The sequence below is a fragment of the Bradyrhizobium sp. AUGA SZCCT0105 genome, from assembly GCF_018129565.1.
Taxonomy (GTDB): domain Bacteria; phylum Pseudomonadota; class Alphaproteobacteria; order Rhizobiales; family Xanthobacteraceae; genus Bradyrhizobium.
On record NZ_JAFCMK010000010.1, the window covers coordinates 1 to 55,132 of the forward strand.

General features: G+C 64.9%; 55 protein-coding genes, 1 tRNA gene and 1 pseudogene. 32 read left to right on the plus strand and 25 right to left on the minus strand.

Annotation, left to right across the window (positions count from 1 at the left end; translation table 11 throughout):
- The first annotated feature begins 478 nt into the window (after nucleotides 1-478).
- On the plus strand, nucleotides 479-994 hold the full coding sequence (locus tag JQ573_RS33500; RefSeq protein ID WP_092121208.1) for a L,D-transpeptidase: 516 nt from the start codon (nucleotides 479-481) through the stop codon (nucleotides 992-994).
- Nucleotides 995-1,085: 91 nt separating this feature from the next.
- On the opposite strand, the gene JQ573_RS33505 is transcribed toward JQ573_RS33500, so the two are convergent.
- Nucleotides 1,086-1,694 carry a thermonuclease family protein gene (locus JQ573_RS33505; protein WP_212312876.1) on the minus strand — a complete coding sequence of 203 codons (609 nt, stop codon included), beginning with the start codon at nucleotides 1,692-1,694 and terminating at the stop codon, nucleotides 1,086-1,088.
- 51 nt (nucleotides 1,695-1,745) lie between these two features.
- Nucleotides 1,746-1,973 carry a DUF1674 domain-containing protein gene (locus tag JQ573_RS33510; RefSeq protein WP_212312874.1) on the minus strand — a complete coding sequence of 76 codons (228 nt, stop codon included), beginning with the start codon at nucleotides 1,971-1,973 and terminating at the stop codon, nucleotides 1,746-1,748.
- 187 nt (nucleotides 1,974-2,160) lie between these two features.
- On the opposite strand from JQ573_RS33510, the gene JQ573_RS33515 reads away from it, so the two are divergent.
- The 3 genes from JQ573_RS33515 to purH all read left to right on the plus strand — a co-directional run bounded on the left by JQ573_RS33515 (nucleotide 2,161) and on the right by purH (nucleotide 7,236).
- On the plus strand, nucleotides 2,161-3,507 hold the full coding sequence (locus JQ573_RS33515) for an RsmB/NOP family class I SAM-dependent RNA methyltransferase (RefSeq protein ID WP_212312872.1): 1,347 nt from the start codon (nucleotides 2,161-2,163) through the stop codon (nucleotides 3,505-3,507).
- A gap of 137 nt (nucleotides 3,508-3,644) precedes the next feature.
- Nucleotides 3,645-5,396, plus strand: a complete 1,752-nt coding sequence (locus tag JQ573_RS33520) for a heparinase II/III family protein (protein WP_212312870.1) — start codon at nucleotides 3,645-3,647, stop codon at nucleotides 5,394-5,396.
- A gap of 247 nt (nucleotides 5,397-5,643) precedes the next feature.
- Nucleotides 5,644-7,236, plus strand: a complete 1,593-nt coding sequence (purH, locus tag JQ573_RS33525) for a bifunctional phosphoribosylaminoimidazolecarboxamide formyltransferase/IMP cyclohydrolase (protein ID WP_212312868.1) — start codon at nucleotides 5,644-5,646, stop codon at nucleotides 7,234-7,236.
- Between the two features lie 276 nt (nucleotides 7,237-7,512).
- Here purH and JQ573_RS33530 read toward each other — a convergent pair whose 3' ends face one another.
- Nucleotides 7,513-8,892: an MFS transporter gene (locus JQ573_RS33530; protein ID WP_212312866.1), complete on the minus strand. Its 1,380-nt coding sequence runs from the start codon at nucleotides 8,890-8,892 to the stop codon at nucleotides 7,513-7,515.
- Nucleotides 8,893-9,017: 125 nt separating this feature from the next.
- Here JQ573_RS33530 and ggt point away from each other — a divergent pair, with 125 nt between their 5' ends.
- From ggt to JQ573_RS33545, 3 genes are all read left to right on the plus strand, one after another.
- A complete protein-coding gene (gene ggt / locus JQ573_RS33535) occupies nucleotides 9,018-10,763 on the plus strand; it encodes a gamma-glutamyltransferase (RefSeq protein WP_212312864.1) in 1,746 nt (581 codons plus the stop codon).
- 217 nt (nucleotides 10,764-10,980) lie between these two features.
- The gene (locus JQ573_RS33540) at nucleotides 10,981-12,279 is read left to right on the plus strand and encodes an MFS transporter (protein WP_212312862.1); all 1,299 of its coding nucleotides are present in this window, start codon (nucleotides 10,981-10,983) and stop codon (nucleotides 12,277-12,279) included.
- Nucleotides 12,280-12,463: 184 nt separating this feature from the next.
- On the plus strand, nucleotides 12,464-13,360 hold the full coding sequence (locus tag JQ573_RS33545) for an NAD(P)-dependent oxidoreductase (RefSeq protein WP_212312860.1): 897 nt from the start codon (nucleotides 12,464-12,466) through the stop codon (nucleotides 13,358-13,360).
- Nucleotide 13,361: 1 nt separating this feature from the next.
- Here JQ573_RS33545 and JQ573_RS33550 read toward each other — a convergent pair whose 3' ends face one another.
- Nucleotides 13,362-13,697: a GIY-YIG nuclease family protein gene (locus JQ573_RS33550; protein WP_212312858.1), complete on the minus strand. Its 336-nt coding sequence runs from the start codon at nucleotides 13,695-13,697 to the stop codon at nucleotides 13,362-13,364.
- A gap of 105 nt (nucleotides 13,698-13,802) precedes the next feature.
- Between JQ573_RS33550 and JQ573_RS33555 the strand changes: the two genes are divergently transcribed.
- Nucleotides 13,803-14,228: a DUF1330 domain-containing protein gene (locus JQ573_RS33555; RefSeq protein WP_249132622.1), complete on the plus strand. Its 426-nt coding sequence runs from the start codon at nucleotides 13,803-13,805 to the stop codon at nucleotides 14,226-14,228.
- Between the two features lie 8 nt (nucleotides 14,229-14,236).
- Here JQ573_RS33555 and JQ573_RS33560 read toward each other — a convergent pair whose 3' ends face one another.
- Entirely contained in the window at nucleotides 14,237-14,902 is a 666-nt protein-coding gene (locus JQ573_RS33560) for a glutathione S-transferase family protein (RefSeq protein ID WP_212312854.1), read from the minus strand.
- Between the two features lie 131 nt (nucleotides 14,903-15,033).
- Here JQ573_RS33560 and JQ573_RS33565 point away from each other — a divergent pair, with 131 nt between their 5' ends.
- The 4 genes from JQ573_RS33565 (at nucleotide 15,034) to panE (ending at nucleotide 18,849) form a co-directional block, all read left to right on the plus strand.
- The gene (locus JQ573_RS33565) at nucleotides 15,034-15,621 is read left to right on the plus strand and encodes a DUF2239 family protein (protein WP_212312852.1); all 588 of its coding nucleotides are present in this window, start codon (nucleotides 15,034-15,036) and stop codon (nucleotides 15,619-15,621) included.
- A 107-nt stretch (nucleotides 15,622-15,728) separates the two neighbouring features.
- Nucleotides 15,729-17,084, plus strand: coding sequence for an MATE family efflux transporter (locus JQ573_RS33570; RefSeq protein ID WP_212312850.1), 1,356 nt, complete (start codon nucleotides 15,729-15,731; stop codon nucleotides 17,082-17,084).
- A 121-nt stretch (nucleotides 17,085-17,205) separates the two neighbouring features.
- Entirely contained in the window at nucleotides 17,206-17,811 is a 606-nt protein-coding gene (locus JQ573_RS33575) for a 2-hydroxychromene-2-carboxylate isomerase (protein WP_212312848.1), read from the plus strand.
- Between the two features lie 117 nt (nucleotides 17,812-17,928).
- Entirely contained in the window at nucleotides 17,929-18,849 is a 921-nt protein-coding gene (gene panE / locus JQ573_RS33580; RefSeq protein WP_212312846.1) for a 2-dehydropantoate 2-reductase, read from the plus strand.
- Between the two features lie 237 nt (nucleotides 18,850-19,086).
- Here panE and JQ573_RS33585 read toward each other — a convergent pair whose 3' ends face one another.
- From JQ573_RS33585 to JQ573_RS33605, 5 genes and pseudogenes are all read right to left on the minus strand, one after another.
- Nucleotides 19,087-19,665 carry a cytochrome c gene (locus JQ573_RS33585; protein ID WP_212312843.1) on the minus strand — a complete coding sequence of 193 codons (579 nt, stop codon included), beginning with the start codon at nucleotides 19,663-19,665 and terminating at the stop codon, nucleotides 19,087-19,089.
- A gap of 186 nt (nucleotides 19,666-19,851) precedes the next feature.
- Entirely contained in the window at nucleotides 19,852-21,129 is a 1,278-nt protein-coding gene (locus JQ573_RS33590; RefSeq protein ID WP_212312841.1) for a sorbosone dehydrogenase family protein, read from the minus strand.
- Nucleotides 21,130-21,397: 268 nt separating this feature from the next.
- Nucleotides 21,398-21,778, minus strand: a pseudogene (locus JQ573_RS33595) (DUF2865 domain-containing protein); the annotation flags it as partial.
- A gap of 121 nt (nucleotides 21,779-21,899) precedes the next feature.
- Nucleotides 21,900-21,974, minus strand: a tRNA-Gly gene (locus tag JQ573_RS33600).
- Between the two features lie 160 nt (nucleotides 21,975-22,134).
- Nucleotides 22,135-22,590 carry an SRPBCC family protein gene (locus JQ573_RS33605; RefSeq protein WP_212312839.1) on the minus strand — a complete coding sequence of 152 codons (456 nt, stop codon included), beginning with the start codon at nucleotides 22,588-22,590 and terminating at the stop codon, nucleotides 22,135-22,137.
- A 239-nt stretch (nucleotides 22,591-22,829) separates the two neighbouring features.
- Here JQ573_RS33605 and trxA point away from each other — a divergent pair, with 239 nt between their 5' ends.
- Nucleotides 22,830-23,750: a thioredoxin gene (gene trxA / locus JQ573_RS33610; protein WP_171947937.1), complete on the plus strand. Its 921-nt coding sequence runs from the start codon at nucleotides 22,830-22,832 to the stop codon at nucleotides 23,748-23,750.
- A gap of 30 nt (nucleotides 23,751-23,780) precedes the next feature.
- Nucleotides 23,781-24,455: an LON peptidase substrate-binding domain-containing protein gene (locus JQ573_RS33615; RefSeq protein ID WP_212312837.1), complete on the plus strand. Its 675-nt coding sequence runs from the start codon at nucleotides 23,781-23,783 to the stop codon at nucleotides 24,453-24,455.
- Nucleotides 24,456-24,461: 6 nt separating this feature from the next.
- Here the strand turns inward: JQ573_RS33615 and JQ573_RS33620 are convergent, their stop codons facing one another.
- The 8 genes from JQ573_RS33620 to JQ573_RS33655 form a co-directional block, all read right to left on the minus strand.
- Complete coding sequence (locus tag JQ573_RS33620) at nucleotides 24,462-24,881, minus strand: hypothetical protein (protein ID WP_212312835.1); 420 nt, start codon at nucleotides 24,879-24,881, stop codon at nucleotides 24,462-24,464.
- On the minus strand, nucleotides 24,871-25,782 hold the full coding sequence (locus JQ573_RS33625) for an FAD:protein FMN transferase (protein WP_212312833.1): 912 nt from the start codon (nucleotides 25,780-25,782) through the stop codon (nucleotides 24,871-24,873). Before JQ573_RS33625 ends, JQ573_RS33620 begins: the two co-directional genes overlap by 11 nt.
- The gene (locus JQ573_RS33630; RefSeq protein ID WP_212312831.1) at nucleotides 25,763-26,233 is read right to left on the minus strand and encodes an FMN-binding protein; all 471 of its coding nucleotides are present in this window, start codon (nucleotides 26,231-26,233) and stop codon (nucleotides 25,763-25,765) included. The genes JQ573_RS33625 and JQ573_RS33630 overlap by 20 nt, the downstream gene beginning before the upstream one ends.
- Before the next feature lie 68 nt (nucleotides 26,234-26,301).
- Nucleotides 26,302-27,924: a hypothetical protein gene (locus tag JQ573_RS33635; RefSeq protein ID WP_249132623.1), complete on the minus strand. Its 1,623-nt coding sequence runs from the start codon at nucleotides 27,922-27,924 to the stop codon at nucleotides 26,302-26,304.
- Between the two features lie 241 nt (nucleotides 27,925-28,165).
- Complete coding sequence (locus JQ573_RS33640) at nucleotides 28,166-28,723, minus strand: cytochrome b/b6 domain-containing protein (protein WP_212312829.1); 558 nt, start codon at nucleotides 28,721-28,723, stop codon at nucleotides 28,166-28,168.
- A 10-nt stretch (nucleotides 28,724-28,733) separates the two neighbouring features.
- A complete protein-coding gene (locus JQ573_RS33645) occupies nucleotides 28,734-29,012 on the minus strand; it encodes a PepSY domain-containing protein (RefSeq protein ID WP_409334683.1) in 279 nt (92 codons plus the stop codon).
- Between the two features lie 240 nt (nucleotides 29,013-29,252).
- Nucleotides 29,253-31,787, minus strand: a complete 2,535-nt coding sequence (locus JQ573_RS33650) for an EAL domain-containing protein (protein WP_249132624.1) — start codon at nucleotides 31,785-31,787, stop codon at nucleotides 29,253-29,255.
- Nucleotides 31,788-32,083: 296 nt separating this feature from the next.
- Nucleotides 32,084-32,434 carry a hypothetical protein gene (locus JQ573_RS33655; protein WP_092126409.1) on the minus strand — a complete coding sequence of 117 codons (351 nt, stop codon included), beginning with the start codon at nucleotides 32,432-32,434 and terminating at the stop codon, nucleotides 32,084-32,086.
- A gap of 92 nt (nucleotides 32,435-32,526) precedes the next feature.
- Between JQ573_RS33655 and JQ573_RS33660 the strand changes: the two genes are divergently transcribed.
- The 3 genes from JQ573_RS33660 to JQ573_RS33670 all read left to right on the plus strand — a co-directional run bounded on the left by JQ573_RS33660 (nucleotide 32,527) and on the right by JQ573_RS33670 (nucleotide 34,281).
- Nucleotides 32,527-33,063, plus strand: a complete 537-nt coding sequence (locus JQ573_RS33660) for a TetR/AcrR family transcriptional regulator (protein ID WP_212312825.1) — start codon at nucleotides 32,527-32,529, stop codon at nucleotides 33,061-33,063.
- A 106-nt stretch (nucleotides 33,064-33,169) separates the two neighbouring features.
- On the plus strand, nucleotides 33,170-33,367 hold the full coding sequence (locus tag JQ573_RS33665; protein WP_029080935.1) for a Trm112 family protein: 198 nt from the start codon (nucleotides 33,170-33,172) through the stop codon (nucleotides 33,365-33,367).
- Entirely contained in the window at nucleotides 33,367-34,281 is a 915-nt protein-coding gene (locus tag JQ573_RS33670; RefSeq protein WP_212312823.1) for an alpha/beta hydrolase, read from the plus strand. The genes JQ573_RS33665 and JQ573_RS33670 overlap by 1 nt, the downstream gene beginning before the upstream one ends.
- A 117-nt stretch (nucleotides 34,282-34,398) precedes the next feature.
- On the opposite strand, the gene JQ573_RS33675 is transcribed toward JQ573_RS33670, so the two are convergent.
- Entirely contained in the window at nucleotides 34,399-35,619 is a 1,221-nt protein-coding gene (locus JQ573_RS33675; RefSeq protein ID WP_212312815.1) for a ubiquinone biosynthesis hydroxylase, read from the minus strand.
- A 268-nt stretch (nucleotides 35,620-35,887) separates the two neighbouring features.
- Between JQ573_RS33675 and tesB the strand changes: the two genes are divergently transcribed.
- Nucleotides 35,888-36,751 (plus strand): acyl-CoA thioesterase II, encoded by an 864-nt coding sequence (tesB, locus tag JQ573_RS33680; RefSeq protein ID WP_212312813.1) that lies wholly within the window; start codon nucleotides 35,888-35,890, stop codon nucleotides 36,749-36,751.
- Between the two features lie 5 nt (nucleotides 36,752-36,756).
- On the opposite strand, the gene JQ573_RS33685 is transcribed toward tesB, so the two are convergent.
- The gene (locus JQ573_RS33685) at nucleotides 36,757-37,647 is read right to left on the minus strand and encodes a DUF4339 domain-containing protein (RefSeq protein WP_212312811.1); all 891 of its coding nucleotides are present in this window, start codon (nucleotides 37,645-37,647) and stop codon (nucleotides 36,757-36,759) included.
- 305 nt (nucleotides 37,648-37,952) lie between these two features.
- Here JQ573_RS33685 and JQ573_RS33690 point away from each other — a divergent pair, with 305 nt between their 5' ends.
- The 8 genes from JQ573_RS33690 (at nucleotide 37,953) to JQ573_RS33725 (ending at nucleotide 43,906) form a co-directional block, all read left to right on the plus strand.
- The gene (locus tag JQ573_RS33690; protein WP_092121117.1) at nucleotides 37,953-38,291 is read left to right on the plus strand and encodes a P-II family nitrogen regulator; all 339 of its coding nucleotides are present in this window, start codon (nucleotides 37,953-37,955) and stop codon (nucleotides 38,289-38,291) included.
- Nucleotides 38,292-38,370: 79 nt separating this feature from the next.
- Nucleotides 38,371-39,687 (plus strand): ammonium transporter, encoded by a 1,317-nt coding sequence (locus tag JQ573_RS33695; RefSeq protein WP_212312809.1) that lies wholly within the window; start codon nucleotides 38,371-38,373, stop codon nucleotides 39,685-39,687.
- A 149-nt stretch (nucleotides 39,688-39,836) separates the two neighbouring features.
- A complete protein-coding gene (locus tag JQ573_RS33700; RefSeq protein ID WP_212312807.1) occupies nucleotides 39,837-40,151 on the plus strand; it encodes a helix-turn-helix transcriptional regulator in 315 nt (104 codons plus the stop codon).
- Entirely contained in the window at nucleotides 40,148-40,501 is a 354-nt protein-coding gene (locus tag JQ573_RS33705; RefSeq protein WP_212312805.1) for an SRPBCC domain-containing protein, read from the plus strand. Before JQ573_RS33700 ends, JQ573_RS33705 begins: the two co-directional genes overlap by 4 nt.
- A gap of 56 nt (nucleotides 40,502-40,557) precedes the next feature.
- The gene (locus JQ573_RS33710; protein ID WP_092121107.1) at nucleotides 40,558-41,160 is read left to right on the plus strand and encodes an ATP-dependent Clp protease proteolytic subunit; all 603 of its coding nucleotides are present in this window, start codon (nucleotides 40,558-40,560) and stop codon (nucleotides 41,158-41,160) included.
- A gap of 316 nt (nucleotides 41,161-41,476) precedes the next feature.
- Nucleotides 41,477-41,815, plus strand: coding sequence for a P-II family nitrogen regulator (locus JQ573_RS33715; RefSeq protein ID WP_044539269.1), 339 nt, complete (start codon nucleotides 41,477-41,479; stop codon nucleotides 41,813-41,815).
- Nucleotides 41,816-41,854: 39 nt separating this feature from the next.
- On the plus strand, nucleotides 41,855-43,303 hold the full coding sequence (locus tag JQ573_RS33720) for an ammonium transporter (RefSeq protein WP_176534502.1): 1,449 nt from the start codon (nucleotides 41,855-41,857) through the stop codon (nucleotides 43,301-43,303).
- 198 nt (nucleotides 43,304-43,501) lie between these two features.
- Nucleotides 43,502-43,906 (plus strand): GFA family protein, encoded by a 405-nt coding sequence (locus JQ573_RS33725; RefSeq protein WP_207834147.1) that lies wholly within the window; start codon nucleotides 43,502-43,504, stop codon nucleotides 43,904-43,906.
- 109 nt (nucleotides 43,907-44,015) lie between these two features.
- Here JQ573_RS33725 and JQ573_RS33730 read toward each other — a convergent pair whose 3' ends face one another.
- Together JQ573_RS33730 and JQ573_RS33735 are read right to left on the minus strand one after the other, a co-directional pair.
- Entirely contained in the window at nucleotides 44,016-44,789 is a 774-nt protein-coding gene (locus JQ573_RS33730; protein WP_212312803.1) for a GGDEF domain-containing protein, read from the minus strand.
- Nucleotides 44,790-44,922: 133 nt separating this feature from the next.
- Nucleotides 44,923-45,396 carry an NUDIX domain-containing protein gene (locus JQ573_RS33735; RefSeq protein WP_212312801.1) on the minus strand — a complete coding sequence of 158 codons (474 nt, stop codon included), beginning with the start codon at nucleotides 45,394-45,396 and terminating at the stop codon, nucleotides 44,923-44,925.
- Between the two features lie 192 nt (nucleotides 45,397-45,588).
- On the opposite strand from JQ573_RS33735, the gene JQ573_RS33740 reads away from it, so the two are divergent.
- From JQ573_RS33740 to JQ573_RS33755, 4 genes are all read left to right on the plus strand, one after another.
- A complete protein-coding gene (locus JQ573_RS33740) occupies nucleotides 45,589-46,815 on the plus strand; it encodes an aminotransferase class I/II-fold pyridoxal phosphate-dependent enzyme (protein ID WP_212312799.1) in 1,227 nt (408 codons plus the stop codon).
- Nucleotides 46,816-46,831: 16 nt separating this feature from the next.
- Nucleotides 46,832-49,312: a DNA translocase FtsK gene (locus tag JQ573_RS33745; RefSeq protein ID WP_212312797.1), complete on the plus strand. Its 2,481-nt coding sequence runs from the start codon at nucleotides 46,832-46,834 to the stop codon at nucleotides 49,310-49,312.
- A gap of 100 nt (nucleotides 49,313-49,412) precedes the next feature.
- On the plus strand, nucleotides 49,413-50,237 hold the full coding sequence (locus JQ573_RS33750; protein ID WP_212312795.1) for an outer membrane lipoprotein carrier protein LolA: 825 nt from the start codon (nucleotides 49,413-49,415) through the stop codon (nucleotides 50,235-50,237).
- Between the two features lie 156 nt (nucleotides 50,238-50,393).
- Complete coding sequence (locus JQ573_RS33755) at nucleotides 50,394-51,209, plus strand: exodeoxyribonuclease III (protein WP_212312793.1); 816 nt, start codon at nucleotides 50,394-50,396, stop codon at nucleotides 51,207-51,209.
- A gap of 143 nt (nucleotides 51,210-51,352) precedes the next feature.
- On the opposite strand, the gene JQ573_RS33760 is transcribed toward JQ573_RS33755, so the two are convergent.
- Complete coding sequence (locus JQ573_RS33760) at nucleotides 51,353-51,793, minus strand: Crp/Fnr family transcriptional regulator (RefSeq protein ID WP_212312791.1); 441 nt, start codon at nucleotides 51,791-51,793, stop codon at nucleotides 51,353-51,355.
- 57 nt (nucleotides 51,794-51,850) lie between these two features.
- A complete protein-coding gene (locus tag JQ573_RS33765; protein WP_016841446.1) occupies nucleotides 51,851-52,537 on the minus strand; it encodes a response regulator transcription factor in 687 nt (228 codons plus the stop codon).
- Nucleotides 52,538-52,779: 242 nt separating this feature from the next.
- Between JQ573_RS33765 and JQ573_RS33770 the strand changes: the two genes are divergently transcribed.
- Nucleotides 52,780-53,319, plus strand: a complete 540-nt coding sequence (locus tag JQ573_RS33770) for a L,D-transpeptidase (RefSeq protein WP_212312789.1) — start codon at nucleotides 52,780-52,782, stop codon at nucleotides 53,317-53,319.
- 102 nt (nucleotides 53,320-53,421) lie between these two features.
- A complete protein-coding gene (locus JQ573_RS33775; protein WP_212312787.1) occupies nucleotides 53,422-54,207 on the plus strand; it encodes a 2-keto-4-pentenoate hydratase in 786 nt (261 codons plus the stop codon).
- 144 nt (nucleotides 54,208-54,351) lie between these two features.
- Here JQ573_RS33775 and JQ573_RS33780 read toward each other — a convergent pair whose 3' ends face one another.
- A complete protein-coding gene (locus tag JQ573_RS33780; protein WP_212312785.1) occupies nucleotides 54,352-55,056 on the minus strand; it encodes a YggS family pyridoxal phosphate-dependent enzyme in 705 nt (234 codons plus the stop codon).
- Between the last annotated feature and the right edge of the window lie 76 nt (nucleotides 55,057-55,132).

Sequence of the window (55,132 nt, forward strand, 5' to 3'; positions counted from 1 at the left end):
CGAGCCTCGGCGACACCTCGACCTTGGCCGATCCGGCCGTCGTCGACGACCTCGTGCAGAACCGGCAGAACAAGAAGTAATCCGGCAACGGCAATATCGGGACATTGAAGAAGGGCCGCGCGCGATCTCCGCCGCGGCCCTTCGCTTTCTCGTCACGCGACCCGGCATCCATCCCGCATCACGGGCGGGACAGGCTTCGCTCAAAAAACGCTCGGTGCGGCCATTTCACGGGATTGTCAGAGGCGCGGCGCGATTGCGGCGCGTTTGTGGCCAAGTGTTGTTTTCAGGTCATTTACTTTAATCCGAACTTTTCCTTTTCTGCCGGCCATCAGGACGTGTCTCGCGGCCGGTGTGAAACCACCCGGTTAAGACACGCGGTTAATATTGCGTGCGCGAGACCGGCGGGCCCGGTTTTTTCAGGGCTCTGCACCTTCGTTTTTGGCTCCCTCGCGGGAGCTGTTGGGAAGTGGAGAGGTTGATGTCGATGAAGTTTGCGGTGGCGCTGGCTGCCACCCTTGGTGCTGTTGTTGTGATGTCGCAGACGGCCGAAGCGCGGCCGGAAATGGTCGGAATACACGCCGACAATTATGAGCCGGGCACCATCGTGGTGAAGACCAACGAACGGCGGCTCTACCTCATTCTCGATTCCGGCCACGCGATGCGTTACCCGGTCGGCGTCGGCAAGTCCGGCAAGCAGTGGGCCGGCACCACCCGGATCGACGGCAAGTATCGCAACCCGGCCTGGTCGCCACCCGCCGAGGTCAAGCGCGACAAGCCGAGCATCCCGAACGTGATCGCCGGCGGTTCGCCGGCGAATCCGATGGGCGTCGCCGCGATGACGCTGGCCGGCGGCGAATACGCGATCCACGGCACCAACGTGCCCGGCTCGGTCGGCGGCTTCGTCTCCTACGGCTGCATCCGCATGCTGAACACCGACATCACCGATCTTTACTCGCGCGTCGAGATCGGCACGACGGTCGTCGTCACCCGCTGATCGCGCAGGGCGCTTCGTCGAAAGAAAAGCCGCGCAAATGCGCGGCTTTTTATTTGGCCGTTCAGCATGGCCGCGGCCGCGACGCTGTTACTCAGCGCGCAAAATTTCCGCACCAGCCGAAGCGATGGCCACCATTGTAGGCGCGCGCATGGCCGGCCGCGAGCAGCGCCGCCGAGACGTTGTCGGTCTTCCTGGTCGCGACATCGGCGACGACGCGGCCCTGATATTTGTCGGGACCGATATTGTAGATCGCGACATCGCCCTGGCCGAGCAGATCGCGCAGCGCCACCGTGGCTGCCTGCGCCATCTGCAGTTCGCGCGCGCAGGATGCCTTCAGCTCCGGCGCGTCGATGCCGCGCAGCCGCACCCGCGTATACAGATCGGGCCCCGGCGCGAGATGCACCCTTGCCTCGAACGTGTCACCATCGATCGTCCTGATCACGTCGACAGCATGGCGCGCGTCAGGCGCGCCGCCGCGCTGCCAGATCATTTCGGCATCGCGCGACCGGCTCAACGACCAGTGCGATGGCGAGGGCACCCATTCAGGCACCCATCGGCGGATCGGCAACATGCTGCCGACGGCGATGCCGAGAACGAACACCCACGGCAGCGCCGCCGAGACGCGGCGGCCCCAGGGCGAGCGGCGAAAGGGCGGACGTCCCGTCCCACGATAAGGATTTATTCTCTCGTATGGGGACATATTCCCAGACTGGCCCGAGTCGAACGGTCAGGCAAGACACTCCAAAACCTCTCAGAAGTCCGAGGCGATGCCCTTGGTCTCCCAATCGCCATAGCGCGTTGGTTCCGGCCCCTTCGGGCCCTGGAATTCCTTCGGCCGCGCGGCCGCATCCTTCGCGGCGGCCTCCTCGGCAGCCTTGCGCCGCGCCGCGGCCTCGGCGAGCGCGCGCTGCGCCGCCGGCGTCAGCGGCTTGCGCGGCGCGGGTTCCGGCGGAGACGGCGATGGCGATTTCTCAGACATGACGGGCCTTTTTGACAAAACTTTCTGCCTGCGAATTTCGTATCTTGGTGTTGGCTCCGTGACGGCATCACGATCAAGAAATCCCGCAAGATGATTCTTACATTTGGCATATTCGCATGCCAGAGGTGTTTTCGAGTTGATGGCATGAGCCGAACGTAACTCAGCACCTTCGAGATATCTCCGCTCCATGCCTCCTTCAAGATTTGCAGTCCCTGCCGAAGTCCCCGGTCTCGCGGCGCGCCGTATCGCGGCCGACATCCTCGATGGCGTGCTGCACAAGCACCGCACGCTCGACGATCAGCTCGACGGCGCCGGCGCGCATCCCGGCCTGAAATCGCTGGCCGATCGCGACCGCGCGCTGATGCGCCGGCTGGTGTCGACCATCCTGCGCAAGCTCGGCACACTCGGCCATTTGCTGTCGCGGCTGCTCGACCGCGGCGTTCCGACCGATGCACCGCGCGCGCAGAGCGCGCTCCTGATCGGCGCCGCGCAGATCCTCTGGATGGACGTGCCTGACCATGCCGCGGTCGATCTGTCGGTGCGGCTGGTGCAGTCCGACCGGCGCGCGGCGAAATATGCCGGGCTCGTCAACGCCGTGCTGCGCCGCTGCGCGCGCGAGGGCCAGGGCCTGATCGACGAGATCAGCCCGCAGACGCTGGATCTGCCGCAATGGATGCTGGCGCGCTGGAATGCGCATTACGGTGAAGCCACCGCGCGCGACATGGCGCTGGCGCTCGGCCACGAACCGTCGCTCGATCTCACGGTGAAGTCGGACGCGCCGCAATGGGCGAGCCGCCTGCATGGCGAGATCCTGCCGACGGGAACCGTGCGCACGCTGCTGCAGGGTTCCGTCACGATGCTGCCGGGCTTTGCCGAAGGCCAATGGTGGGTGCAGGACGCTGCCGCAGCACTTCCGGTGCGCCTGTTCGGCGACATCAAGGACAAGCGGATCGCGGACCTCTGCGCGGCGCCGGGCGGCAAGACCGCCCAGCTCGCGTTGGCCGGCGCACAGGTCACCGCGGTCGACCGCTCGCCGGCGCGGGTCGCGCGGCTGCGCGACAACCTCACGCGGCTGGAGTTGCAGGCAGAGACTGTCGTCGCCGACGCGGCCGAATGGCCGGCGGAGGCCGCGAGCTTCGACGGTATCCTGGTCGATGCACCCTGCACCTCGACGGGAACCATCCGCCGCCATCCCGACGTCGCCTGGCTGCGGCAGGAGAGCGACATCGCCGCACTGACGGCGCTGCAGAAGCGGCTGCTGCATAAGGCCGCCAATCTGCTGAAGCCCGGGGGCACCCTGGTCTACTGCACGTGCTCGCTGGAGCCGGAGGAAGGCGAGCACGCGATTGCGGCGCTGCTGGCGAGCGAATCAGGCCTGCGCCGAGCGCCGGTCGAGACAAGCGAAGTCGCCGGCCTCGACGACATCATCACCGCAGACGGCGATTTGCGCACCCTGCCCAGCCATTTGCCCAACGCCGACCCGCGGTTGGGCGGGCTGGACGGCTTTTACGCCGCCCGGCTGGTCAAATCCTGATTTTAAACTTCAGTCCTCTAAGCTCGAAGTGATTCGCGCGGTATCAAGAGGGTGTCTTGGATATCAAGAGGGTGTCTTGGCCGCGTTTCCGGATTAAATAAGGATTCGTTGAAAATTCCCTCCCCGCAAGGTTAGGCGTGTCGGTCGCTCAAAGCAGACGCATCTCGACGCTGATTGCTGGCCGGTTTGCCCGCAGCATGCTCGCACGCGCCAGCGGGAGCACGGTGGCGCTGTCGCGGCTCTGGCCCGGCCGCACCGACCGGCTGATCATCGCCCCGCATGACCTCCGGACCGCCGACGCCACCCGCGCGGCCGAGATCTATGCCGGGCGATTCGTTTTCGCCGGCAAGATCGTGACCTGCCACGGCCGCTCGATCTTCGATCTCGAACCGCCGTCGGAAGATTGGGAAGCCGCCCTGCTCGGCTTCGGCTGGCTACGCCACCTGCGCGCCGCCGACACCGCGCTGACCCGCGCCAATGCCCGCTCGCTGGTCGACGACTGGATCTCCAACCAGGCGCGCAAGCGGCCGCTGGAGCGGCGCGCAGATGTGCGTGCACGGCGGGTGATCTCGCTGTTGTCGCAGGCGCCATTGGTGCTCGGCGACACCGACGGAAAATTCTACCGCAAATATCTGCGCGGGCTGGCGCGCGAGATCCGCTATCTGCGCCACGCCACGCTCGACAATGACGGCGTGCCGCGCCTGCAGGTGTTGATCGCGCTGTGCTATGCCTCGCTCTGCCTCGCCAACCAGGCGCGCAACATCAAATCCGCGACGCGCAGGCTGTCGGACGAATTGCAGCGCCAGATCCTGCCTGATGGCGGCCATATCTCGCGCAATCCCGGCGCGCTGGTCGAGCTGCTCAGCGATCTGCTGCCGCTGCGCCAGACCTTCGCTGCACGCAATATCGCGCCGCCCCCGGCGCTGCTCAACGCGATCGACCGCATGATGCCGATGCTGCGCTTCTTCCGGCACGGCGACGGCAGCTTCGCGCTGTTCAACGGCATGAGCACTGCGCCCTCCGACCTCGTCGCGACGCTGCTCGCCTATGACGACACTCGCGGCGTGCCGATGTCGAGCATGCCGCATAGCGGCTTCCAGCGCCTCGATGCCGGCAACACCACCTTGATCATCGATACCGGTCCGCCGCCGCCGGCCAGCGTCAGCCAGGATGCGCATGCCGGCTGCCTGTCGTTCGAGCTGTCCTCCGGGGTGAGCCGTATCGTGGTCAATTGCGGCATGCCGAACACCGGGCGCGACAATTGGCGGCCGTTCGCGCGTTCCACCGCGGCGCATTCGACGCTGACCTATCGCGACACCTCGTCGTGCCAGTTCGTCGAGCTGTCGGCGATGAAGCGGCTGTTGCGCGGCGCGCCGGTTACCAGCGGGCCCAGCAACGTCGAGAGCTACCGCGAAGCCATCCCCGACGGCGACGTGCTGACCGCCTCGCATGACGGCTATCTCTCGCGCTTCGGCGTGATCCACCGCCGCGTGCTGATGATTGCCCAGGACGGCACCCGGATGGAGGGCGAGGACTCGCTGTCGCCGGCACCCGGCGGGCGCATCAAGGGCAGCGAGGCCGATTTCGCGCTGCGCTTCCATCTGCACCCGTCGGTGAAGGCGAGCCGGCTGTCGGACGCCCGCGGCGTGATGCTGGTGCTGCCCAATCGCGACGTCTGGACCTTCGAGGCGATGGACGACAAGGTCGACCTCGAGGACAGCGTGTTCCTGGCCGGCAATGACGGTCCGCGCCGCACCTCCCAGATCGTGATCCGGCAGGACGCAAGGCAGGCCGCCACCATCCGCTGGAGCTTCGTGCGCTCCTCGACCTCAGTCACCGCCACCAACGCCCGCCGCAACGCCCGCCGCGAGCCGGAACTGCCGCTGTAGGGCAATCTCCGCTATTTGAACCGTCATCCTGAGGAGCCGCGAAGCGGCGTCTCGAAGGATGCACGGCCCCGCCGGTGGCCGTCGACCCTTCGAGACGCGCTACGCGCTCCTCAGAGTGACGGGTAGGCAGGGCCGGGCGATTTCGGCCCAGTCATTCGCAATTTCCCGGGATATCGACCTTCCGCACTGGTTTCATAGCGCACAAAACCATGCTACCCGGCTGCCTTAACAGCCAGGGATTTCCTAGATGACCGAACAGCTTCGCCGCGTGACCCGCGCTCTGTTGTCCGTTTCCGACAAGACCGGACTGATCGATTTCGCCAAGGCGCTTTCCGACCATGGCGTCGAGCTGGTGTCGACCGGCGGCACCGCCAAGGCGATCGCGGCGGCCGGGCTGAAGGTCAAGGACGTCTCCGAGCTCACCGGTTTCCCTGAAATGATGGACGGCCGGGTCAAGACGCTGCATCCGAAGGTGCATGGCGGCCTGCTCGCGATCCGCGACAACAAGGAACATGCCGCGGCGATGGCCTCGCACGGCATCGCGCCGATCGACCTCCTGGTGGTTAATCTCTATCCGTTCGAAGCCACCGTCGACAAAGGCGCCGGCTTCGAGGAGTGCATCGAGAATATCGACATCGGCGGCCCCGCGATGATCCGCGCCGCGGCGAAAAACCATGACGACGTCGCTGTCGTGGTCGAGGCGCAGGATTATCAGGCTGTGCTGGACGAGCTCGCCACGCACAAGGGCGCGACTTCGCTCGGCCTGCGCCGCCGGCTCGCCGCCAAGGCCTATGCACGCACCGCGGCCTATGACGCCGCGATCTCGAACTGGTTTGCCGTGCAGCTCGACACCAAGGCGCCGGACTTCCGCGCCTTCGGCGGCAGACTGATCCAGTCGCTGCGCTATGGCGAGAACCCGCACCAGACCGCGGCGTTCTACGCCACGCCGGAGAAGCGGCCGGGCGTTGCGACCGCACGCCAGCTGCAGGGCAAGGAACTGTCCTACAACAACATCAACGACACCGATGCGGCCTATGAATGCGTCGGCGAGTTCGATCCGCAGCGCACCGCGGCCTGCGTGATCGTCAAGCACGCCAACCCCTGCGGCGTCGCCGAGGGTCCGGATCTCGCCACCGCTTACGCCCGCGCGCTCGCCTGCGACTCCACCTCGGCCTATGGCGGCATCATCGCGGTCAACCGCACGCTCGATGCAGATGCCGCGCGCGCCATCATCGGCATCTTCACCGAGGTGATCATCGCACCCGACGCGACCGAGGAGGCGATCTCGATCATCGCCGGCCGGCGCAATCTGCGCCTGCTGCTCGCGGGCGGCCTGCCGAACGCGCGCGCAGTCGGCCTCACCGCCAAGACCGTCGCCGGCGGCCTGCTGGTGCAGAGCCGCGACAACGCGGTCGTCGAGGACATGAATCTGAAGGTCGCGACCAAGCGCGCGCCGACCGACGCCGAGCTGCGCGATCTCAAATTCGCGTTCCGCGTCGCCAAGCACGTCAAGTCGAACACCATCATCTACGCCAAGGATCTCGCCACCGTCGGCATCGGCGCCGGCCAGATGAGCCGGGTCGATTCCGCGCGCATCGCCGCGCGCAAGGCGCTGGATGCGGCGGCCGAGCTGAAGCTCGCCGAGCCCCTGACCAAGGGTTCGGTGGTCGCCTCCGACGCGTTCTTTCCGTTCGCCGACGGCATGCTCGCCTGCATCGAGGCCGGCGCGACCGCGGTGATCCAGCCGGGCGGCTCGATGCGCGACGACGAGGTGATCAAGGCCGCCGACGAGCACGGCATCGCCATGGTGTTCACCGGCGTGCGGCATTTTAGGCATTGACTGCGACCGTAGCCCGGATGGAGCGACGCGAAATCCGGGACGGTTTCTCCGCGGACCAAAGACCCCGGATTACGCTTCGCTCCATCCGGGCTACGGGGCTGTCGTCCCTGCGAAAGCAGGGACCCATAACCACAGGCGTCAGTTGTCGGAAAAAGCTCGGGCTCCAGTGCCGCGCAACACGAGCTGCGGTGGTTATGCGTCCCGGCTCGCGCGGAGCCTGTCATCTGGCGGCGCTTAGCGCGGACCCGTTGGCTTGGCCGGGACGACGGCGGTGGTTTACTCGCGCACCTTCGCCAGCAGCACCAGCCCCACCACGAAGAACCCCACCAGCACCGCCATGCCGTATTTCTGGCTCGCGGTCGCGGCCGTGATCGCGCCGATCAGCAGCGGGCCGATGAACGACGTCACCTTGCCCGTGAGCGCGAACAAGCCAAAATACTGCGCGATGCGATCCTTCGGCGCGAGGCGGATCAAAAGCGAGCGCGAGGCTGCCTGCAGCGGCGCGCCGGTGGCGCCGATCAGGCAGCCCAGCACGATATAGGCGCACTCGGCGGCGCCCGCGAACAACGGACCGCCAGGCACCGGCGGCGCGACCGGAATGAACAGGATGGAATCCTTGTTCACGGTGAGGATCACGACGATCGCAAACAACAGGATCACGAGGCTGCCGGTGATCACGCGCTTCGGCCCGAACGCATCGTCGAGCTTGCCGCCGAGCCAGCCGCCGAACGTCCCGGCCACCGCCAAAATGATTCCGAAGGTGCCGATCCGGATCGTGTCCCAGCCGAACGTGCCGGCGGCATAGATGCCGCCGAACGCGAACAGCGACACCAGCCCGTCGGTGTAGATCATGTTCGCCAGCAGAAACCACGCCAGCGATTTCTGCTTCGGCAGGCTGGCCAATGATCCCCTGAGCTCGCGCAGGCCCTCGCCGAGCGCCTGGCGCATCGGACGCTTCGCCGGATAGTCCGGCGTGAACAGGAACATCGGCGTCACGAAGATGATGAACCACAGCCCGGTCAGCGGCCCGGTGATGCGGTCGCCTTCATGCATGACGGGATCGAGGCCGAACAGCGGCGTGAAGCCGAACAGCGTGCGGCCGGTCTCGGCATCGGCGGCGAGAAAGCCGAGCACCAGCACAAGGCTGAGGATGCCGCCGACATAGCCGGTGGCCCAGCCGGTGCCGGAGAGCCGCCCGATCCGGTCCGGAGGCACCAAGGTCGGCATCATCGCATTGTTGAACACGGTCGCGAACTCGACGCCGACGCTGGCGATCGCATACGCCAGCAGCAGTGCCGGGATGATGTCGGGATTGCCGGGCTTGCCGATCCACATCGCGCTCGAGCCGATCACCAGCAGCGCGCCGAAAACAGCAATCCACGGCTTGCGCCGGCCGCTGGCATCGGCGATCGCACCCAGCACCGGCGACAGCAGCGCGATCGCAAGTCCTGCAGCTGCGGTGGCAAAGCCCCAAAGCGCCTGCCCGCTTGCGGCATCGGGCGCGACGAAGCTCGCGAAATAGGGCGCGAACACGAAGGTCGTGATCAGTGTGAAATAGGGCTGCGCGGCCCAGTCGAAGAAGATCCAGCTGACGACGGCTGCGCGGCCAGGATAGGCCTTGGTGTAGGCCTGCGCATGTTCAGCGCCCGTCTGCATTGTTGCCGTCATCGCGAAAGATATTCCCCAACTCGAACCACAGGCAGGCTTTTGCCGCTTCAATCCGTTCCCATATAGCATGGGCCGGTTTGCTGATACGGCGATGAACAGGGCAGGACATTTCGATGGCGCTGACAGCAACGATGTCGCGACGGCTGTTTACCGCTCTCCTGGCGATCGGCATCGCGACACCCGCCCTCGGCCAGGTGCAGCGGCGCGCTTACGAGCCCTCAGCCACCAATACGATTCAAAGCATTCGCGCCGAAAACGGCATGGTGGTGGCGCAGGAGAAGCTGGCCGCGCGGGTCGGCACCGACATCCTCCAGCAAGGCGGCAACGCCGTCGACGCCGCGGTCGCCACCGGCTTTGCGATGGCGGTGACCTATCCGCGCGCCGGCAATATCGGCGGCGGCGGGTTCATGGTCATCCATCTCGCCGGCCGCAACGAAGATGTCGCAATCGATTATCGCGAAACCGCGCCGCAGGCCGCGACGCGCGACATGTTCCTGAATGCCGACGGCAAGCCGGACCCGGACAAGTCGCGCAACTCCGCGCTCGCGATCGGCGTGCCCGGCACGGTCGCGGGCCTCGCGCTGGCGCTGGAGAAATACGGCTCCGGCAAGTTCACGCTGGCGCAAATCATCAAGCCCGCGATCGATCTCGCCAGCGACGGCTTCATCGTCACCGACGATACGTCGGACACGCTGTCGGACATGTACCGCCGCATGTCGCGCTGGCCGAACTCGGCCAAGACGTTCTCGCATGCCGACGGCACGCCGCTGCATGAGGGCGACCGCCTGATCCAGGGCGATCTCGCTGGCGTATTGACGGCGATCGCCGAGCAGGGACCGCGCGGCTTCTACGAAGGTGCGGTCGCCGAGAAGCTTGTCAGCGGGATCAAGAATGCCGGCGGCATCTTCACGCTCGAGGATCTGAAAGCCTACCAGCCGGTGATCCGTACCCCGATCCACGGCACCTATCGCGGCTACGACATCGTCTCGATGCCGCAGCCTTCCTCCGGCGGTGTCGTGCTGCTGGAGATCCTCAACATCCTCGAGGGCTTTCCGATGTCGGATATGAAGCAGGGCTCGGCCGCCTCGCTGCATGTCATGATCGAGGCGATGAAGCGGGCCTATGCCGATCGCGCCCGCTATCTCGGCGACCCTGCCTTCGTCGACGCGCCGACGCAGCTGCTGATCGACAAGGATTATGCCGCCAGGCAGCGTACCACCATCGACCTCGCGCGCGCTACGCCCTGGACCGACGCGCGCAGGGCCAAGCAGCCGCATGAGGGCGACAACACCACGCATTATTCGGTCGTCGACGCCAACGGCAACGCCGTCAGCAACACCTACACACTGAACTTCCCCTACGGCGTCGGCCTGGTCGCCGACGGCACCGGCGTGCTGCTCAACAACGAGCTCGACGATTTCACCGCGGCGCCTGGTGCCTCCAATGCGTTCGGCCTGGTCGGCTTCGAGGCCAATCTGCCCGGACCCGGCAAGCGCCCGCTGTCGTCGATGGCGCCGACCATCGTGCTCAAGGACGGCAAGCCCGTGCTGGTGACGGGATCGCCGGGCGGCAGCCGCATCATCTCCGCGGTGACGCAGATCATCGTCAACGTCATCGATTACAAGATGGACATCGCGGCTGCGGTCGCCGCGCCCCGCATGCATCATCAATGGCTGCCCGACGAGGTCCGGATCGAGCGCGGCTTTCCCGACGAGGTGCTCGCCGAGTTGCGCGCCAAGGGGCACAAACCGGTCGAGCCGCTCGGCTACTCCTCCGCGAACTCGATCGTCGTCACGACCAGCGGTCTGCTCGGCGCACCCGATCCACGCACGCGCGGCTCGGAGGCCGCGGGATACTAGAGCTTGATCCGGACCGGTACGGCCGCGGCCGCGCAAAGTGCGAAGCGGTTTTCCCGCGACAAACGCGAAGCGTTTACGCCGAGATCATGCTCAAACTAAAGACCTAGAGGGCAAACGCGGCTTTGCCCGACCTGCAACATCGCGATAGATTGGCGGTCCGCGCAACTCCGGCCGCGGATCGCAAACAGCCGGAGAATGATTTCTCCGGGGAACGCGCATGAGCACGGCCGAATCCAAATCAATCGAAGTCGCAGAGATCGAGGACACCAGTCTCCTCGCCTTCTATCGCGACATGAACCTGCCGGAGCGGCGCACGTTCTGGGCCTGCGCCTCGGGCTGGACGCTCGACGGCATGGACTTCATGATCTATCCGCTGGTGATCGGCACCATCATCACGCTGTGGAAGGTCGATGCCGGCACCGCCGGGCTGGCCGGCACCGTGACGCTGCTGGCCTCCGCCGTCGGCGGCTGGCTCGGCGGCTATCTGTCCGACCGTATCGGGCGGGTCAAGACGCTGCAGCTCACCATCATCTGGTTCTCGTTCTTCTCGCTGGTCTGCGCCGTGGTGCAGAATTTCGACCAGCTCCTGATCGCCCGCGCGCTGCTCGGCTTGGGCTTTGGCGGTGAATGGGCGGCCGGCGCGGTGCTGATCGGCGAAGCGATCCGGCCGCAATATCGCGGACGCGCGGTCGGCTCGGTGCAGTCGGGCTGGGCGATCGGCTGGGGCCTTGCGGTGCTCGCGCAGGCGATCCTGTTCTCGATCCTGCCGCCCGAGAACGCCTGGCGCTGGATGTTCGTGATCGGCGCGCTGCCCGCGCTGCTGGTGTTCTATCTGCGCCGCTATGTCACCGAGCCGGAGATCTCCGCCGCGACGATGGCGCAGCAGCAGGCATCCGGCAGCGGGCCCGCCGCATTGTGGGAGATTTTCCAGGGACCGATCCTGAAGACCACGCTGCTGGCCTCGCTGGTCGGCACCGGCATGCAGGGCGGCTATTACGCCATCACCTTCTGGGTGCCGCGCTTTCTTACCACCGAGCGCAAGCTCTCGGTGGTCGGCTCGACCGGCTATCTCGCGACGCTGATCATCGGCTCCTTCATCGGCTATCTGGTCGGCGCCTGGCTTGCCGACCGGATCGGCCGGCGCAATCTGTTCCTGATCTTCTCGCTCGGCGCCATCGCGATCGTGCTGCTCTATACCCAATTGCCGCTCTCCAACGAGGTGCTGTGGGTGCTGGGCTTCCCGCTCGGCTTCTTTGCCTCAGGCTATTTCTCTGGCATGGGCGCATTCCTGACCGAGCTCTATCCGACCCGGCTGCGCGGCTCCGGACAGGGCTTCTGCTACAATTTCGGCCGCGGCGTCGGCGCCTTGTTTCCGTTCCTGGTCGGCGCGCTCTCGACCACGACGACGCTCGCCAACGCGATCGCGATCTTCGCGGTGGCGGCCTATGCCGTGTTCTTCATCGCCGCCTACGCGCTGCCGGAAACGCGCGGGCGCGTGCTGCATGCGGGCGGGTAGCGCCGTAACAGGTGCGCGATGGCCGCGCCGCTTGCTCCGTCGTTCCCTCCCCCTTTCGGGGGAGGGCTAGGGAGAGGGGTGGCCGCGAAGACGGTGCTTGTGGCTTACCCTCTCCCCAACCCTCCCCCGCAAGGGGGGAGGGAGCCCTAATAGTGTGCGTCCCTAACTAAGGAGGAGCCAACAGATGACATCGCTCAAAGGCAAGACGCTGTTCATCTCGGGTGCGAGCCGCGGCATCGGGCTTGCGATTGCGCTGCGCGCCGCGCGTGACGGCGCCAACGTCGCGATCGCGGCGAAGACCGCCGAGCCGCATCCAAAGCTGAAGGGCACGATCTACACCGCCGCCGACGAGGTCCGCGCCGCCGGCGGCAAGGCGCTGCCGGTGCTCTGCGACATCAGGGACGAGGCGCAGGTGATGGCAGCGATCGAGCAGACCGTCGCCGAATTCGGCGGCATCGACGTCTGCGTCAACAATGCCAGCGCCATCAGCCTGACCCCCTCGCAGGCGACCGACATGAAGCGGTACGATCTCATGATGGGGATCAACACCCGCGGCACCTTCATGGTGTCGAAATACTGCATTCCGCATCTGAAGAAGGCGGAGAACCCGCACATCCTGATGCTGTCGCCACCGCTCGACATGAAGACAAAATGGTTCGAGCACTCGACCGCCTATACGATGGCGAAGTTCGGCATGAGCATGTGCGTGCTCGGGCTGGCCGGCGAGCAAAAAGCCGCCGGCATTGCCGTCAACGCATTGTGGCCGCGCACCACGATCGCAACCGCCGCGGTCGGCAATCTGCTCGGCGGCGACGCCATGATGCGCGCCAGCCGCACGCCCGAGATCATGGGCGATGCGGCCTACGCGATCGTCACGCGGCCATCGCGCGAGTTCACCGGCAATTTCTGCATCGACGACAAGGTGCTCTATGCCAACGGCGTGCGTGACTTCGAGCGCTATCGCGTCGATCCCTCGGTGCCGTTGATGTCGGATTTCTTTGTGCCCGACGACGATGTGCCGCCGCCCGGCGTCACCGTGCAGCCGTTGCCGTCGGCGGGCGGCGCGCAGACGGCGCGCTAAGCTAGACGGCGGACGCGCTGAGCTGCGCGCGCCAGTGCTGCACGCGCTCCTTGAGCAGCGTATCGCGGACATAGGCAAGCTCCTCATCCTCGATACGCTGCAGCGTTTCGAGCGAGAGATTGTCGGCGCCATGCGCCGACCAGGCGCACTGCAGCTCGGCATTGCGATGGCTGCCCATCTGCAGCGTAAACCAGATGCGGTTCTGGATTTTCTCCAGATCGAGCGCCTGCCCGACCCAGACCTCCCCGGTCGCGCGGCAGCGGATCGCGAACACGCCGGCGACAGCAGCGCGCTTCTTGTAGTCGGCAATGGCCAACTTGCGGTCTTCGGTCTTCATGGCGGCTCCTGTCGTATCGGCACGCTATTTATATCCGGGTATTATTGACAAAGTAATTACACCCGGATAAAACATCGCCATCGAAAGCGAATGGGACGAGCTGACATGGACACCACCTGCCATCTGGAGCCGACGTGGAACGCCGGGCGCGAGTTCGCCCAGCGCGCGATCACCGGCGAGCTGGTGATGCTCAACCTGCTGCGCTTCCGCGACATCGCCGACTATTCGCAAAGCCCGGAGCTCGCCCCGCCCCAGCCAATTACGGGTGCGGCGGCCTACGACCGCTACGTCGCTCACACGCTTCCGCATCTGCGGAAGAGCGGCGGCGACATCCTGTTCATGGGTGAAGGCGGCTCGTTCCTGATCGGTCCCGAGGGCGAGCGCTGGGATCGCGCGATGCTGATCCGGCAGAAGAGCCGTGGCGCGTTCCTCGCCTTCGCGGTGGCGGAGGCCTACCTCGCCGGCATCGGCCACCGCACCGCGGCGCTGGCCGATTCGCGGCTGCTGCCGCTGGTCGGGCTGCCGCGATGAGCGATCAGTTAGCGGCCAACCTCGTACGGCCCGCCCTTCTCCAAGGCCCGCGCATAGGCCGGGCGCGCGTGGATGCGCTCGAGGAAGGCAACACATTTCGGGTGGCCATCCGCGAGCCCGCCGCGCGCGGCGGCAGCCTCCAGCGGAAAGCTCATCTGGATGTCGGCGCCGGAGAATTCGTTGCCGGCGAACCACTCGCTCTTGCCGAGCTCGCCTTCCCAATAGGCCATGTGCTGCTTGAGCTGCGGATTGACCAGCGTGGACAGCGCCTGGTTCGAGACCTTGCGCACCAGCGGCCGCAGCAGCGCCGGCGCGCGCTTCGGCATCAGCGTGAACAGCAGCTTCAACAGCAGCGGCGTCATCGCCGAGCCTTCGGCATAGTGCAGCCAATAGGTGTAGCGCAGCCGCTCCGGCGTATCGGCTTGCGGGATCAGGCGGCCATTGCCGTAAATCGCGATGATGTATTCGAGGATCGCGCCGGATTCCGCGATCGTGTTGCCGTTGTCGGTGACAACAGGCGACTTGCCGAGCGGATGGATCGCGCGCAGCTCCTTCGGCGCCCGCATGTCGGGCTGCCGCTGGTAGCGCACGATCTCGTAGGGCACGCCCAATTCCTCGAGCAGCCACAGCACGCGCTGCGAGCGGGAATTGTTGAGATGATGAACCGTCAGCATGGGCGTCCTCTGAAATATCGGCGCAATCGGGCGGCGTTTGGTGCCGGCCGGGAACAGGAAAGTCGAGATCCACGCGCCGTGCTTGCTGGAAATGACCCGGGCAATACGTCGCGCAATCGGAGAGGTCTACCATGAATCCTGCCTATGTCGCCTTCGAAGGCGAGCATCGCATCGGGGCCGGGGACCTCAAGGAGGTTGCACGCGCCGCCAAGCAGCTGCTCGACCGGCGCAAGGATGCCGCGATCCTGGTGTTCAACGGCCGCACCTCGGCGCTGGTCGATATCGATTTCCGTGGCTCGGTCGAAGACGTGCTGGCGCGGCTGCCGAAGCTCGCGCCTCCGCTCGACGAAGAGCCGGCAACGCCGGCCGGGCCGCGCGGTCCGGGACGGCCGAAGCTTGGCGTCGTCGCGCGCGAGATCACGCTGTTGCCGCGCCATTGGGACTGGCTCGCGCAGCAGAAGGGCGGCGCATCGGTTGTGATCCGCAAATTGATCGACGAGGCACGGCGCGCGAGCGGCGACAAGGACCGCACGCGCATCGCCCAGGATGCCGCCTACCGCTTCATGACAACGATGGCCGGCAACCGGCCAAACTACGAGGATGCGATCCGCGCGCTGTTCGCGCACGACCGGCGGCGCTTTGCGACGCTGATCGCGGACTGGCCCGCCGATATCCGCGATCACACGATCGGGCTCGCCTATAGCGATCAAGCGGACTGAGACGCTTTCGCGCGAAATAGGTGGCGGCGGCGGGCGGGTGGTTCAGCGTTCAGAGCAGAACCGAAGACCCGCCCCGCCGCCGTCCTGACGGTCTCGATTTTTGGAAGTTGAACGTGTCCAAGCCTCCCTCCTTACGCAAAGCCTTCCTGTCGTTCTTGGCGCCGATGCTGCTGAGCAATGTGCTGCAGTCGCTGTTCGGCACCATCAACGGCATCTATCTCGGCCAGATGATCGGCGTCGACGCGCTCGCCGCTGCGTCGGTGTTCTTTCCGGTGATGTTCTTCTTCATCTCCTTCGTGATCGGCCTGAGCGCCGGCGCCTCGGTCATGATCGGCCAGGCCTGGGGCGCCGGCGAGCCGGATCGCGTCAAGGCGGTCGCCGGCACGACCATGACCGTGACGCTGCTGCTGGCGCTTGCGATCGCGATATCAGGCGGCCTGTTCGCCCGCCCGCTGTTGATCGCGCTCGCCACGCCACCAGACGTCCTCGACGCCGCGGTGTCCTATGCGCGGATCATGATGATCACGATGCCCGTGACCTTCGCATTCCTGCTGCTCGCGGCGATGATGCGCGGCGTCGGCGACACCGTGACGCCGCTGGTGGCGCTGACGGTCTCGACCGTCGTCGGCCTTGTGGTGACGCCCGCATTGATCCGCGGCTGGCTCGGCCTGCCGATGCTGGGCGTCGCCAGTGCTGCCGTTGCTTCCGCGATCTCGGGCGTCGTCACGCTGCTGTGGCTGCATATCCACATGCTGCGGCACAAGCATCCGCTCGCCTTCGATGCCGCGTTCCTGCGCGCGATGCGGCCGAACGGCGCCCTGCTGCGCATCGTGCTGCGGCTCGGCATTCCGACCGCCATCGGCATGGTGGTGGTCTCGCTCGCCGAGCTGGTGCTGCTCGGCCTCGTCAACGGCTTCGGCTCGGACGCCACCGCCGCCTATGGCGCGGTCAACCAGGTGATCGGCTATGTGCAGTTTCCGGCGATCTCGATCGCAATATCCGTGTCGATCTTCGGCGCGCAGGCGATCGGCCGCGGCGACTCGCGCCAGGTCGGCGCCATCGTCCGCACCGGGGTCGAGATGAATCTGGCGCTGACCGGCGGACTTGTCGTGCTCGGCTATCTCTTTGCGCGGCCGCTGATGGGCTTCTTCATCGTCGATGGCGCGGTGCTCGCGCTCGCCGAGCAGCTTCTCTACATCGTGCTGTGGAGCATGGTGCTGTTCGGCATGGCGACGGTGTTCTCGGGAGCGATGCGTGCCGGCGGCACGGTGTGGATGCCGCTGTTCATCTCGATCCTGGCCATGGCGCTGGTCGAGGTGCCGGTCGCGATCCTGCTCAGCCGCGCCATCGGCATCAGCGGCATCTGGATCGCCTATCCCGCCACCTTCGCAACCATGTTCGTGCTGCAGATGGCCTATTACGCTCTGGTATGGCGCAAGCAGACCATCAAGCGGCTGATTTGACATCGCGCGCCGCGGCTCACATGATGAGTATCATATTCTCCTGATGGCGCCTGCGGCAGCAGGTCCATGCTAGAGAAAAGCCAAACAAGCCCAAACCAGACAGGCCGAGGGAGAATCCGCCGTGAGCCAGAATCCGCAATTCCTGTTCGATTTCGGCAGCCCCAATGCCTTCCTCAGCCACGAGGCGATCCCGGCGATCGAGCAGCGCACCGGCGTCAAGTTCGAATACGTCCCGATCCTGCTCGGCGGCATCTTCAAGGCCACCAACAACAAGTCGCCGGCCGAGACGCTGGCGGGCGTCAAGAACAAGCCCGAGTTCATGAAGATCGAGACCGAGCGCTTCCTCAAGCGCTTCAAGGTCAATCCCTACACCTGGAACCCGTTCTTCCCGGTCAATACGCTGAACCTGATGCGCGCGGCGGTCGCCGCCCAGCTCGAGGGCGTGTTCGAGACATACATCGAGGCGGCTTTCCACCACATGTGGGTCGAGCCGAAGAAGATGGACGATCCGGAAGTCGCCGGCAAAGCCATCGCCGCCTCCGGCCTCGACGCCGCCAAACTGTTTGCCCGCGCGCAAGACGCCGACGTGAAGGCCAGGCTGATCGCGAACACCCAGGCCGCCGTGGAGCGCGGCGCGTTCGGCTCGCCGACCTTCTTCGTCGGCGACGAGATCTTCTTCGGCAAGGAGCAGCTGCGCGAAGTCGAGGAACTGGTGTCGGGAAAGTGAGATGAGCGAATGGCCAATAGCGGGTAGCGAATAGTCGACCAGAATCCCTATCTATTCGCCATTCCCGATTCGCTCTTCGCTCGCTTCCCGGGCAACAACAAAGAAGGACAAATTCCCATGCGCGTTCTCGTGGTCGGCGCCGGTGCGATCGGCGGATATTTCGGCGGCCGGATGCTTCAGGCCGGCCGCGACGTTACTTTTCTCGTCCGGCCCCGCCGCGCCTCCGAGCTCGCCTCCGCCGGGCTCGTGATCAAGAGCCCGAACGGCGACGTCACGCTGAACAACCCGCCGACCGTGCAGGCCGACAAACTCTCGGACAAATTCGACGTCGTGCTGTTGAGCTGCAAGGCGTTCGATCTCGAGGACGCGATCAAGTCCTTTGCGCCTGCGGTCGGCGACAAGACCGCGATCATCCCGCTGCTCAACGGCATGCTGCATCTCGATGCGCTCGACAAGAAGTTCGGCGCCCAGCACGTTCTCGGCGGCCTCTGCGCGATCGCGGCAACGCTGAACGAGAAGCGCGAGGTGGTGCAGCTGCAGCCGATGCAGTCGCTCGGCTTCGGCGAACGCGCCGGCGGCCTGTCGGACCGGGTGCGCGCGATCGCCGAGACCTTCTCCGCGATCAACGGTGCGGCTGCCAGCGACCACGTGATGCAGGACATGTGGGAGAAGTGGGTGTTCCTGGCATCGCTCGCCGCTTCCACCAGCCTGATGCGGACCTCGGTCGGCAACATCCTGGCAGCGCCCGGCGGCCAGGATTTCCTGCTCGGCATCCTCGACGAATGCAGCGCGATTGCCGCCGATGCCGGCCACGCACCGGGCGGTCCGTTCTTCCAGCGCACCCGCGGGCTCCTGACCACCGAAGGCTCGCCGATGACCGCATCGATGTTCCGCGACATCAAGGCGGGGCTGCCGGTCGAGGCCGACCACGTGATCGGCGACCTGATCGTGCGCGCCGATGCCGCCAAGATCCCGGTGCCGAAGCTGCGCACGGCCTACACCCATCTCAAGGCGTATGAAAAGCAGCGGGTTGGTTAAACCTGTAGCCCGGATGCAGCGGAGCGAAATCCGAGACTCTCGCGTGATGGTTCGAGCGGCCCCGGATTGCGCTTCGCTGCATCCGGGCTATGCACTATCTCCGTCGTCCCTGCGAAAGCAGGGACCCATACGCCGCGGCTTCTCGATTTGAGGCGGTCAGGGTTGATATCTCTTCTACACAATTGAAGCCGGTGGTTATGGGTCCCTGCTTTCGCAGGGACGACACCGTTGTTGCGGCTACAGATGCGCCAGATAGTGCGCGAGCGCGGTGATCTCTTCGTCGCTCAAGGGATAGGCTACGTCGGCCATCGCCGCCTGCGCCCCGCCGGAGCGTACCCCGGACTTGTAGTCGTGCAGCGCCTTGACGAGGTATTCCTCGCGCTGGCCGGCGATGCGGGCCACCGCCTTGGTGCCGACATATGTATCGGTATGGCATGAGGCGCAGCGGCGGCCAGCCGCGGCCTGCTTGCCCTTCTCGGACAATTCCGGATTGTCGTCCTTGCCGCCCTTGAACGGCGTCAGCGAGGCGAAATAGGCGCCGAGATTGCGGATGTCGTCATTGGTGAGCTGCTCGACGATCGGCTGCATCTGCTCGTTCTTGCGCGCACCGGCACGGAAGAACACCAGCTGCCATTGAATGAACTGGTCGAGCTGGCCGGCCAGCGAGGGAATGTTCTCGGTCTGCGAGATGCCGTTGTCGCCATGACAACCGGCGCAGATTTCGGCCTTCGCCTTGCCGGCGGCAACGTCGGCTGCGTGGGCCGACGACGCCAGCAGCAGGGCCGCTGACAGAATTCCAAACGACGCATGACGCATTGTCAGTTTCTCCGGCTGTCATTGCCGGGCTCGACCCGGCAATCCATCGCGCTTGCTGAAGGGTTTTTGCTGGGATGGGTGCCCGGATCAAGTCCGGGCATGACGAGTCTGTTCCGCAGCTTGGCACCAAGCGAACGGGGCTGCGGCCGCCTCATCGGCCACCGCAGCCCCGCATGGGTTCAACCGTTACTTCTTGCTGTAGCTGATGCGATAGATCGCACCGGCCCAGTCGTCGGCGACGAGGATGGAGCCATCCTTGTCGAGCAGGATGTCGGCGGGACGGCCGAGATAGCCCTGGTCACCCTGGATCCAGCCGTCGGCGAAGATCTCCTGCTTGGCGTTCTTGCCATCGGGGCTCGCGGTGATCTTCACGATGCGGCCGCCCTGGTACTTGTGCCGGTTCCAGGAGCCGTGCTCGGCAATCAGGATGCTGTTCTTGTACTCGGCCGGGAATTGGCTGCCGGTATAGAACTTCATACCGAGCGGAGCGACGTGGGCGCCGAGATTGTACACCGGCGGGGTGAACTCCGAGCACTTGTGACCCATCGCGAACTTGGTGTCCGGCAAATTGCCCTGGTGGCAATACGGATAGCCGAAGTGCTCGCCGATCTTCGAGATCATGTTGAGCTTGTCGCTCGGCAGATCGTCGCTGATCCAGTCGCGGGCGTTTTCGGTGAACCAGTACTTGCCGGTGCGCGGGTCGACGTCGCCGCCGACCGAGTTGCGCACGCCGAGCGCCCAGACCTCCGCGTTGCCGGTCTTGGGATCGACGCGGCGGATCTGCGACACCGAGGTCGGCGGGATGCCGATGTTGAAGGGAGGTCCGAACGGAATGTAGAACCAGCCATCCTTGTCGACGGCGATGTATTTCCAGCCATGCGCCGCATACGACGGCATGTCGTCATACACCACCTTGCCGCTGCCGAGATTGTCGAGATTGGCTTCGGCATTGTCGTACTTGATCAGCTTGTCGACCGCGATGACATAGAGCGCGCCGTCGCGGAACGTGAGGCCGGTCGGCATGTTGAGGCCCTTCAGGATGGTCTTGACCTCTTTCTTGCCGTTGTTGTCCTTGATCGCATAGACGTTGCCGAGGCCGAACGAGCCGACGAACAGCGTGCCCTTGTCGCCCCAGGCCATCTGCCGCGCCGCGAGCACGTTCGAGGCATAGACCTCGATCTTGAAGCCCGGCGGCAGCTTGATCTTCTTCATCATCGCGGCGAGTTCGGCGTCGGATGCGCCGGTCGGCGGACCGGACGGCGGGGCAAGGCCCTTCTGCGCTTCGGTCTCGTCGCCGAGGAACCAGTCATCCGGCGGATGGGTCCAGAATTCCTTGGTGCCGGATTCGTACTTCTTCAGCGCCCGGTTCTTGTCGGTTTGTTGCTGCGCATTGGCGAAGGTTGTCCCCGCCAGCAGCGCAATCGCCGCGAACGCAAGTATGGATCGATTGAAAGCCGATTTCATCGCGTCACTCCCCTACGCAAGCCGTTGCAGCTTGCCTGTTATTGATTTTGAACGCCCTGAGAGATGATGGTGGCGGTCTGTGAGGTAGGTCAGACGGCAAAATGGTAGCACATCCATCGACGCTGAAAAGCGCATGCTCGGGTGTGCGCTGCGTCAAAACAAGTTGAGACGAAATTTGAGACGAAATTTTCCTGCGCTGACTGCCTGATAACAAGGCATTCTGCACCGCAGCGTGATATTCGAACGAAGCTAACGCTCGCGATCGCGTCTATCGCGACGAGAGGCGCGAAAGGCCGAGCGCCTGCGCCTTGGCTTTCGACAGCGGCCTGAACAACACGCTGCGTTTCTGCCCGCCGAAGATCGCCGCGATCCTGAAGCCGTCATGGCGATGATGTCGCCGGTCCCGAAGCGTCATGTCGTCCTCGATCGCAATCGGCGACAGTCCGGTGGACGCGCGGGTGCTGCACGCGCAGTGCGGCACGATCTCGCGCTGGAATCGGAATGCATCTGCGAGCGCCTTGTAGCTCTCGCCCGCTTCGGTTGTGGCGCTGTCGATGTCCGAGCCGGAATACAGCTTCACCGCGGCGGCGGGACAGACCGCCTCGCAGGTCCTGACATCCGCCGCCGCACTCGCGCGCGGCAGCGGGAAGAAGCGGCCATCGCGGGCCGCGGCATCTTGACCGCGAAATCACGGCACTGCCCAAAAGCAAAAAAGCCCGCACCAACGGGCGGGCCTTCATCAGACTGTCAGCTCGGTCAGCGAGATATTTTGGAGCGGGCGAAGGGGCTCGAACCCTCGACCCCGACCTTGGCAAGGTCGTGCTCTACCACTGAGCTACACCCGCATCCGAAATGGCGGCGATCGCTCGCCGGCAACGGCAGACCTATGCCAAATGCTGTCTGTGAATGCAACACAAGAGCGCGGTCCGAACCTCACGAAATCGCACGGTTTCCTTAAAAATTGACCCCGAATCGGCCGAAACCGGTCATCGCGACGATTTCTTTTTATGTTTTGGCCGGAACCAGCCTCAGGGCCATCTCATCCCGGAGCGATTCGAGCCAGGTCTCGAACCAGCCGGTCAGCGTCTGCGCCAGTTCGACGCGGCGGTCCGCGTCGCAATCGAACACCGCCCACCATTCGATAAAGGCCCGGTCGCCGTCGACCACCGGGGTCACCCGCAGGGTCGCGCTGAAATCCGTCATCGGCAGGGTCGGCGGACCGGCAAATTCGTAGGTCTGGAAGCGCTCGACGTCGGACTGTGCGAGCAGCCGCTGCCGGATCCGCCGCTCCCGGTACAGGACGTTGCGCACGGCGCCGACGGTGTCGCCGGACTTGCCGTCCTCGATCTCGCTGGTGCCCGCGCCGTGGACCCAGACCGGGTAATTGTTGAAATCGCGGATGATTTTCCAGACCTCGCCGGCCGGCTGCTCGAACACGGTGCTGTAATAGGCCTTTGCCATGGGCGATCCCCTGTTGCCATGAAGGAGCGCCATCGTCAGCCGTTCCGGACCTCAAACCCACCCGATCTCCGATGGAACAGGCCGGGCGGCGAGCGATTGAATTTTGCCGGCCGACCGCCATCTACGGAGCATGTTCCGGGATCATGCTCTAGGCTGACAGAACGGCTGAACACGCCGTCCGGAGCGTGCTAGAACGCCCCCGTATTTTTCCGACCTCAGAAGACCAAGGCGAGGACAACGTGACGATAATGGAGCAGGGCGGCCCCACGCCCGAGGCAGCGCCCGATCTGATCAAGGAGACGACGACCCAGACCTTCGTCAAGGACGTCATCGAGGAATCGCGCCGCCAGCCGGTCATGATCGACTTCTGGGCGCCGTGGTGCGGTCCGTGCCGCCAGCTCACCCCGATGCTGGAAAAGGCGGTTCGCAACGCCAAGGGCCGGGTCAAGCTGGTCAAGATGAACATCGACGAGCATCCGCAGATTCCCGGCCAGATGGGCATCCAGTCGATCCCGGCCGTGATCGCCTTCGTCAACGGCCAGCCCGCCGATGGCTTCATGGGCGCGGTGCCGGAGAGCCAGATCAACGCCTTCATCGAGAAGATCACCAAGGGCGTGCCCGCCGCCGGCGAGCCCAATCTTGCGGAGATCCTGGCCGAGGCCGACGCCGTGCTGGCCGAGGGCGATGTCGAGGGTGCGGCGCAGATCTATGCCGAGGTACTGGCGCACGACGCCACCAACATCGCGGCGCTGGCCGGCCTCGCCAAGTGCTACGTGACGTCGGGTGCGGTCGAGCAGGCCAAGCAGACGCTTGCGATGGTGCCGGAATCCAAGCGCAATGATGCCGCGGTGAAGGCGGTGCAGGCGGCGATCGATCTTGCCGAACAGGCGCAGTCGGTTGGCCCGATCGCCGAGCTGGAACAGAAAGTCGCCGCAAACCCGCTCGATCATCAGGCCCGCTTCGATCTCGCGACCGCGCTCAATGCCATGAACAAGCGCACGGAAGCGACCGAGCAGCTGCTCGCCATCGTCAAGCGTGACCGCAAATGGAACGACGACGGCGCGCGCAAGCAGCTGGTGCAGTTCTTCGAGGCGTGGGGCGGCACCGATGAGGCAACCGTCGAGGGGCGCAGGCGGTTGTCGACGATTCTGTTCTCGTAACGCACGCCCGTCACAGCACCGGGACCGCAGATGCCGATCAATGCCGAATATCGCGGGCCCGGCGAGCTCCCCGAGGTGATCCCGGTGTTCCCGCTGCCTGGCGCGCTGCTGCTGCCGCGCGGCCAGATGCCGCTCAACATCTTCGAGCCGCGTTATCTCGCGATGATCGATGACGCGCTGCGCGACGGGCACCGCCTGATCGGCATGATCCAGCCCGACGTGGCGCATTCGCAGAACGAGGCGAGGCCGGCGCTGTTCCGCATCGGCTGCGTCGGCCGCATCACCCAGCTCGCTGAATCCGGCGACGGCCGCTACATCCTCGAACTGACCGGCGTCGCGCGCTTCAAGGTGGTCGAGGAGTTGACCGTGCAGACGCCGTACCGGCAGTGCAAGGTCGATTTCTTCTCCTTCACCGGCGACTTCACCGCGCGCAAGGGCGAGGACGCGGTCGACCGCAAGGCGCTGCTCGAGGTGCTCGCCGATTTCCTGGAAGCCAACAATCTGAAGGTCGACTGGGAGGGCATCGAATCCGCGCCGAACGAGGCGCTGGTCAATGCGCTGGCGATGATGTCGCCCTATGGTCCGGCCGAGAAGCAGGCGATGCTCGAGGCGCCCGACCTGAAGACCCGCGCCGAGATCCTGATCGCGGTTACCGAAATGGACCTCGCCAAGAAACGCACCTCGGGCGACCCGCCGGTGCAATAAGGCGCTTCACCGCAGCCCTCGTCGGCCCAGCCAGATGTGAAGCGGAAACATCAGGGAGAGGGCAAATCCCGCTGTGAGGTGGATCCAACTCATCCAGGGCCGCACCTCCTCGGACCCAAGATAGTAGAGTCCGAATGCGGTCACGATCAGGACCGCATTGAACGCCGCCATGATCGATCCCGAAATGCGATTCTTCCGGCTCCGCCACGCGCGCAGCAGATGCACGGGGATGAGGGCGCCCAGCGTCAACAGCGCCAGCATGGCGACGCCGCCATGAACCATCAATAAGTTGGCCGCGGCCTGCTGCCATATCTCGTCGCCGGCAACGTTCTTTTGCCAATCCGCCACCAGCCAGCCGGCGCCGGTCAGCAACAGCGCGCCGAACGTCGCGTACATCGAATAGCGAAATGAACGTTTAAGCCGCAAGATGCACCGCCTGAGGCCAGTCGGAAGTGATCTGAACGTCGCCGTCGGTCGAGATCAGCAAGGCACTTGCCCTGTAATGCTCAAGCAGGTCGCCGGCATCGGTCCCCGAGATCATGACAGCCTTCGTCAGCGCATCGGCGATCATGCATGAGGGCGCGCAGACCGTGGCGCCGATAGCGACGTTTGTCGGATTGCCCGTGGCGGGATCGATGATTGCGGAAGTGCCCGGAGGCGCTCCGTCGACCAAATCAACCCGGAGCGCGGTCGATGCCAGCGCCTGATCCGTCAGCTCGATACGAGCGAGCAAGCGGAGCGGGTCGCGGGGGTCGCGCAGATGGATCGTGTGCTGTCCCTGTCCGAACACCCGAAGATCGCCGCCGGCATTCACCACCCCGCCCGGAATATCGAAGCTGCGCAACACCTCGACTGCGCGGTCGACGGCAAAGCCCTTGGCGATCCCTCCGAGATCGATCGCGATGCCCGGCGATCGAAGGCGCACTGCTTGTTTGGGCAGCAGCTCGATCGCATTGTCGAGGCTCTGTTCCGGCCCGATGATGCGATCGCCGCCCGATCCGGGCAGCAGGCCCATGGCTTGCAACACCGGCGCAACGGTGACATCGAAGGCACCCTTGGAGCGGCGATGCATCTGGAGCGCCGCCTCCAGGACCTCGAACGTCCAGGCATGAACGCGCGTCGGCCGGACGCCGGCCTCCCGGTTGACGCGGCTGACGTCGCTGTCGTGTTCGTGAAAGCTCATCAGCCGATGAACCCGCGCGACGGCATCGAATGCGGCGTCAATGGCGGCATCCGTTTCGGGTCCGGCGGCAGCCGCGACCTCGATCTCGACGAAGGTGCCGAGCAGCGGCCGGGCGCGGCGAATACTATCGGAGGCGATTGGCATAGGCGGCCAAAATCCTCTTCACGCCCTCCGTGACATGCGTCGACGACAGCGTCGCGCCGGAGATATTCCGGATGTCGCCGTTGATCTTCAACGCGCTGCCGCCGGTCTTACCGACGAATTGCGCCAGCCAGCTCGGACTCCGGATCTCGCCGCCATAGGACTCCCGATATTGCAGGATCTCGACCTTATGCACTGCGCCGCCCGGCGTCAGCGCCACTGCATAGTCGATAAACAGGTGCTTGCCGATCACCCGGTCGAAGACGAAGAAGCCCGCGACCTTGCCTCCGGCTTCGGCCTTCCAGACCCGGCCTGCCTGGACTTCGGTGAAATTCGTCGCCGACGGAAACGCCTGCTTCTGCGCCTCCTCGATCGACAGATACTGAACGGCATAGGCCGGCGAAGCCGCCGACACGATCGCCGCTGCAGGCAGTGTATATCGAACCCACGTCATCTCTCACCTGGCTCCAATCGTTTTCATCATGCGCGCGGAGCGTTTGCTCCGCCGCGGCCGTGTTGATCTCAGAAGAAGAATCCGACGCCGCCGAGGAACGAATCCGACATCGCGCCGGTGATGCTCTTGTCGATGACGTGCTGATAGGTCGCCTTCAGCGCGATCTTCGGTGACGGGAAGAGCGCGAAGCCGGCGGTATGGAACTGGCGTTGGCCGGCGCCGGTCGGCAGGTTGGCATCCGTGCCGGCAAAGCCGCCGCTCTGCAAATTCTGGTAGGTGTAGCGATAGAAGGGCACCGCCTCCCACTCGCTGTTCAGGATGGTGCCGAGCGGCACGTGATAGGCGATCTCGCCGGAATAGCCGTTCATCGCCTTGCCGACATTGTTGGTGGGATCTGAATCGTTGTTCGCGCGCAGGTTCTCCGGATGGCTGAATTCGGCGTGGACATACTCGCCGCGAAGCTCGAGGCCCGTTTCAGGGACGCGGTAGCGGAACTCGGCGTCGAACATCGCCAGACTGGAGTGGCCCAGGAAATTGCCGAGATCATCGTGCGCCCCCCGTGGCGTCGTGTTCGGCGAGAAGTAGGCGCTTACACTTCCCGCGAAGCCGGGCAGGAATGTCGGCGTGACGTCGAGCCGTCCGGAGACGGCGACGGCATTGTTGAGCTGCTGGAAGTCACCGAGCGGGGGCCTGGAGAACCCGAGCCCATTCAGGCCATCGATGCCCGCGGCGTAGGGCGTTCCGGGAAGCGGCACGGTCTTGGCCGCGGTGCGATTGTCGAAGGTATCGCCGAAGTCCTCATTACTGGTGCTGACCATCACCTGATACTTCAGATCTTCGCTGATGGTGCCGTAGACGCTGCTCGACGGCACCTTCCAGGTCGATGGAATGAGGCCGTTGTACAATTCGGGCCGGTTCACACTGTAGAACTGCGTCGGCTCGTGATGCTGGTTGATGTAGCCGATCGGCACGAGATCGATGCCGGGCGCGCGCCAGTTGAACTGATCGAGGATCTTGAAATCGATCCAGAGCTGCTCGATCTCGGCGGTGCCGTGCAGCTTGTCGTCGTTGTCAAAACCGGACCCTGCGTGCTCGAACTCGATCTCGGCGTTGAAGATGATGTTCGGCGTGATCGCATAGGTCGGCAACAAGACGAATCGTGCGGCATCGAAGCCCTTCTGCCATTGGCCGTTGGCGGCGGGGTTTTGCATGCTACCGAACTTGATCTCGCCATAGGCGCCGATGCTGAGACCGGCCACGGGCGAGTCCGCCAGCCCGAGAATAGGCTTGTCACCGACCGCCGGAAGCGGGGGCAACTGCAACATCGGCTTGGCCGGCGTCTGCGCTGATTGAGCCGCGGGCTTGCCCTTGGCGTCCTTCGGGTCCTTGGTGTCTGCCGCCTCTTTCGGCTCGACCGACGAAGCCGCGGCGTTGGCGCTCCGGATCGAGGCCGCCTGCGGCGCCGGTGTGCGGCTGTCCTTCTGCTTCAACTCGGCCTCGAGCGCCTGGATTCGCCGCTCCATCTTGTCGAGCTTTTTCAGCAACGCCTCGTTCGCAGTATCTTCAGCCCCGAATGCGCTGCCGCTGCTGATGATCGACAGCGCGGTCGCCGCGAGCAGCGCCGCACGCCTGGAATTAAAGCCAAGTTCGAATTTCGATGCACCCAACCCCACGCGACGATGCGACGACATGTGCCCCCCTGCTCTGCGGAAACGAAAAGCCCGCGACATAAGGGCGCACCTAACACCACTGAGAATTATTTCGGAGAGTTTCCGTCATCCGAGTGGCAGCTCGGCGATTAGAATCGCTCAAGTTTGGAATTAGAATAAGAATAAGCTTCAATTGTTGGTTGGGATCATCCGTCGCCGGAGGCGGATTTGCGCATGGGCTTCCGAACCAAAGACGCGCCCCGGCCTGACGGCTCGAAGCTGCTTACCGAGGACTGCGGAAAAGCTTCCGCCCGGTGAACATCGCGCGCACCAGGTTCTGACGCTGCAGCAATCCCACCACGATGACGCCGAGCACGTGCAACCCGGCCAGGATGATGACCGCATCCGAGGCATAGGCGTGGGTGTCCTCGACCCACCAGACCCCGAAGAAGGTCACCGTGACCTCCATTGCACCCGTGATCGCGGAGACCGCGAGCGTGAGCAGCAGTGCCACCAGCATCACGGTGCCCGCGGGGTTGAGCCCGATATAGCGGCCGGTGATGCCGCGGCGGAGATTCCAGATATAGCGCGGCGCGGCGCGCAGGCGGATACCGAGCTTGCCGAAGCGCGCATAGCGGGTGCCGGCAAAGCCCCAGATCAGCCGGAATGCCAGGAGCCCGATCACGGAATAGCCCGCCAGCCGGTGCAGCCGGTCATAGACGTTGGGCGTCACCCAAGCGACCAAGACGAGGATGGCGAGCGCCCAGTGCCAGAGCCGCAGCGGCAGGTCCCAGACCTGCACGGTGGTGCCGCCGCGGGCGCCGGGCGCCGCCTTCGTCATCGCGCCTGCTTCACTTCGCGATCGTGTGCTTCAGGCTGAGATCCTCCGGGCTGTAGAACAGCTCGTAGAGCTTGCCTTCCTTGACGCCGTAAACTTCGTAGCAGGAGCCCTCGACCTTCGAGCGGCGCACCTCGTAGCCCGCCGCCTTGGCCTTGGCTTCGGCATCGCTTGCCGGCTTCCACGACGCCTTGTCGAGCTTGGTGCAATTCTTGTAGCCGTCGGCGAAGGCCGCCGATCCGGTCAGCCCAAGAGCGGACCCAAGAACGCACGCTGCAAGCGCAGCGCTCATCATCAATCTCACGCGCATCTCCCCTCCGTTGACGATCATGCCCACAACGCCATCGCGTAGAGCACATGCGTGAAGAATGCGGAGGTGATTGCCAAGTCAAGGAAGCACGGACACGGCACGCTTTAGAGAAATTCTAACGGTCGCGAAAACCGCTTTGCGCTCCACGCGCAATTTGGTTTTCACCGCTTGCCGCGGCCTTACGCCTCATGGACATCCGAATCTGCTGGCGCGGCCCCTCGGTCAGGACGCGGCGCCGGCCATTGCCAGGCGAACCGCTGGGCGTTCGGTCGCCGCCGAGGTCCGCCCACCGATCATCTGCGCGACCTTCTCGCTCTGGACTGCGGGGCTGAAGTGGAAGCCCTGCACTTCGACGCAGGCATCGGCGCGCAGGATGTCGAGCTGCTCCCTCGTTTCAACTCCTTCGGCCGTCGTCGTCTTGCCGAGGCTGACGGCGAAGCGAACGATCGCGCGCGCGATCCGGCGCGACTCGTCCGTTGCGCCCGAAAGTTCGGACACGAAGCTGCGGTCGATCTTGACCTTGTCGAACGGAAACTTCTGCAGAAAGCTCAGCGACGAATAACCGGTGCCGAAATCGTCGAGCGCGATCCGCACCCCGAGATCATGCAGCTGGCCGAGCGCCGCGAACACCGCCTCGCTGTCCTGAATGATCGCCGTCTCGGTGACTTCGAGCTCGAGCCTGTCAGGCGAAACGCCCGAGCTCGCCAGCGCGTGCACGATCACCGGCACCAGTTCCGGGCTCCTGAACTGCACCGGCGACAGATTGATCGCGATCTTGAGATCATCGGGCCATTTGGCGGCTTCCGCACACGCCGTGCGCAGCACCCATTCGCCGAGCGGCACGATCAGACCGGTCTCTTCCGCCAGCGGAATGAACTGCGCCGGAGACACCATGCCGCGTTGCGGATGATGCCATCGCAGCAGCGCCTCGAAACCACAGGTCTCCCCGCTCGCGACGTGGATGAACGGCTGATAGTGCAGCTCGAACTCGCCGTTGGCGAGCGCGCTGCGCATGTCGCGCTCGAGGCTGCGCCGGGTCTGCAGCTGTCGATCGAGCTCCGGCTCGAAGAAACGGAACGAGCCGCGCCCGCCGCTCTTGGCCGAGTAGAGCGCAAGATCGGCGCTGCGCAGGACCTCGTCGGAATCGGTGCCGTCGCGCGGTGCGATCGCAATCCCGATGCTGGTCGTCGTGGTGACCCGATGATCGCCGAGATCGATCGGCTCGCTGAGCGCCTTTCTGATCTTCTCAGCGAGCACACCGGCTTCCGCGACCGGATCGGTGACGTAGTCGATCACCGCGAACTCGTCGCCGCCGAGCCGCGCCACCAGCGTGGTATCGCTGACGCACCGGCGCAGCCGCGAGGCCACGGACTTCAGCAGCGCATCGCCCGCCGGATGTCCGAGCGTGTCGTTGACGTCCTTGAAGCGATCGAGATCGAGCATCAGCACCGCGAGGCTCGGTCCACCACATCGCGCGCCGGAGAGCGCCTGCTCCATCCACTCCTTGAGCAGCACGCGGTTCGGCAAGTCGGTCAGTGCGTCGTGCTGCGCCATATGGGTGATCTTGGCCTCGGAGCGCCGCTGCTCGGTAACGTCGCGATGCGTCGCCACCCAGCCGCCGCCGGGCATCGGCTGTCGCGTCACGCAGATCAGGCGGCCGTCGGCAAGCTCGTCGACCCGGCTGCTGATCTCGCCGGCCGGCAGCGCGTTCAGTGTCGCGAGCACCTGGGTCGCGGCGCTGTCGCTGGTCTCGCCCTTGAGAATGCCGTTGGCGATCCGATGCGTGATGATCTCGCGATGGGCGGTGCCGGGCAGCAACAATTCGGGCGGCAGCCGGTACATCTTGGCGTAGCGATCGTTGCACACCACGAGGCGCTTCTCCGCATCGAACATGCAGAGGCCCTCGCCCATGTGGTTGATCGCCGTATCCAGCCGGAGCCTCTGTTCTTCCAGCTCCTTCTGCGACGCCTCGACCTGCTGCCGCGCCAGCGAAAGCTGGCTGATGATCTCCTCGAAGCGGCGCGTGCGAAGCGCGAGGCGCCGGTCGGCGAGCACGCCGACCAGGCTCATCCCGAGCACCGAGAGCGCCACGCCCGCGATCACGATGGCGAGGAAGGCGGGGGAGAGCGACAGGGCCTCCGGAGCCAGCAACGGGTCCGGAATGATCGCGACCGCGCCCATCGCGGTGAAATGATGCGACACGATCGCAAGCGTCAGCAACAACGCCGCGACGAGCGACATCCAGCGATCCTGGTAGCGGACCGCGACCGACAGCGCGGCGTAACCGAACAGCATGCCGAGCACGATGGAAGCCGCCACGAGATCCATCGACCACACCACGTGGCCCGGCACCTCCAGCGCCCACATTCCGAGATAATGCATGCTGGCAATGCCGGCTCCGATCACCGCGCCGCCCACCGGCGCACGCCAGGAGCCGGAGTCACCGGCGGCAAGACCGAGGCCGCCGGATGTCAGCATCATCGCTGCGACGAGCGACAGGGCGGTGAGGATGATGCCATAGCCGGTCGGCACGCCCGGCTCGTAGGCGAGCATGGCAATGAAATGTGTTGCCCAGATGCCGTAGCCGATCGCAGCTCCCGCGATCGCGATCCAGATCAGCCGCGTCCTCGCCTGTGAAGCGATCGCGCGATGGAAGATGTTGACGGCGACAATGCTGGCAACGAAGCAGACCAGGCCGGCGAGCAGAACGAGCCGCCAGTCATGCTCACCTGTAAGGCACGTCAGAACACGAAACATGCGTCGGTCCATGGTTGTCCGCGCGGACAAGCTAGGCCGATTGAATTGGCTTCTCGATAATTTTCTACAACTTTCAGTGGCATGGTTATCCGCGCGTAAGCCGATTCCGCACGGAAATTGATGGCTCCATAAATATTGCACACGTCCTGCGATCGCGCGTCTTCAGCCCTCGAGCGGAACAAGGACAGTTCCGCCGGTTGCGCCCCGCGACGCCTCGCGCTGTTCGTTCTCAGCCAGTCATTCCGCGCGCGAAGACGATGCTCCGGCTGGCGCGATCATCGTCATGATCGCACTCGCTAGTAACCGGCCGCGGCGAGCGCCACGACGGCGCTCATCGCCATCCAGCCGAAATGCCGGCCGCGAGTCGCAACTGCATTGGCGAGCGCGGCGCTGCCGAACACGATGGCGAGCGTTGCCACGATCCAGTGCCGCGCGGCATCGGAGGCCATCGCCGGCGCGGCGACCAGCAGCACGCCGCCGCCGATCCAGGCGACCGTGCCGGCCTGATAGACCAAACGAAGCAAAAGACGCAGCCGCGGGGGTTCGACGGTGGCGCGTGCGAACACTTTGGTCTCGCCGAGAACGCCATGGATCAGGCTGACCAGGATGGCGATGAGTCCGGCGCCTTGCAGCAGAAGATCACGCATCATGACGCCTCCATACAGTTATGTATGGATAGGACACCGCCGGCTGGCGCCTGTCAATACACTTGTGTATGGTCGGGCGCGGACGGGGAACCATGACGGAACAGCTCTCGGTCAAGGACTGGCTCGATCAGGGCCTGAAGACGCTGGCGAAGCACGGCTTCACGGCGCTCAAGGCCGAGCCGATAGCCAAGGCGATGGGGGTCTCGCGCGGCAGCTTCTACTGGCATTTCGCCGACGTCGGCGCCTACCGCACCGCGATCCTCAATCATTGGCGCGAGGTTGCCGCCGAGCAGGTGATCGCCGAGCTCGAGACCATTCCGGAAGGCGGCGACGCGCTCGCGCTGTTGCTGCGCCGCGCCTTCTCGGCGCGGCTGGCACTGGAACGCGCGGTGCGCAGCTGGGCCACCGCCGATGCCGCGGCGCGCGCCGCCGTGCTCGAGGTCGACCAGCGCCGCATCGGCTATATCGAGACCCTGCTCCGGCATGCCGGATTCCTCGACGGCGTGGCGCGCGGCCGGGCGCAGATCTTCTATTGGGCGTTCATCGGCTACGCGCTGTCCGAGCAGACGCTGCCGAAGCCGCGTCAGCAGGCCGCAATCGACGAGCTGTTACGGATGACCAAGCGCTGACAGCTGACACGGGAATGTGCTACACGACGGCCAGTTTGTTCTGACGCGTTTTCTTCACGCGAACCGCTGCCCACTTCGCTCGAGAACGCTCCAGTCGGAGACATCAATGAATTCGACGACCGACCACCTCGATAGCACCGCCGACCCAAAACTGCTCGAAATCCTGGTATGCCCGATCACCAAGGGACCGCTGGAATTCGACGCCGCGCGGCAGGAGCTGATCTCGCGCTCCGCAAAGCTCGCCTATCCGATCCGCGACGGCATCCCGATCATGTTGCCGGAAGAGGCGCGCAAGATCGATTGATGCGCGCCCTCGTCACATGGCTGCTGCTGCTCGTCTCGTTGGCGAGCGCGACAGCCGACGAGAGCAGGCTGCGCATCGGCGCCATTGACGCGGTGCTGACCGTGCCGCCCGACATCGCAAAACCGCCGGTGGCGCTGCTGATCGCCGGCTCCGGCTCGACCGATCATGACGGCAACGGGCCGCAGCTCAAGCCGGCGACATTGAAGAAGCTCTCCGAGCAGCTGGTCGCGCGCGGCATCGCGACGCTACGCTACGACAAGCGCGGCGCCGGCGAATGGAAGAAGGAGTTCGGCCGTCCGGAGGACTTTCGCTTCAAGGACTATGTCGGCGATGCGGCGGCACTGATCGAGTATCTGCGCGGCAGCGGCAAGTTCGCCCATGTTGCGGTGGTCGGGCACAGCGAGGGCGGCCTGGTCGCGATCCTCGCCGCACAGCGCGTGCCGGTCGACCGGCTGGTGCTGCTGGCAACGGCGGCGCGCAAGCAGGGCAACCTGTTGAAAGCGCAGCTCGAAAAGCAGCTGCCGCCGGACAAATTCGAGCCGATCGGAAAGGCCATCGACGACATCATGGCTGGGCAGATCGTCAACCCGCCGCCGGAGGGGCTGGCGATCGCACCTGCGATGCAGCCCGCCATCGCATCCGCCTTCACCGAGGATCCGATCGATCCGATGAAGAAGATCACCGGGCCTGTCCTGATCGTCGCGGGCGGCCGCGACCATCAGCTGGCGCGGCTCGACTTCCTCGCACTCACCACCGCCGACTTCGCGGCCAAATCATTGTGGCTGCCGGACATGAATCACCTGCTGGTCGATGTCACCGACGCGGCGGACGACATGGCAAGCTACAACGAGCCGGAGCGGCCACTCGATCCCGACCTGATCGATGCGGTGGCTGGCTTCATTTCACAGAAATAGTGGATGCGAAGGCCGGAGCCCGGATGGAGCGCAGCGCAATCCGGGGCCGATCCATCCGTGGAGGGACTGCTCCCGGATTTTGCTTCGCTGCATCCGGGCTACGGCACGGCGCAAGTCTTACAGCGCCTCGCCCTTCAGCAGCCGCGGCACTTCGCCCGACAATCCCGCCGCCTGGCGGATGAACATGCTCTTCAGCGGCGGCGCGCGATCGACGAGGCCCAATCCGATGTCGCGCACCGTGCGCAGCAGCGTCGATTCGTTGGAGAACAGGAAGTTCAGCGAGTTGGTCGCAACCCCCATCGCCATCGTGTCGAAGCGCCGCCAGCGCTGATAGCGCTCGAGCACGTCGGCCTGTCCGAGATCCATGCCGAGCCGCGCCGCATCGACGACCACCTCGGCCAATGCGGCGACATCCTTCAGGCCCATGTTGAGCCCTTGTCCTGCGATCGGATGGATCACATGCGCGGCGTCGCCGATCAGCGCCAGCCGTTCGGCAATGAACGAGCGTGCGACGAAATAGCCGAGCGGGAATGCGCGCGGCTTGTCGAGCGCCTTGATCTCGCCGAGGTGCAAACCAAAACGCTGCTCGAGCTCGGCGTGGAATTCCTCCTCGCTCAACGCCGTGATCCGCGCAGCATCCTTGCGCGTCTCGGTCCACACCAGCGACGAGCGATTGCCGGTCAACGGCAGGATCGCGAACGGACCGGCAGGCAGGAAATGCTCCTCGGCGCGGCCGTGATGCTCGCGCTCATGCCCGACGGTGACCACGATGCCGGATTGGTCATAATCCCAGCCGTGGGTCGCGATCCCGGCGCGCTCGCGCAGCTTGGATCGCGCGCCGTCGGCGGCAACCAGCAGGCTCGCATCGATCTCGGTGCCGTCGGCCAACCGGACGCTGATGCCGTCGGGCCGCGAGTCGAAGCTCGACACTGCGGTGGCGCGCAGCTCGACGCCCTCGGCCTCGGCGCGGGTCGCCAGCGCATCGATCAAATAGCGGTTCTCGACCATATGGGCGAACGGCTCGCCGGGCTCGACATTGCCGGCGAAGGTCAGGAACACTGGACGCGTCGCGTCCTCCAGCTTGGAATCGGTCACGACCATGTCCGTGATCGGCTGCGCCGTCGGCGCCACCTGCCCCCAGACGCCGAGGGTCTCGAACAGCCGTCGGCAGGCCGCCACGATCGCGGTCGCGCGGGGATCGCGGCTAGGGCGCTGGCTCAGCGCCGGATCGGCCACGATGACCGGAATGTCCGGCCCCAGCCCCTGGCGCAACGCCACGGCCAGCGCCAGACCCGCAAAAGCGCCCCCGCAGATGACAATACTTCGCTGTGCCGGCATGCCGTTCCTTTACGCGCCCTGCGCTCTCAGACTGTGCTTGCTACCTGATAATAGCTGGGCGAAACAGGGGACAGAAACAAGAGCGGCTATTCAGCCCCACCCGTCATTCCGGGGCGCGCAACGCGCGAACCCGGAATCCATCAGGCCGCATCTTCCGTGGACGAATGGATTCCGGGCTCTCGCGGAGCCTGTCATCGGGCGCGCATCCGCGCGACCCGTTGGCGAGCCCCGGAATGACGGCATCCAACCCTTCCAGGACGCACCCCTCATGTCCAAGAGCCTGATCGACCTGTTGTCCATCCTCGATCTCGAGCAGCTCGAGGTGAATTTGTTCCGCGGCAACAGCCCGAAGACGAGCTGGCAGCGCGTGTTCGGCGGCCAGGTGATCGGCCAGGCCATGGTCGCGGCCTGCCGCACCGTCGAGGGCCGGCTGCCGCACTCGATCCATTGCTATTTCATCCTGCCGGGCGATCCGCAGATCCCGATCATCTACCAGGTCGAGCGGCTGCGCGACGGCAAGAGCTACACCACCCGCCGCGTCACTGCGATCCAGCACGGCAACGCGATCTTCTCCATCATGGTCTCGTTCCACGCCGAGGAAGAGAGCAACTTCAATCATCAGGAGAAGATGCCCGACGTGCCGCCGCCGGAGAAGCTCACCGCGGAGGAAGTGTCGAAGCAGCCGATGTTCAAGGAAATGCCGGAGTTCATCCGCCGCTACTATGAGAGCGACCGGCCGATCGAGCTGCGCCCGGTCGAGCTCGGCCGCTATTTCGGCCAGCAGATCGAGGACGGCCGCATCCATGTCTGGATCCGCACCGCGGCGAAATTGCCCGACGATCCGGCGCTGCATCTGTGCGCACTCGCCTATGCGTCGGATTTCTCGCTGCTCGACGCGGTCATGGCGCGCTACGGCCGCACGCTGTTCGACCGGCGCATGATGCCGGCGAGCCTCGATCACGCGATGTGGTTTCACCGCCCGTTCCGCGCCGACGAATGGCTGCTCTACGCGCAGGATTCGCCGAGCGCGCAGTCTGGCCGCGGTCTGACCCGCGGCCAGATCTTCAAGCCCGACGGCACGCTGGTGGCATCCGTCGCGCAAGAAGGTTCGGTGCGCGAACGCAAGGCGTAATCGCTTTAGCCGTTGGCGTAAGCGCCGCGCTCGGTCAGCGCGAATTGCGAGACGATCCAGTTGGCGTACCAGCGCAGCACCCACGGAATCGGGATCAGGAAGGCGCAGCCGATCGAGAACACGATGGTTCGCCACAGCACCTCGAGCCCGGATGCGTTGAAGGTGACCTCGCGGCGTGTGCCCTCGACGTTACGGCAGATCCAGCGCAGCCATGCGGTCAGCACCCAGGCCCAGCCGACGATGGTGATGGCCGAGATCACCATCAGCAAATACCAGCCGATATAGACGAGCGGGCTGCCCGTGAACGAGATCGGCAGATCCTGGCCGCTCGAGCTGAGGCGGCCGAAGATCCAGCGCACGATCATCCAGCTCAGGAAAGCCTGCAACAGCAACGAGAGCAGCGTGACGATGTTGCTGTTGGCCGCTCCGGCATAGGTCAGAAGACCGAGCACGATGAAGACGTACCAGATGTCGAGCGGCTGCCCGGTGAAGCCGAGATGCGGCCGGCCCGGCACGCGGATATAGGGAATCGCGAAGCGATACAGGCCGGTCGCGGTCCACGGCGCGGGGATGACGAAAATCTGGCCGATGAACATCAGCAAGCTGCGCCCGAACAGGCCCCAGATCGGGAAGTCGGCCGACAGCGCGCCGCCACTATAGCTTGCCGATGCGGCCACCGGCGGCGGTCCGCCGGCCTGCGGAAACGCCGGCGGCGCACCGGCGCTCGGAACAAGGCCAGGAATCTCCCCGGCCTTCTGCCAGCCGGTCATACCCTCGGTCCACACCAGGGTATCGGCGCCCACCATGCCACGGGTGATCAGGTCGCGGAGCTGAGCTTCAGGCAGGGGGCCCTTTTGCTGGCCTTCAGATGCATAAAACCAGTTTCGATTCGACATTTTATTGTTCCTCGGGGCGCGGGCGCACGCGCTGTGGCGAGAATGAGCCAGCGGGAGCGCTGGCCGGGGCGGGAAAGCCATATTCTGGCCGACGGTTGTCGTCCCGTACAGTGACGGAGTTCACGCGCTGCGCACGTTTTCCCCTTCAACCTGCAACTTTTTTATGCCATTTGCCCAGAAAGCTGCCAGATTTGGCGGACGGCAAATTGCCGCTCCGGTGGCGGGACGTGCAGGTTCGGAGTTGGCAAGTGCCGCTCCGGGGATGGGCGCACACGGAAAACCTCAAGGAAATGAAGGCCTGAACCATGAAACTCGTCGTCGCGATCATCAAACCGTTCAAGCTCGATGAGGTACGCCAGGCCCTGACCGCGATCGGCGTTCACGGCATGACGGTGACCGAGGTGAAGGGCTATGGCCGCCAGAAGGGCCACACCGAGATCTATCGCGGCGCCGAATATGTCGTGAATTTCCTGCCCAAGCTCAGGATCGAAATCGCCGTCGACACGGCTCTCGCCGACAAGGCGGTCAGCGTCATCACCGAGCACGCCCGCACCGGCCAGATCGGCGACGGCAAGATCTTCGTGACGCCGATCGACCACGCCCTGCGCATCCGCACCGGCGAGACCGACAACGACGCGCTCTAAATTCGAGATCACCGCCGGCAACGACGCCGGTGCACGCCGAAATCCACACCAAGAAACGACGACACGCCGGGGAATGATGATGGGGGCACGAGCTCTTCGTGCAGCGATATCAGCTGCGCCGATCACTGCTGCAATCCTGCTCTCGTGGGGTACGCCGGCGTCAGCGCAAGATTCCAGCGCCTCCGGCATCAACGCCGCCGACACCGCCTGGATGATGGTGGCCACCGCGCTGGTGCTGATGATGACGATCCCGGGGCTCGCGCTGTTCTACTCCGGCATGGTGCGCAAGAAGAACGTGCTGGCGACGATGGCGCAGAGCCTCACGGCCGTTGCGATCATTTCGATCCTGTGGGTCATCTTCGGTTATTCGCTGACCTTCGTCGGCAACGGTCCATGGCTTGGCTCGCTCGACAGCTGGTTCCTGGCCGGCATCACGATGGACAGCGTCAATCCGGCGGCAAAGACCATCCCGGAAGCGCTGTTCATGCTGTACCAGATGACGTTTGCGATCATCACGGTGGCGCTGGTTGCCGGCTCGGTCGCCGACCGCATGCGGTTCTCCGCCTATGTGCTGTTCTCGATCGGCTGGTTCATCTTCGCCTATGTGCCGCTGGCGCATTGGGTGTGGGGCGGCGGCTTCCTCGCCTCGATGGGCGTGATGGACTTCGCCGGCGGCCTCGTCGTGCATCTGTCCGCCGGCATCAGCGGCCTGGTCGCGGCCAAGGTGATGGGCAACCGGCACGGCTATGGTAGCGAGAATTTGTCGCCGTTCGACCTGTCGCTCGCCGTGGTCGGCACCGGCCTGCTCTGGGTCGGCTGGTTCGGCTTCAACGGCGGCTCGGCGCTGGCGGCCAATTCGCGCGCGGTGATGGCGATCACCGCCACCCATCTTGCGGCCTGCGCCGGCGCGCTGACCTGGGGCGCGATCGAATGGGCAACGCGCCGCAAGCCGTCGGTGCTCGGCATGATCTCGGGCGCGGTCGCAGGGCTCGGCACCATCACCCCGGCATCCGGTTTCGTCGCGCCGTGGCACGGCATCGTCATCGGCATCATTGCCGGCCTGGTCTGCTTCTGGGCCTGTACCTGGCTGAAGCACCGCTTCCAGTACGACGACTCGCTCGACGTGTTCGGCGTGCACGGCATCGGCGGCCTGACCGGCACGCTGCTCGCAGGCGTTTTCGCCACCGCGGCGATCGGCGGCACCTCCGGCCTGCTTGAGGGCAATCCGGGGCAGCTCCTGATCCAGCTCTACGGCGTCGTGATCACGCTGGTCTGGTGCGGCGGCGTCACCTTCGTGCTGCTCAAGCTGGTCAGCGCCTTCGTCCCGTTGCGCGTCTCGATGCAGCAGGAGCTGGAGGGTCTCGACATCTCGCAGCACGGCGAAGCGCTGCAGTAACAGCCGAGCTCGTATCGCCAAGACGAGATGGGCCCTGAGAGGGCGAATTCGTAAAACAACCCCATGCAAGGTACCCGAGCGCCGCGACGTCACGCTGCACGGGACAGTTCAGGCTTGCACGACACATAAGTATATGCTTATGTGTTGGCATGGTCGACACCGATATCTTCAAGGCACTGGCTGATCCGACCCGCCGCAGGGTGTTTGAGAAGCTGGCCGGCGGCAGCCTGAACGCCAGCGCCTTGCGCGACGGACTTGAGATCAGCCAGCCGGCGATGTCGCAGCATCTGGCGGTGCTGCGCGCGGCCGGATTGGTGCGCGAGCAGCGGCAGGGCCGCTTCGTCAACTATGAAGTCGACCCGGACGGGATCGCCAGCATCGGGACCTGGCTCGCCCGCTACCGCGCCTATTGGCCGAAGCGCATCGAGGCGCTCACCGACCTCCTGAAGGACATGGATCAATGAGCGACACGGTTGAGCCTGACGCCGACGCAGCCTTGGTGATCGAATACGAGCTCGACGCACCGCCTGACAAAGTATGGCGCGCCGTCACCATTCCAGCCCTGCGTGAACGCTGGCTTCCGGATTGTGATCTCGCGGGCGCTGAACCCCTATCATCGATCACGGGCGAAGAGGTGCGTTACCGGCTCCGCGATTCCGAGCCGCCGTTTCGCGAGAGTCATGTCACCTTCCGGATCGAGCCGAACGAGGCCGGCGGCACCCGGTTTCGCATCATCCAGGAAGCCTGCGACCAGCGCGCAAACCGGCCGCAAGCGGCCAACAGCAACAGCCGCGTGCTGATGCGCGCGGCCTGATCGCAGACTTCATCATCCGCTGAAACTTCATCACCTGCTGAAATGGGAGGTCGCCGATGCGCGACATGATGCAACTCGTCCCGATGGTCGTCGAGCAGTCGTCCCGCGGCGAGCGCTCCTTCGACATCTATTCCAGGCTGCTGCGCGAACGCATCATCTTCCTCAACGGCGAGGTCAATGATGCGATGTCCGGACTGGTCTGCGCGCAGCTTCTGTTCCTCGAGGCTGACAACCCGAACAAGCCGATCAACCTCTACATCAACTCCTATGGCGGCGTGGTCACCAGCGGGCTTGCGATGTACGACACCATGCAGTTCATCAAGGCGCCGGTGCACACGCTGTGCATGGGCACCGCGCGGTCCATGGGGTCGTTCCTGCTGATGGCCGGCGAGCCCGGTCACCGCGCCGCGCTCCCGAATGCCAGCCTGCACGTGCACCAGCCGCTCGGCGGCTTCCAGGGCCAGGCCTCCGACATCCAGATCCATGCCGCCGAGATGCAGGCGACCAAGCGGCGCATCATCCGGCTTTATGCGCAGCACTGCCGGCGCACCGAGGCGGACGTGGAACGGACCCTGGACCGCGATCACTTCATGTCGGCGGAGCAGGCGCTCGAATGGGGATTGATCGACAGGGTTTTTGCAGCGCGCGACGCCGCCTAATGGTCTGGCATTGCTCTATCTAAATACCGATGCCTGCACCGCAGCTGAGCAGAATTGTGTCCAGACCCTGGCTTGCTCACGAATTAGGCCAATCTGATTATATTTTAGGCGCGACGGAATAGCGCAGCAGCAGCTTGCTCCCGCAATGCGGGAAAAGGTCCGGATTCATAATCCATTAGCGAACCCGAGCCGTTTGGCACGGCATTTGATTCTAAGGGTCCCGGCTGTGCCCGCGTAGTGGATGTCTTCCGCGTGGTGAACCTCAGTCGAAACTCCCGGTGTTCGTTCGCACCGGGCCCAAGCGGGGATAGGACTCATGAAAATTGTTATGGCGATCATTAAGCCATTCAAGCTGGAAGAGGTCCGTGACGCCCTGACCGCCATTGGCGTTCACGGTCTCACGGTGACGGAAGTCAAGGGGTACGGCCGCCAGAAGGGCCATACGGAAATCTATCGCGGCGCCGAATATGCGGTGAGCTTCCTGCCCAAGATCAAGATCGAGGTCGCAGTCGCCTCCGATCAGGTCGACAAGACCATCGACGCCATCACCGCCGCCGCCAAGACCGGACAGATCGGCGACGGCAAGATCTTCGTCATCAGCCTCGAGCACGCCGTGCGCATCCGCACCGGCGAGGCCGATGCCGCGGCCCTCTGATTTCGCGCTCAACCTTTAAGACCTCAGGAGTGAAATAACATGACGTTCAAGCGTCCCTATGGCGCGGGACTGGCGGCCCTCGCAGTCGGCCTCTTTGCCGCAACCGCCGCCTACGCCGAGCCAACCGTCAACAAGGGCGACAACGCCTGGATGCTGACATCGACGGTGCTGGTGCTGTTGATGACCATCCCGGGCCTCGCGCTGTTCTATGGCGGTCTCGTCCGCTCCAAGAACATGCTCTCGGTGCTGGCTCAGGTGTTCTACACCGTCTGCATCGTCACCGTGCTCTGGGCCCTCTACGGCTACAGCCTCGCCTTCACCGGCGGCTCCGACTTCATCGGCGGCTTCTCCAAGGCCTTCCTGATGGGCGTCACGCCGGACTCCAAGGCTGCGACCTTCTCGGTCGACGCCAACATCTCGGAACTCGTCTATATGTGCTTCCAGATGACCTTCGCGGCGATCACGCCGGCCCTCATCGTCGGCGCCTTTGCCGAGCGGATGAAGTTCGCGGCGATCGCGCTGTTCATCCCGATCTGGGTCACCGTGATCTACTTCCCGATCGCGCACATGGTCTGGTACTGGCCGGGCCCGGACGCGATCCAGGATGCCGCCAAGGCGCTTGCCGCCGCGGCTGACGGCGATGCCAAGACGAAGGCGCAGGCCGCCCTCGACGCGATCAACGCCGATGCCGGCTGGATCTTCAAGAAGGGTGCGATCGACTTCGCCGGCGGTACCGTCGTGCACATCAACGCGGGCATCGCCGGCCTGGTCGGCGCGCTCCTGATCGGCAAGCGCACCGGCTACGGCAAGGAGCTGATGGCTCCGCACTCGCTGACCATGACCATGATCGGCGCCTCGCTGCTCTGGGTCGGCTGGTTCGGCTTCAACGCTGGTTCGAACCTCGAAGCCAATGGCGGCGCTGCGCTCGCCATGACCAACTCCTTCGTGGCCACGGCCGCGGCGGCGTTGGCCTGGATGTTCGCGGAATGGATCATCAAGGGCCATCCCTCGCTGCTCGGCGCGCTCTCGGGCGCGGTCGCGGGTCTCGTCGCGGTGACGCCTGCGGCCGGTTATGCCGGTCCGATGGGTGCCATCGTGCTCGGCCTCGTGGTTGGCGTGGTCTGCCTGTTCTTCTGCACGGTCGTGAAGAACGCGCTCGGCTATGACGACTCGCTCGATGTGTTCGGCGTCCACTGCGTCGGCGGCATCATCGGCGCGCTCGGCACCGGCATCCTGGTCAACCCGGCGCTCGGCGGTGCCGGCATTATCGACTACACCGCGATCCCGCCCAAGGTTGCCGATTACGACTTCGTGGCGCAGATGACCTCGCAGGTCTGGGGCGTCTGCACCACGCTGGTGTGGTCGGGCGTCGGCTCTGCGATCCTCTACAAGATCGTGGACGTGATCGTCGGCCTGCGTGCCAACGTCGAGACCGAGCGTGAAGGCCTCGACATCACCGAGCACACGGAGCGCGCCTACAACATGTGAGTTCTCCCGGGGCGCGACCTCCCCAAGCGGTCGTTCCCAGAACTACGGTCCGGGCACATACCCGGCAATGTCCGGACCGTTGAGGGGCTCCAGCGCAAGTTGGAGCCCCTTTCTTTTTTCTCCGGCTTGAGAAAATATTGTCGGAATTGCCTGCTATTGTGGAATAACAGGCTACATACAAGAAAACGGGAGGACGTCATGAAGGTGCAAGGCAGGTGCTATTGCGGCAACGTGCGCTATGAGGCCGAAGGCGAACCGATGATGGCGGCGCAATGCCTGTGCCGCGAATGCCAATACATCACAGGCGGCGGACCGAACATGTTCATGGCGATGCCGACCACCGGCTTCAAATACACCGCCAGCCAACCCAAGCAGTTCACCCGGAAGGACCTCGAGCGCGCCGTGACGCGCGAATTCTGCCCGGAATGCGGCACCCATCTGGTGACCAAGGTGCCCGGCCTGCCCGCCACCATCCTGAAGGTCGGCACGTTCGACGATCCCAGCGTGTTCACCCCGCAGATGACGATCTACACCTGCGACAAGCAGACCTTCCACCATGTCCCCGACGGCAAGCCGTCGTTCGAGAAGCTGCCGGCGCGGTAGTCGTCACATCGAGTACGTAGCCCGGATGGAGCGCAGCGCAATCCGGGAACAGCGTCTACGCGGCGAGACTGCCCCCGGATTTCGCTTCGCTTCATCCGGGCTACGCAGCTCACGCCGCGTCGCGCGCGTGCTCGACGCGGTCGCGGCCGTGGCGCTTGGCGGCGTAGAGCGCCTGGTCGGCGGTTCGCATCAGGCCGCTGAGGTCGAAGCCGCTTTCCTTCAAGGTGAAGCCGATACTGATCGTCACCGGCAGAAGGGTCACGCCGTCGAGGATCGTTCGCGCCGCGCAATCGCGGCGGATTTCCTCGGCGCCGTGCGCCGTCTGCTCGTGGCTCAGGCCGGTCACCACGGCTGCGAATTCCTCGCCGCCGTAACGGGCGACCAGCGCACCGTGCCGGATCGCGAACTGGCGCAGCACGTCGGCGATCTCGACCAGCACCTTGTCGCCGATCTCATGTCCGTAGCGGTCGTTGATCGACTTGAAATGATCGATGTCGCACATCAGCACTGCAACCGACGCGCCATCGGCCTGCGCGCGTTCAAGCGCCGCGGCGGCATCAGCGTCGAAGCCGCGCCGGTTCAACAGGCCGGTCAGCTGGTCGGTCTGCGAGATCTGGGCCAGCTCGCGGCGGGTACACGCGAGCTCCAGCATCAACATGCCGGCGCGATAGGACATCGCGCCGCTGAGCGCGATTGAGATAAAGACGCCGGCGGTGAGCCCGAACAGCTGCATCTGGCCGACCGTGATCGGCGCGGCCAGATCGCGGCCGAACACCAGCATGCCGATGGTGAAGGACATCACCGCGGTCATGCCGGCAGCAATCACCATCACCTTGCCGGTGCGGCGCAGAACATCGCCGTGTGTCTCGATCCTGATGGCCATGTCCGTCTGCACGTCCTCGCAATACGCGGGTTCATTCGGTCGTGCTGTGTTGCGAATTGCTGAAGGAACTCGTGACGTGCGCGCTGGCCTTAATAGCGGGTAAAGCGGATCACTCGAATGCACGGCAATGCTGTCAGTCGATCAGGACTTCCTCGTCCGGCAGCTCGCCTGGCGCGCCGTCGCGCAAATAGCTTTCGAGGATGCCGGCCAGCGACAGCGGCGTGAGGCGCTCCTCCGCGCGGGATAGATCGGCGATCGGCCACCAGCGAAAGCAATCGAGCACCGTCGCCTCGATCTTGTCGGCCATCACAGGGTCGAATCGATCCGTGTGAACGATCCGGTACTCTTCCTTCTGGGAGATCCGCCGGCCGCCCCAGTTGAAGGTGTGATGACGCCGCCAGACGGCGGGACCAGGCTCGAAACCGACCAGCCCCAATTCCTCGGCCAATTCCCGCTGCAACGCCGCTTCCGGCGTCTCGTGGTCCTCGACGCCGCCGCCGGGCGCGATCCAGAAACAGTTGCCACCGTGCGGCGGGCGAATCCGCATCAGCAGGACTTCGCGCTCGCCTGCGATGATGAGCGCCCTGACGGCGCGGCGATGGATCATGTCTCGGTGCAATTTTGATGCGGCTTTTCAATGCGTTTTCTGAGGGGGGTGCTGATATCACGCGCCGGCCAAACGTGCCGCGCCGCCGATGGTTAATCGCGTCTTAACCTCGCCCTATCTATGGTGATTTGATCGGTTTACGGTCGGCTCCCCCTCACCTCCGACCGCAGTGAAAGTGCTGGCTTTTCAACCATGGCAATGACCGCCTCATCCGGCGTGGCGCAGGGCGCCGCCGATGCCACATCCGCCGGCCAGGCCGAGCGCTCCCCATTCGTGCGAACCACCGAATTGCTGGCGCCGTACCAGCCGGCTAAGCCCTTGATTACACTGTCGGTCGGCGAGCCGCAGCATCCCGTGCCCGACTTCGTCGGGCCGGTGCTGGCGAAGCACACCGCCGAGTTCGGCCGCTACCCGATGGCCAAGGGCATCGAGCCGTTCCGCCGCGCGGTCGCGACCTGGCTGGGAAGCCGGTTCCAATTGCCGCGTCCGGTCGATCCGGAGAGCGAAGTGTTGGTGCTGAACGGCAGCCGCGAGGGGCTGTTCTTTGCGGCGATCACAGCCGCGCGCCACGTTGCCCCGCGCAAGGGCCGGCCGGCGATCCTGATGCCGAATCCGTTTTATCCGGCCTATGGCGCCGGCGCGCGCGCGGCCGGCTGCGAGCAGATCCATCTGCCGACCACGCTCGCCAACGGTTTCCTGCCCGACCTTGATACGATCGACGAGGCGACATGGGCCCGCACCGTCGCGTTCTTCATCGCCTCGCCGGCGAACCCGCAAGGGTCGGTCGCCTCGCGCGCCTATTTCGCGCGGCTGAAAGAACTCGCCGACCGGTTCGGCTTCATGATCCTGTCTGACGAGTGCTACTCGGAGATCTATACCCGCGAGGCTCCGGGCAGCATGCTGGAATGCGCCGGTCCCGATTTCCGCAATGTCGTTGCGTTCCAGTCGCTGTCGAAGCGCTCGAACCTGCCGGGCATGCGGGTCGGCTTCGCCGCCGGCGACCGGAAGTTTCTCGCCGCGTTCCTTGAGCTGCGCAATGTCGCCGCGCCGCAGGTGCCGGTGCCGCTGCAACATGTCGCGGTCGCCGCCTATGGCGACGAGGCGCATGTCGAGGAGAATCGCAGGCTCTATCGCATCAAGTTCGATTTCGCCGACCAGATCCTCGGCAACCGCTACGGCTACAAGCGTCCCGCCGGCGGCTTCTGCGTCTGGCTCGACGTCTCCGATCGCGGCAGCGACGAGGCGGTGACCGTCAGACTCTATCGCGACGCCGGCGTTCGCGTGATTCCGGGCAGCTACCTGGCGCGTGAGCAGAACGACGGTTCCAATCCGGGCGAGGGCTATATCCGCCTTGCGCTGGTCTCCGACAGTGAATCGACGGCCGAGGCGATGCATCGCCTGGTCGAAACCCTGGGTTAATCGCGAAGCGCGAAGATTGAGTATGCCAGCGATCGAACGTGTCATCCCCCTGGTCGGCCATCTGCCGCTCTCGCTGCGCGAGGCGCTGGCGCGACGGCTGCGCGAACTCACCGGGCTCGGCCTGATCGCGCTGTCGGGCGCCATCACCGCCGCGCTGATGACCTGGTCGGTGCAGGATCCGTCGCTCAGCCACGCCACCTCGCGCGCGATCCGCAACGTGCTCGGCTATCCCGGCGCGATCGGCGCCGACCTCTTGATGCAGATTCTCGGCCTCGGCGCCATCATGCTGTTGCTGCCGGTCGCAGTCTGGGGCTGGCGGATGCTGACGCATCGTCCGTTCGACCGCGAGGCATTGCGGCTCGGCTGCTGGATCCTGTGCACGGTGATCGCGGCGGGTTTTGCCAGCTGCTGGCCGCACAATACGTCATGGCCGCTGCCGACCGGGCTCGGCGGCGTGGTCGGCGACGCGCTGCTGCGTGCGCCGGCTGTCGTGTTCGGGCCGCCCGGCTTCCTCTATCGCGTCGTGCTCGGCCTGATCCTGTTTGTCGCGATGGCAGCTAGCTTCCTGTTCGCCTGCGGCTGGGGCGCCAAGGAAGAGGACGAGGAGTTGACGCCGATCGCTGACGACGACGAGCCGTTCGTCGAGGATGAAGACAACGACCGCAGCTCGGTCTCGCTGGGCTGGCTGTTCCATGCGCTGATGAGCGCGAAAGCACGGCTCGGCTGGCTGTTCACCACCGCCTACAAATCGCTGGTGTCGAGCGGATCGCAGGGCCGCAGCAGTGCGGCGTTCGAGCGCCAGGAGCCCAATATCGGCGGCGGCCGCGCGGCGCCCTCGATCGCGCCCGCGGCTGACGACCACGACGAAGACGAAGCCGAGGCTTTCGACGACGAGGAAGAAGAGGATAACGAGGAGGAAGCTCCCGCCGCCCGCGCCCCGCGCAAGAAGGCCGAGCCGAAGCCGAAGAAGAAGAACTCCGACAAGTTCGAGCTGCCGTCGGTCTCGGTCCTCAGTGCGCCGAAGGCGAGCGATCGCCAGCCGCTGAGCAAGGCCGAGCTTGAAGCCAATTCGCGTTCGCTGGAAGGCGTGCTGCAGGACTTCGGCGTGCGTGGCGAGATCGTCAAGGCCAATCCGGGCCCGGTGGTCACGCTGTACGAGCTGGAGCCCGCGCCCGGCATCAAGTCGTCGCGCGTGATCGGATTGTCCGACGACATCGCCCGTTCGATGAGCGCGCTGTCGGCCCGCGTCGCCGTGGTCGCCGGCCGCAACGCGATCGGCATCGAGCTGCCGAACGCGCATCGCGAGAAGGTCTATCTGCGCGAACTCCTGGTCGCCAAGGAAAGCGTCGATTCGGTTGCGAAGCTGCCGCTGTGCCTCGGCAAGACGATCGGCGGCGATCCCGTCATCATCGACCTCGCGCGCACACCGCATATGCTGATCGCCGGCACCACCGGCTCCGGCAAATCGGTCGCGATCAACACCATGATCCTGAGCCTGGTCTACCGGCTGCGTCCGGATCAGTGCCGCCTGATCATGGTCGACCCGAAGATGCTCGAACTCTCCGTCTATGACGGCATCCCGCATCTCTTGACGCCCGTCGTCACCGACCCGAAGAAGGCCGTTGTCGCGCTGAAATGGGCCGTGCGCGAGATGGAGGAACGCTACAAGCGGATGGCCAAGCTCGGCGTGCGCAACATCGACGGCTACAATGCGCGCCTCGTCGAAGCCAAGGCCAAGGGCGAAGAGCTGACGCGCACCGTGCACACCGGTTTCGACAAGGAGAGCGGCAAGGCGATCTACGAGGAAGAGAAGCTCGACCTCGAGCCGCTTCCCTACATCGTTATCATCGTCGACGAAATGGCCGACCTGATGATGGTCGCCGGCAAGGACATCGAAGGCGCGGTGCAGCGCCTCGCGCAGATGGCGCGCGCCGCCGGCCTCCATGTGATCCTCGCCACGCAGCGTCCGTCGGTCGACGTCATCACCGGCACGATCAAGGCGAACTTCCCGACCCGCATCGCCTTCCAGGTGACGTCGAAGATCGACAGCCGCACCATTCTGGGCGAGATGGGCGCCGAGCAGCTGCTCGGCCAGGGCGACATGCTTTATATGGCAGGCGGCGGCCGCATCAGCCGCGTGCACGGCCCGTTCGCATCGGACGAGGAAGTCGAGAAGGTGGTGCGTCACCTCAAGACGCAGGGCCAGCCGGAGTATCTCGAAGCCGTCACCGCGGAAGAGCCGACCGACGAGGACGGCGCCGTGTTCGATGCCACCGGCATGGGTGGCGACGGCGGCGGCGATCTGTTCACGCAGGCGGTTGCGATCGTCAAGCGCGACCGCAAGGCGTCGACCTCCTACATCCAGCGCCGGCTGCAGATCGGCTACAACCGCGCCGCCTCGCTGATGGAGCGGATGGAACTTGAGGGCATCGTCGGCCCGGCGAATCACGCCGGAAAGCGCGAAATCCTGGTCGGGGAGGAAGAGGGCCAGTTCTGATCGGGGGCGATCATCACGGAAAAACCATATCTCCCTCGGAAGAGGCGGGATAAAATCCGGCGAAGCGGGACGAGCGTCGAACAGAGACCTGACATATCTGATGGCAAAACATCTCATTGACCGCGGCACGCGCACTGCGCTGGCTCTTCTCGTCACCGCCGCGATCGCCGGCGGCGCGGCTGCGCAGAATGCGCCGGCGACGCCGAAACCCGTAGCCAACGCGGGGCCGAAGGCTGCGCCGAAGGCCAAGGACGCCGGCGCGCAGAGCAATGCGGACAAGGGCCCGGCCACCACGGGCGCCACCCAGGCACCGCCGGACCCGGTGATTCCCGATCCGCGCCGCAACGTGCCCGCCAACATCTTCCAGACCTTCGACGCCAACCAGAAGGCTCAGGCCGCCAAGGTCTCGGCCTATCTGTCGTCGCTGCAGACGCTGGTCGGGAATTTCGTCCAGGTTGGTCCCGACGGCACCAAGACCAAGGGCGATTTCTACATCCAGAAGCCCGGCAAGCTGCGCTTCGAATATGACAATCCGAGCACCATCGAGGTGATCGCCGACGGCTCGTCGGTCGCAGTGCGCGACCGCAGGCTCGCCACCCAGGACATCTATCCGCTGTCGCAGACCCCGCTGCGCTATCTGCTGTCGGACCGCATCGACCTGATGAAGGACACCAACGTCGTCAGCGTCACGGCCGACGACGTGTTCGTCAGCATCACGATCGAGGAGAAGCAGGCGCTGGTCGGCACCAGCCGCTTCCTGCTGATGATCGGCGCCAAGGACGGCAAGCTCAAGCAGTGGACCGTCACCGATCCGCAGGGCTACGACACGACAGTTGCAGTCTACAATCTCGACGCGACGCAGAAGCCCGATCCGGGGCTGTTCAAGATCGACTTCACGACCTATCCGGGTTCTTCGCCGGGTTAGCCTGTTTGCGTAGGATGGGTAGAGCGCAGCGAAACCCATGGGCTTCGTGCCGCTGATTGAGATGATGGGTTTCGCTTCGCTCTACCCATCCTACAGGCGCTTGCTTGTGGACAAAGCGCTAACCCGCACCGAGAACCGTGCTAAGACGCACCTCTCATGCGGTTCTCCGTCACCACCTGGAACATCAACTCGGTGCGCCTGCGCATCGACATCGTCGCCAAATTCCTGAAGAGCGCGCGGCCAGATGTGCTGTGCCTGCAGGAGACCAAATGCATCGACGATGCGTTTCCGCTGAAGCGCTTCAAGCGGCTCGGTTATGAGCACATCGCGCTGAACGGACAGAAGGGCTATCACGGCGTCGCCATCGTCTCGCGCCTGCCGTTCGAGACCACCGACATCAGGACGTTCTGCGACAAGATCGACTCCCGGCACATCTCGGTGTCCTTCGGCGAGAAGGCGCAGCTCTCAAAGCCGCTGGTGCTGCATAATTTCTACGTGCCGGCCGGCGGCGACATTCCCGATCCCGCGCTCAATCCGAAGTTCGAGCACAAGCTGCAATTCCTCGACGAGATGAAAGCCTGCGAGCCGCTGCATCCGCGCGGCGACGACCGTCACATCCTGGTCGGCGACCTCAACGTCGCGCCGCACGAGAACGACGTGTGGTCGCACAAGCAGCTGTTGAAGGTGGTCTCGCACACGCCGGTCGAGACCGAGAAGCTGCTCGCGGCGCAAGCGCATGGCGAATGGTTCGACATCGCGCGCGAGCGGATCCCGATGTCGGAAAAGGTCTACACCTGGTGGAGCTATCGCGCCGCGGACTGGACCGTCGGCGACCGCGGCCGCAGGCTCGACCACATCTGGGTCTCGCGCGCGCTGAAGGATCAAGTCAGCGATTTCAAGATCACCCGCGACGCCCGCAGCTGGGAGCGGCCGTCGGACCACGTGCCTGTCACGGCGGTGATGGAGGTTTAGACGCGGCGTCAGCCTGAGCACCGTCATCCTGAGGCGCGAGCGGAGCGAGCCTCGAAGGATGAATCGGCCCGGCTGGTGGCCGTCGACCCTTCGAGACGCGCGCAAGAGCGCGCTCCTCAGGGTGACGGATCAATAGACAGCGGCTACGTGCTCAGCTTCCCGCCCGCGATCAAAATATCGCTCGCGAGCTGGCTGGTGCGGAGCGCGAGTTCGTCGCGCAGGCGGCGGGCGGCGGCCGGATCGCTTTCCAGCACGCGCTGGAACAGGCTGCGCGCGACGCGGATCACCGAGCCGCGCTCCAGCGCGGTCGCGGTCGAGGGCCGCTTCATCGCGACGATCAATGCGAGCTCGCCGATCAGCGCGCCGTGGCCGGCGATGATCTCGGCGCCGCCTTCCTCGACCCGGAACGTGCCGCGCTGCACGACGTAGCCGGCATCGGCCGTGTCGCCGGTCTTGAACAGCACCTCGCCTGCGTTGAAATCGCGTTGCTCGGAGCCGATCGCCAGCATGCGCAAGGAGCTGTCGCCCAACAGACGCATCGTCGGGACCTGCTCGAGCAGGGCTACGTCATCATCGATCGACATTCAGGGCCGGTAACCGCGGTGCGCCTCGATTTCACGAATCGTTGAGCGCGGAGCGTATCACGGCACCAGCTTGTAGCCACCGGCTTCCGTCACCAGGATTTCGGGGTTGGCGGCGTCCTTCTCGATCTTCTGGCGGAGGCGGTAGATGTGGGTTTCCAGCGTGTGGGTGGTGACGCCGGAATTGTAGCCCCAGACTTCCTGGAGCAGGGTCTCGCGCGACACCGGCATCTGGCCGGCGCGGTAGAGGAAGCGCAGGATCGCGGTTTCCTTCTCGGTCAGCCGCACCTTGCGGGCATTGGCGCCGGTGAGCATCTTCGAGCCGGGCCGGAACGAGTAGGGGCCGACCGAGAACACCGCGTCCTCGCTGGCCTCGTGCTGGCGCAGCTGCGCCCGGATCCGGGCCAGCAGCACCGCGAAGCGGAAGGGTTTTGCCACATAGTCGTTGGCGCCGCTTTCGAGGCCAAGGATGGTGTCGGAATCGGTGTCGTGGCCGGTCAGCATGATGATCGGGGCCTTGAAACCGCCCTTGCGCAGGCTGCGGACCACTTCGCGGCCGTCGGTGTCGGGCAGGCCGACATCCATCAGGACCAGATCGGGAGAATTGGCTTTGGCGGCAGTGGCGCCCTTGGCGCCGGTGTCGACTGCGGAGGCTTCGAATTCCTCGTGCAGGGACAGCTGCTCGACCAGCGTATCGCGCAGATCGGTATCGTCATCCACGATCAAGATCTTGCGGGCATTGGCCATAGGTACAATCCTTCGGGGGCGGGGCGGTCAGAAGCGGGGGGCGCTTATGGCCGTAGCATCGGCTAGATACGTGCTCAGGTAGGCCGTCGTTACCGATTCACAAGGCAGCGCAGTCTACCTCAAATCCGGCGGGGCAGGACGTGAATGTCCTGTAATGCCGGGAGATAGAATGATCGAACCGTCCAAGGCAAGTTCAGTTTTGAACGATTCTTAAAGGAAGACCAGCTATTTCAATCACTTATATGACAGTGAAACGTGATCGCCCGCTCTCCGCCATCGAGGTCCGCAGCGCCGCCGGCGACCCGCGCCGGGGCTGGCTGACCGCCGATGGCTGGACCGTTCCGGTGGCGCTTGGGCGCGGCGGAATCCTCGCCAACAAGCGCGAGGGCGACGGCGGCACGCCACGCGGCATCTTCCACCCCAAGCAGCTCTGGTGGCGCGCCGACCGGCACCGGCGTCCCGTGACCTTCCTGCCGGTGCGGCCGATCCGCCGCGAGGACGCCTGGTGCGAGGACCCCGCCGATCGCCATTACAACCAGCCGATCCGGCTCGACCGCGAGCAGGGCGGCGACCGCCTGACGCGCGAGGATCACCTCTACGACTTCATTGTCGAGATCGACCACAACGCCGCACCGCGCATCGCCGGCCGCGGCAGCGCCGTGTTCCTGCATCTGGCGCGACCGAATTTCGGGCCGACCGCGGGCTGCGTCTCGATGACCAAGGCGTCGATGCTGCGGCTGCTGCGGCGGATGTCGCCGCAGACCAGGATCATCATCGGGTAAAGTTCTGGAATAGCTGAGCATCGGTTTTCCCACGCGACAAACGCGACGCGCTTGTGCTGAGATCATGCGCAACACAGAAAATTCCCGCAGGGACGAAACCGCATGCTCGACAACAACCAGATCGCCGCTGCCGCCAAGGTCCTGCACGATCACTGGCACGCGGGAACGAAACTCGCCGCGCTCGATGGCGCCATGCGGCCGCGCGACCGCACCGAGGGTTACGCGGTGCAGGCTCAGCTGGAAAGGACATCGCGCGAAAAGCTGTTCGGCTGGAAGATCGCGGCGACCAGCGCGGCCGGCCAGAAGCATATCAATGTCGCAGGCCCGCTGGCCGGACGCATCCTCGCCGAAACATTGATCGCAGATGGCGGCACCGCATCCATGAAGGGCAACGCGATGTGCGTCGGCGAGCCGGAATACGCCTTCCGCATGGCACGTGATCTCGCGCCGCGCGCGACACCGTACGGCGTCGGCGAAGTGCTCGATGCGGTCGGCACGCTTCATCCCGCGATCGAGATTCCGGATTCGCGCTTCACCGATTTTACATCCGCCGGCGAGGCGCAGCTGATCGCCGACAATGCCTGCGCACATCTGTTCGTGCTCGGACCCGCAACATCGGCCGACTGGCGTGCGATCGATCTGGTCGAGGAGCGCCCGGCCATCACGCTGCGCGGCGAGCGCTACATCGGCCACGGCAAGAACGTGCTCGGCGATCCCCGCGCAGCCCTCGCCTGGTGCGCCAACGAGCTGCGCGCGCTCGGCCTGACCTTGCGTGCAGGCGAGGTCGTCACCACCGGTACCTGCCATCCGCCGCTGCCGATTCAGGCCGGCGACGTGTTCGCAGCCGATTTCGGCGCGATCGGAAACGTGTCGGTGAAGTTCGCGTGAGCCGTGCGCGAGCCGCACACACCGCCGTCGTCCTGGCGAAGGCCAGGACCCATTACCACCGCTGTCACTTGCAAGATGAAGGTCTCGCCGCGTGCCCTTTGCGATGGCCGCGGCGTATGGGTCCTGGCTTTCGCCAGGACGACGTTAGTTGTGCACCACCGTCCGCGTCCCGAAGATCGCCGAGCCCACGCGCACATGGGTCGCGCCCATCTGGATCGCCACCGCGAAATCCGCGCTCATGCCCATCGAGAGATTTGTCAGCCCATTGCGCGCGGCGATCTTGGCGCACAGCGCGAAATGCGGCGCCGGGGCCTGGTCGACCGGCGGGATGCACATCAGTCCTGAAATCTGCAGGCCATATTTGTCGCGGCATGCCGCGATGAAGGCATCCGCGTCCTGCGGCGCGACGCCGGCCTTCTGCGGCTCCTCGCCGGTATTGATCTGGACGAACAGCTCCGGATGCTTCCCTTGATTTTTGATTTCCTTGGCTAACGCTTCGCAAATGCTGGCGCGGTCGACCGAATGGATCGCATCGAACAGCGCCACCGCTTCCTTGGCCTTGTTCGACTGCAACGGCCCGATCAGATGCAGCTGCAGTCCCGGATGAGCCTGGATTAATTCCGGCCACTTGCCCTTGGCCTCCTGCACGCGGTTTTCGCCAAATACGCGCTGTCCGGCGCGAATAATCGGCAAAATTGCGTCGGCCGCGAATGTCTTCGACACCGCGATCAAGGTCACTGAGGCGCGGTCGCGCCGCGCTTCCTTGCAGGCATGCGCGATCTCCTGCTCCACGGCGGCGAGGCCGTGTGGTGAATCAGCCGATAACGGCGCGGTCGGGCTTTGTGTCATGCTTGTGCCGTTCTCTGACAGGCGCGGGGGGTTGGCTCGAATTTTACCAAATTCGGGAAAGGCTTTTTGAAGCCCT

Bases quoted from the DNA above. Each gene is read 5' to 3' on its own strand.
- JQ573_RS33655 (WP_092126409.1), bottom strand. From the start codon at position 32,434: ATGCGTGATCTTCTGCTGCAAGGCGCCGGACTCATCGCCATCCTGGTC.
- JQ573_RS33685 (WP_212312811.1), bottom strand. From the start codon at position 37,647: ATGTCGAATCGAAACTGGTTTTATGCATCTGAAGGCCAGCAAAAGGGC.
- JQ573_RS33545 (WP_212312860.1), top strand. From the start codon at position 12,464: ATGACATCGCTCAAAGGCAAGACGCTGTTCATCTCGGGTGCGAGCCGC.
- JQ573_RS33550 (WP_212312858.1), bottom strand. From the start codon at position 13,697: ATGAAGACCGAAGACCGCAAGTTGGCCATTGCCGACTACAAGAAGCGC.
- JQ573_RS33780 (WP_212312785.1), bottom strand. From the start codon at position 55,056: ATGACACAAAGCCCGACCGCGCCGTTATCGGCTGATTCACCACACGGC.
- purH (WP_212312868.1), top strand. From the start codon at position 5,644: ATGACCGAACAGCTTCGCCGCGTGACCCGCGCTCTGTTGTCCGTTTCC.
- JQ573_RS33760 (WP_212312791.1), bottom strand. From the start codon at position 51,793: ATGTCGATCGATGATGACGTAGCCCTGCTCGAGCAGGTCCCGACGATG.
- JQ573_RS33530 (WP_212312866.1), bottom strand. From the start codon at position 8,892: ATGCAGACGGGCGCTGAACATGCGCAGGCCTACACCAAGGCCTATCCT.
- JQ573_RS33705 (WP_212312805.1), top strand. From the start codon at position 40,148: ATGAGCGACACGGTTGAGCCTGACGCCGACGCAGCCTTGGTGATCGAA.
- JQ573_RS33770 (WP_212312789.1), top strand. From the start codon at position 52,780: ATGACAGTGAAACGTGATCGCCCGCTCTCCGCCATCGAGGTCCGCAGC.
- tesB (WP_212312813.1), top strand. From the start codon at position 35,888: ATGTCCAAGAGCCTGATCGACCTGTTGTCCATCCTCGATCTCGAGCAG.
- JQ573_RS33670 (WP_212312823.1), top strand. From the start codon at position 33,367: ATGCGCGCCCTCGTCACATGGCTGCTGCTGCTCGTCTCGTTGGCGAGC.
- JQ573_RS33765 (WP_016841446.1), bottom strand. From the start codon at position 52,537: ATGGCCAATGCCCGCAAGATCTTGATCGTGGATGACGATACCGATCTG.
- JQ573_RS33720 (WP_176534502.1), top strand. From the start codon at position 41,855: ATGACGTTCAAGCGTCCCTATGGCGCGGGACTGGCGGCCCTCGCAGTC.
- panE (WP_212312846.1), top strand. From the start codon at position 17,929: ATGCGCGTTCTCGTGGTCGGCGCCGGTGCGATCGGCGGATATTTCGGC.
- JQ573_RS33690 (WP_092121117.1), top strand. From the start codon at position 37,953: ATGAAACTCGTCGTCGCGATCATCAAACCGTTCAAGCTCGATGAGGTA.
- JQ573_RS33510 (WP_212312874.1), bottom strand. From the start codon at position 1,973: ATGTCTGAGAAATCGCCATCGCCGTCTCCGCCGGAACCCGCGCCGCGC.
- JQ573_RS33630 (WP_212312831.1), bottom strand. From the start codon at position 26,233: ATGACGTGGGTTCGATATACACTGCCTGCAGCGGCGATCGTGTCGGCG.
- JQ573_RS33590 (WP_212312841.1), bottom strand. From the start codon at position 21,129: ATGAAATCGGCTTTCAATCGATCCATACTTGCGTTCGCGGCGATTGCG.
- JQ573_RS33715 (WP_044539269.1), top strand. From the start codon at position 41,477: ATGAAAATTGTTATGGCGATCATTAAGCCATTCAAGCTGGAAGAGGTC.
- JQ573_RS33635 (WP_249132623.1), bottom strand. From the start codon at position 27,924: ATGTCGTCGCATCGTCGCGTGGGGTTGGGTGCATCGAAATTCGAACTT.
- JQ573_RS33605 (WP_212312839.1), bottom strand. From the start codon at position 22,590: ATGGCAAAGGCCTATTACAGCACCGTGTTCGAGCAGCCGGCCGGCGAG.
- JQ573_RS33560 (WP_212312854.1), bottom strand. From the start codon at position 14,902: ATGCTGACGGTTCATCATCTCAACAATTCCCGCTCGCAGCGCGTGCTG.
- JQ573_RS33515 (WP_212312872.1), top strand. From the start codon at position 2,161: ATGCCTCCTTCAAGATTTGCAGTCCCTGCCGAAGTCCCCGGTCTCGCG.
- JQ573_RS33585 (WP_212312843.1), bottom strand. From the start codon at position 19,665: ATGCGTCATGCGTCGTTTGGAATTCTGTCAGCGGCCCTGCTGCTGGCG.
- JQ573_RS33725 (WP_207834147.1), top strand. From the start codon at position 43,502: ATGAAGGTGCAAGGCAGGTGCTATTGCGGCAACGTGCGCTATGAGGCC.
- JQ573_RS33540 (WP_212312862.1), top strand. From the start codon at position 10,981: ATGAGCACGGCCGAATCCAAATCAATCGAAGTCGCAGAGATCGAGGAC.
- JQ573_RS33650 (WP_249132624.1), bottom strand. From the start codon at position 31,787: ATGTTTCGTGTTCTGACGTGCCTTACAGGTGAGCATGACTGGCGGCTC.
- ggt (WP_212312864.1), top strand. From the start codon at position 9,018: ATGGCGCTGACAGCAACGATGTCGCGACGGCTGTTTACCGCTCTCCTG.
- JQ573_RS33625 (WP_212312833.1), bottom strand. From the start codon at position 25,782: ATGCCAATCGCCTCCGATAGTATTCGCCGCGCCCGGCCGCTGCTCGGC.
- JQ573_RS33735 (WP_212312801.1), bottom strand. From the start codon at position 45,396: ATGATCCATCGCCGCGCCGTCAGGGCGCTCATCATCGCAGGCGAGCGC.
- JQ573_RS33695 (WP_212312809.1), top strand. From the start codon at position 38,371: ATGGGGGCACGAGCTCTTCGTGCAGCGATATCAGCTGCGCCGATCACT.
- JQ573_RS33505 (WP_212312876.1), bottom strand. From the start codon at position 1,694: ATGTCCCCATACGAGAGAATAAATCCTTATCGTGGGACGGGACGTCCG.
- JQ573_RS33500 (WP_092121208.1), top strand. From the start codon at position 479: ATGTCGATGAAGTTTGCGGTGGCGCTGGCTGCCACCCTTGGTGCTGTT.
- JQ573_RS33740 (WP_212312799.1), top strand. From the start codon at position 45,589: ATGGCAATGACCGCCTCATCCGGCGTGGCGCAGGGCGCCGCCGATGCC.
- JQ573_RS33775 (WP_212312787.1), top strand. From the start codon at position 53,422: ATGCTCGACAACAACCAGATCGCCGCTGCCGCCAAGGTCCTGCACGAT.
- JQ573_RS33555 (WP_249132622.1), top strand. From the start codon at position 13,803: ATGGACACCACCTGCCATCTGGAGCCGACGTGGAACGCCGGGCGCGAG.
- JQ573_RS33660 (WP_212312825.1), top strand. From the start codon at position 32,527: ATGACGGAACAGCTCTCGGTCAAGGACTGGCTCGATCAGGGCCTGAAG.
- JQ573_RS33640 (WP_212312829.1), bottom strand. From the start codon at position 28,723: ATGACGAAGGCGGCGCCCGGCGCCCGCGGCGGCACCACCGTGCAGGTC.
- JQ573_RS33750 (WP_212312795.1), top strand. From the start codon at position 49,413: ATGGCAAAACATCTCATTGACCGCGGCACGCGCACTGCGCTGGCTCTT.
- JQ573_RS33710 (WP_092121107.1), top strand. From the start codon at position 40,558: ATGCGCGACATGATGCAACTCGTCCCGATGGTCGTCGAGCAGTCGTCC.
- JQ573_RS33565 (WP_212312852.1), top strand. From the start codon at position 15,034: ATGAATCCTGCCTATGTCGCCTTCGAAGGCGAGCATCGCATCGGGGCC.
- JQ573_RS33675 (WP_212312815.1), bottom strand. From the start codon at position 35,619: ATGCCGGCACAGCGAAGTATTGTCATCTGCGGGGGCGCTTTTGCGGGT.
- JQ573_RS33615 (WP_212312837.1), top strand. From the start codon at position 23,781: ATGCCGATCAATGCCGAATATCGCGGGCCCGGCGAGCTCCCCGAGGTG.
- JQ573_RS33730 (WP_212312803.1), bottom strand. From the start codon at position 44,789: ATGGCCATCAGGATCGAGACACACGGCGATGTTCTGCGCCGCACCGGC.
- JQ573_RS33755 (WP_212312793.1), top strand. From the start codon at position 50,394: ATGCGGTTCTCCGTCACCACCTGGAACATCAACTCGGTGCGCCTGCGC.
- JQ573_RS33645 (WP_409334683.1), bottom strand. From the start codon at position 29,012: ATGAGCGCTGCGCTTGCAGCGTGCGTTCTTGGGTCCGCTCTTGGGCTG.
- JQ573_RS33665 (WP_029080935.1), top strand. From the start codon at position 33,170: ATGAATTCGACGACCGACCACCTCGATAGCACCGCCGACCCAAAACTG.
- JQ573_RS33700 (WP_212312807.1), top strand. From the start codon at position 39,837: ATGGTCGACACCGATATCTTCAAGGCACTGGCTGATCCGACCCGCCGC.